The sequence below is a fragment of the Bradyrhizobium sp. MOS003 genome, from assembly GCF_003020125.1.
Classification (GTDB): Bacteria; Pseudomonadota; Alphaproteobacteria; order Rhizobiales; family Xanthobacteraceae; genus Bradyrhizobium.
In genome coordinates, this window is the sequence record NZ_PYFW01000001.1 from 279,212 (window position 1) to 334,366 (window position 55,155).

The 55,155-nt window shown below is 64.5% G+C and carries 56 protein-coding genes and 1 tRNA gene (1 of these 57 running past the window's edge); 31 read left to right on the forward strand and 26 right to left on the reverse strand.

Translation table 11 applies throughout. The features are described from left to right. Positions 1 to 57 precede the first annotated feature (57 nt). The 8 genes from dnaK to C7G42_RS01420 all read left to right on the forward strand — a co-directional run bounded on the left by dnaK (position 58) and on the right by C7G42_RS01420 (position 7,378). Positions 58 to 1,959: a molecular chaperone DnaK gene (dnaK, locus tag C7G42_RS01380; protein WP_106947325.1), complete on the forward strand. Its 1,902-nt coding sequence runs from the start codon at positions 58 to 60 to the stop codon at positions 1,957 to 1,959. Positions 1,960 to 2,204: 245 nt separating this feature from the next. Then, positions 2,205 to 3,335, forward strand: a complete 1,131-nt coding sequence (gene dnaJ / locus C7G42_RS01390) for a molecular chaperone DnaJ (RefSeq protein ID WP_106947326.1) — start codon at positions 2,205 to 2,207, stop codon at positions 3,333 to 3,335. Between the two features lie 88 nt (positions 3,336 to 3,423). Then, a complete protein-coding gene (locus C7G42_RS01395; protein ID WP_027534962.1) occupies positions 3,424 to 4,023 on the forward strand; it encodes a class I SAM-dependent methyltransferase in 600 nt (199 codons plus the stop codon). 57 nt (positions 4,024 to 4,080) lie between these two features. Further along, positions 4,081 to 4,659: an NADPH-dependent FMN reductase gene (locus C7G42_RS01400; protein WP_106948803.1), complete on the forward strand. Its 579-nt coding sequence runs from the start codon at positions 4,081 to 4,083 to the stop codon at positions 4,657 to 4,659. 6 nt (positions 4,660 to 4,665) lie between these two features. Next, positions 4,666 to 5,376, forward strand: a complete 711-nt coding sequence (gene pyrF, locus C7G42_RS01405) for an orotidine-5'-phosphate decarboxylase (protein ID WP_106947327.1) — start codon at positions 4,666 to 4,668, stop codon at positions 5,374 to 5,376. Positions 5,377 to 5,400: 24 nt separating this feature from the next. Continuing rightward, positions 5,401 to 5,712 (forward strand): DUF1330 domain-containing protein, encoded by a 312-nt coding sequence (locus C7G42_RS01410; RefSeq protein WP_106947328.1) that lies wholly within the window; start codon positions 5,401 to 5,403, stop codon positions 5,710 to 5,712. A 207-nt stretch (positions 5,713 to 5,919) separates the two neighbouring features. Further along, entirely contained in the window at positions 5,920 to 6,735 is an 816-nt protein-coding gene (gene dapB / locus C7G42_RS01415; protein WP_106947329.1) for a 4-hydroxy-tetrahydrodipicolinate reductase, read from the forward strand. A 19-nt stretch (positions 6,736 to 6,754) separates the two neighbouring features. Further along, entirely contained in the window at positions 6,755 to 7,378 is a 624-nt protein-coding gene (locus tag C7G42_RS01420) for a 2,3-bisphosphoglycerate-dependent phosphoglycerate mutase (RefSeq protein ID WP_106947330.1), read from the forward strand. Between the two features lie 127 nt (positions 7,379 to 7,505). On the opposite strand, the gene C7G42_RS01425 is transcribed toward C7G42_RS01420, so the two are convergent. Together C7G42_RS01425 and C7G42_RS01430 are read right to left on the reverse strand one after the other, a co-directional pair. After that, the gene (locus tag C7G42_RS01425) at positions 7,506 to 8,402 is read right to left on the reverse strand and encodes a methylated-DNA--[protein]-cysteine S-methyltransferase (RefSeq protein WP_106947331.1); all 897 of its coding nucleotides are present in this window, start codon (positions 8,400 to 8,402) and stop codon (positions 7,506 to 7,508) included. Between the two features lie 54 nt (positions 8,403 to 8,456). Continuing rightward, on the reverse strand, positions 8,457 to 8,987 hold the full coding sequence (locus C7G42_RS01430) for a DUF2244 domain-containing protein (protein WP_106947332.1): 531 nt from the start codon (positions 8,985 to 8,987) through the stop codon (positions 8,457 to 8,459). Between the two features lie 22 nt (positions 8,988 to 9,009). Between C7G42_RS01430 and nth the strand changes: the two genes are divergently transcribed. The 3 genes from nth to C7G42_RS01445 are packed head-to-tail and all read left to right on the forward strand — an operon-like array spanning position 9,010 to position 12,548. Next, the gene (gene nth / locus C7G42_RS01435) at positions 9,010 to 9,762 is read left to right on the forward strand and encodes an endonuclease III (protein ID WP_199580593.1); all 753 of its coding nucleotides are present in this window, start codon (positions 9,010 to 9,012) and stop codon (positions 9,760 to 9,762) included. Positions 9,763 to 9,796: 34 nt separating this feature from the next. Next, positions 9,797 to 10,933: an HlyD family secretion protein gene (locus C7G42_RS01440; RefSeq protein ID WP_106947334.1), complete on the forward strand. Its 1,137-nt coding sequence runs from the start codon at positions 9,797 to 9,799 to the stop codon at positions 10,931 to 10,933. Beyond that, positions 10,920 to 12,548, forward strand: a complete 1,629-nt coding sequence (locus C7G42_RS01445) for an MFS transporter (protein WP_106947335.1) — start codon at positions 10,920 to 10,922, stop codon at positions 12,546 to 12,548. The genes C7G42_RS01440 and C7G42_RS01445 overlap by 14 nt, the downstream gene beginning before the upstream one ends. 6 nt (positions 12,549 to 12,554) lie before the next feature. Here C7G42_RS01445 and C7G42_RS01450 read toward each other — a convergent pair whose 3' ends face one another. The 3 genes from C7G42_RS01450 to C7G42_RS01460 form a co-directional block, all read right to left on the reverse strand. Further along, positions 12,555 to 13,295, reverse strand: a complete 741-nt coding sequence (locus tag C7G42_RS01450) for a sulfate transporter family protein (RefSeq protein ID WP_106947336.1) — start codon at positions 13,293 to 13,295, stop codon at positions 12,555 to 12,557. A 246-nt stretch (positions 13,296 to 13,541) separates the two neighbouring features. Further along, positions 13,542 to 13,988 (reverse strand): nickel-responsive transcriptional regulator NikR, encoded by a 447-nt coding sequence (nikR, locus tag C7G42_RS01455; RefSeq protein WP_094976030.1) that lies wholly within the window; start codon positions 13,986 to 13,988, stop codon positions 13,542 to 13,544. Between the two features lie 137 nt (positions 13,989 to 14,125). Beyond that, on the reverse strand, positions 14,126 to 16,576 hold the full coding sequence (locus C7G42_RS01460; protein ID WP_106947337.1) for a heavy metal translocating P-type ATPase: 2,451 nt from the start codon (positions 16,574 to 16,576) through the stop codon (positions 14,126 to 14,128). A gap of 61 nt (positions 16,577 to 16,637) precedes the next feature. Here C7G42_RS01460 and C7G42_RS01465 point away from each other — a divergent pair, with 61 nt between their 5' ends. Beyond that, positions 16,638 to 16,913, forward strand: coding sequence for a metal-sensitive transcriptional regulator (locus C7G42_RS01465; protein ID WP_106947338.1), 276 nt, complete (start codon positions 16,638 to 16,640; stop codon positions 16,911 to 16,913). A gap of 148 nt (positions 16,914 to 17,061) precedes the next feature. Here the strand turns inward: C7G42_RS01465 and C7G42_RS01470 are convergent, their stop codons facing one another. Then, positions 17,062 to 18,027, reverse strand: coding sequence for a YiiX/YebB-like N1pC/P60 family cysteine hydrolase (locus C7G42_RS01470; RefSeq protein ID WP_106947339.1), 966 nt, complete (start codon positions 18,025 to 18,027; stop codon positions 17,062 to 17,064). Between the two features lie 194 nt (positions 18,028 to 18,221). Between C7G42_RS01470 and C7G42_RS01475 the strand changes: the two genes are divergently transcribed. Continuing rightward, positions 18,222 to 19,610, forward strand: a complete 1,389-nt coding sequence (locus tag C7G42_RS01475; protein WP_106947340.1) for a flavin monoamine oxidase family protein — start codon at positions 18,222 to 18,224, stop codon at positions 19,608 to 19,610. A gap of 8 nt (positions 19,611 to 19,618) precedes the next feature. Here C7G42_RS01475 and C7G42_RS01480 read toward each other — a convergent pair whose 3' ends face one another. The 5 genes from C7G42_RS01480 to rpmI form a co-directional block, all read right to left on the reverse strand. Continuing rightward, positions 19,619 to 20,389, reverse strand: a complete 771-nt coding sequence (locus C7G42_RS01480; protein WP_106947341.1) for a sulfite exporter TauE/SafE family protein — start codon at positions 20,387 to 20,389, stop codon at positions 19,619 to 19,621. Continuing rightward, positions 20,386 to 22,794, reverse strand: coding sequence for a phenylalanine--tRNA ligase subunit beta (pheT, locus tag C7G42_RS01485; protein ID WP_106947342.1), 2,409 nt, complete (start codon positions 22,792 to 22,794; stop codon positions 20,386 to 20,388). Before pheT ends, C7G42_RS01480 begins: the two co-directional genes overlap by 4 nt. After that, positions 22,791 to 23,873 (reverse strand): phenylalanine--tRNA ligase subunit alpha, encoded by a 1,083-nt coding sequence (pheS, locus tag C7G42_RS01490; RefSeq protein ID WP_106947343.1) that lies wholly within the window; start codon positions 23,871 to 23,873, stop codon positions 22,791 to 22,793. The genes pheT and pheS overlap by 4 nt, the downstream gene beginning before the upstream one ends. A gap of 214 nt (positions 23,874 to 24,087) precedes the next feature. After that, positions 24,088 to 24,447 carry a 50S ribosomal protein L20 gene (gene rplT, locus C7G42_RS01495; RefSeq protein WP_106947344.1) on the reverse strand — a complete coding sequence of 120 codons (360 nt, stop codon included), beginning with the start codon at positions 24,445 to 24,447 and terminating at the stop codon, positions 24,088 to 24,090. Between the two features lie 80 nt (positions 24,448 to 24,527). Next, complete coding sequence (gene rpmI / locus C7G42_RS01500; RefSeq protein WP_008143958.1) at positions 24,528 to 24,728, reverse strand: 50S ribosomal protein L35; 201 nt, start codon at positions 24,726 to 24,728, stop codon at positions 24,528 to 24,530. 272 nt (positions 24,729 to 25,000) lie between these two features. Here rpmI and C7G42_RS01505 point away from each other — a divergent pair, with 272 nt between their 5' ends. After that, on the forward strand, positions 25,001 to 25,405 hold the full coding sequence (locus tag C7G42_RS01505) for a hypothetical protein (RefSeq protein WP_106947345.1): 405 nt from the start codon (positions 25,001 to 25,003) through the stop codon (positions 25,403 to 25,405). A 63-nt stretch (positions 25,406 to 25,468) separates the two neighbouring features. Here the strand turns inward: C7G42_RS01505 and infC are convergent, their stop codons facing one another. Continuing rightward, the gene (gene infC, locus C7G42_RS01510; RefSeq protein ID WP_094977003.1) at positions 25,469 to 26,008 is read right to left on the reverse strand and encodes a translation initiation factor IF-3; all 540 of its coding nucleotides are present in this window, start codon (positions 26,006 to 26,008) and stop codon (positions 25,469 to 25,471) included. A gap of 246 nt (positions 26,009 to 26,254) precedes the next feature. Here infC and C7G42_RS01515 point away from each other — a divergent pair, with 246 nt between their 5' ends. Next, a complete protein-coding gene (locus C7G42_RS01515) occupies positions 26,255 to 27,043 on the forward strand; it encodes an alpha/beta hydrolase (RefSeq protein WP_106947346.1) in 789 nt (262 codons plus the stop codon). A gap of 144 nt (positions 27,044 to 27,187) precedes the next feature. Beyond that, positions 27,188 to 27,655, forward strand: coding sequence for a nuclear transport factor 2 family protein (locus tag C7G42_RS01520; RefSeq protein ID WP_199580594.1), 468 nt, complete (start codon positions 27,188 to 27,190; stop codon positions 27,653 to 27,655). 131 nt (positions 27,656 to 27,786) lie between these two features. Here the strand turns inward: C7G42_RS01520 and C7G42_RS01525 are convergent, their stop codons facing one another. Genes C7G42_RS01525 through C7G42_RS01535 form a run of 3 tightly spaced genes read right to left on the reverse strand, consistent with a single transcriptional unit; the run spans position 27,787 to position 30,439 of the window. Beyond that, positions 27,787 to 28,584, reverse strand: a complete 798-nt coding sequence (locus C7G42_RS01525; RefSeq protein WP_106947347.1) for an acyl-CoA thioesterase domain-containing protein — start codon at positions 28,582 to 28,584, stop codon at positions 27,787 to 27,789. Between the two features lie 32 nt (positions 28,585 to 28,616). After that, positions 28,617 to 29,798 (reverse strand): tRNA epoxyqueuosine(34) reductase QueG, encoded by a 1,182-nt coding sequence (gene queG / locus C7G42_RS01530; RefSeq protein WP_106947348.1) that lies wholly within the window; start codon positions 29,796 to 29,798, stop codon positions 28,617 to 28,619. Continuing rightward, entirely contained in the window at positions 29,747 to 30,439 is a 693-nt protein-coding gene (locus C7G42_RS01535) for a glutathione S-transferase family protein (protein ID WP_106947349.1), read from the reverse strand. Before C7G42_RS01535 ends, queG begins: the two co-directional genes overlap by 52 nt. A 169-nt stretch (positions 30,440 to 30,608) precedes the next feature. Between C7G42_RS01535 and C7G42_RS01540 the strand changes: the two genes are divergently transcribed. The 3 genes from C7G42_RS01540 to C7G42_RS01550 all read left to right on the forward strand — a co-directional run bounded on the left by C7G42_RS01540 (position 30,609) and on the right by C7G42_RS01550 (position 33,582). After that, positions 30,609 to 31,415, forward strand: coding sequence for an undecaprenyl-diphosphate phosphatase (locus C7G42_RS01540; protein WP_106947350.1), 807 nt, complete (start codon positions 30,609 to 30,611; stop codon positions 31,413 to 31,415). 97 nt (positions 31,416 to 31,512) lie between these two features. Further along, complete coding sequence (locus tag C7G42_RS01545; protein WP_106947351.1) at positions 31,513 to 32,838, forward strand: FAD-binding oxidoreductase; 1,326 nt, start codon at positions 31,513 to 31,515, stop codon at positions 32,836 to 32,838. 3 nt (positions 32,839 to 32,841) lie between these two features. Then, positions 32,842 to 33,582, forward strand: coding sequence for an SDR family oxidoreductase (locus tag C7G42_RS01550; RefSeq protein WP_106947352.1), 741 nt, complete (start codon positions 32,842 to 32,844; stop codon positions 33,580 to 33,582). Positions 33,583 to 33,713: 131 nt separating this feature from the next. On the opposite strand, the gene C7G42_RS01555 is transcribed toward C7G42_RS01550, so the two are convergent. Beyond that, positions 33,714 to 34,679 carry a complex I NDUFA9 subunit family protein gene (locus tag C7G42_RS01555; protein ID WP_106947353.1) on the reverse strand — a complete coding sequence of 322 codons (966 nt, stop codon included), beginning with the start codon at positions 34,677 to 34,679 and terminating at the stop codon, positions 33,714 to 33,716. A 151-nt stretch (positions 34,680 to 34,830) separates the two neighbouring features. Between C7G42_RS01555 and C7G42_RS01560 the strand changes: the two genes are divergently transcribed. Together C7G42_RS01560 and C7G42_RS01565 are read left to right on the forward strand one after the other, a co-directional pair. Beyond that, positions 34,831 to 34,917 (forward strand) — tRNA-Leu (locus C7G42_RS01560). Positions 34,918 to 35,005: 88 nt separating this feature from the next. After that, a complete protein-coding gene (locus C7G42_RS01565; protein WP_245427481.1) occupies positions 35,006 to 36,373 on the forward strand; it encodes a site-specific integrase in 1,368 nt (455 codons plus the stop codon). 575 nt (positions 36,374 to 36,948) lie between these two features. On the opposite strand, the gene C7G42_RS01570 is transcribed toward C7G42_RS01565, so the two are convergent. The 4 genes from C7G42_RS01570 to C7G42_RS34705 form a co-directional block, all read right to left on the reverse strand. Then, entirely contained in the window at positions 36,949 to 37,308 is a 360-nt protein-coding gene (locus C7G42_RS01570) for a site-specific integrase (RefSeq protein ID WP_349627518.1), read from the reverse strand. Positions 37,309 to 37,731: 423 nt separating this feature from the next. After that, entirely contained in the window at positions 37,732 to 38,193 is a 462-nt protein-coding gene (locus C7G42_RS01575) for a lysozyme inhibitor LprI family protein (RefSeq protein WP_245427483.1), read from the reverse strand. A gap of 83 nt (positions 38,194 to 38,276) precedes the next feature. Beyond that, a complete protein-coding gene (locus tag C7G42_RS01580; protein ID WP_106947355.1) occupies positions 38,277 to 39,548 on the reverse strand; it encodes an MFS transporter in 1,272 nt (423 codons plus the stop codon). Positions 39,549 to 40,058: 510 nt separating this feature from the next. Further along, positions 40,059 to 40,319 carry a hypothetical protein gene (locus C7G42_RS34705; protein WP_147250222.1) on the reverse strand — a complete coding sequence of 87 codons (261 nt, stop codon included), beginning with the start codon at positions 40,317 to 40,319 and terminating at the stop codon, positions 40,059 to 40,061. Here C7G42_RS34705 and C7G42_RS01585 point away from each other — a divergent pair. The 10 genes from C7G42_RS01585 (at position 40,318) to ptsN (ending at position 50,202) form a co-directional block, all read left to right on the forward strand. Next, the gene (locus C7G42_RS01585) at positions 40,318 to 41,481 is read left to right on the forward strand and encodes a YadA-like family protein (RefSeq protein WP_106948805.1); all 1,164 of its coding nucleotides are present in this window, start codon (positions 40,318 to 40,320) and stop codon (positions 41,479 to 41,481) included. The two genes, C7G42_RS34705 and C7G42_RS01585, sit on opposite strands and share 2 nt — an antisense overlap. Positions 41,482 to 41,501: 20 nt before the next feature. After that, positions 41,502 to 42,050, forward strand: a complete 549-nt coding sequence (locus C7G42_RS01590; protein ID WP_245427485.1) for a hypothetical protein — start codon at positions 41,502 to 41,504, stop codon at positions 42,048 to 42,050. A 198-nt stretch (positions 42,051 to 42,248) separates the two neighbouring features. Next, positions 42,249 to 43,574, forward strand: a complete 1,326-nt coding sequence (locus tag C7G42_RS01595) for a UbiA family prenyltransferase (RefSeq protein ID WP_106947356.1) — start codon at positions 42,249 to 42,251, stop codon at positions 43,572 to 43,574. Between the two features lie 105 nt (positions 43,575 to 43,679). Further along, positions 43,680 to 44,294, forward strand: coding sequence for a ribonuclease D (locus C7G42_RS01600; RefSeq protein WP_106947357.1), 615 nt, complete (start codon positions 43,680 to 43,682; stop codon positions 44,292 to 44,294). Between the two features lie 132 nt (positions 44,295 to 44,426). Next, positions 44,427 to 45,155 (forward strand): LPS export ABC transporter periplasmic protein LptC, encoded by a 729-nt coding sequence (gene lptC / locus C7G42_RS01605; protein WP_106947358.1) that lies wholly within the window; start codon positions 44,427 to 44,429, stop codon positions 45,153 to 45,155. A gap of 5 nt (positions 45,156 to 45,160) precedes the next feature. Continuing rightward, positions 45,161 to 45,880, forward strand: a complete 720-nt coding sequence (locus C7G42_RS01610) for an LptA/OstA family protein (RefSeq protein WP_199580595.1) — start codon at positions 45,161 to 45,163, stop codon at positions 45,878 to 45,880. Between the two features lie 223 nt (positions 45,881 to 46,103). Further along, complete coding sequence (gene lptB, locus C7G42_RS01615) at positions 46,104 to 47,114, forward strand: LPS export ABC transporter ATP-binding protein (RefSeq protein WP_106947360.1); 1,011 nt, start codon at positions 46,104 to 46,106, stop codon at positions 47,112 to 47,114. 90 nt (positions 47,115 to 47,204) lie between these two features. Further along, a complete protein-coding gene (gene rpoN / locus C7G42_RS01620; protein WP_106947361.1) occupies positions 47,205 to 48,827 on the forward strand; it encodes an RNA polymerase factor sigma-54 in 1,623 nt (540 codons plus the stop codon). A gap of 81 nt (positions 48,828 to 48,908) precedes the next feature. Continuing rightward, positions 48,909 to 49,520 (forward strand): ribosome hibernation-promoting factor, HPF/YfiA family, encoded by a 612-nt coding sequence (hpf, locus tag C7G42_RS01625; protein ID WP_106947362.1) that lies wholly within the window; start codon positions 48,909 to 48,911, stop codon positions 49,518 to 49,520. A 220-nt stretch (positions 49,521 to 49,740) separates the two neighbouring features. Further along, on the forward strand, positions 49,741 to 50,202 hold the full coding sequence (gene ptsN, locus C7G42_RS01630) for a PTS IIA-like nitrogen regulatory protein PtsN (protein WP_106947363.1): 462 nt from the start codon (positions 49,741 to 49,743) through the stop codon (positions 50,200 to 50,202). 289 nt (positions 50,203 to 50,491) lie between these two features. Here the strand turns inward: ptsN and C7G42_RS01640 are convergent, their stop codons facing one another. From C7G42_RS01640 to ugpB, 6 genes are all read right to left on the reverse strand, one after another. Next, positions 50,492 to 50,764 (reverse strand): BQ00720 family protein, encoded by a 273-nt coding sequence (locus C7G42_RS01640; RefSeq protein WP_011083553.1) that lies wholly within the window; start codon positions 50,762 to 50,764, stop codon positions 50,492 to 50,494. A gap of 50 nt (positions 50,765 to 50,814) precedes the next feature. Beyond that, a complete protein-coding gene (locus C7G42_RS01645; RefSeq protein WP_028139463.1) occupies positions 50,815 to 51,240 on the reverse strand; it encodes an Hsp20 family protein in 426 nt (141 codons plus the stop codon). A 330-nt stretch (positions 51,241 to 51,570) separates the two neighbouring features. Next, positions 51,571 to 52,653, reverse strand: a complete 1,083-nt coding sequence (locus tag C7G42_RS01655; protein ID WP_106947366.1) for a sn-glycerol-3-phosphate import ATP-binding protein UgpC — start codon at positions 52,651 to 52,653, stop codon at positions 51,571 to 51,573. Between the two features lie 13 nt (positions 52,654 to 52,666). Beyond that, complete coding sequence (ugpE, locus tag C7G42_RS01660; protein WP_106947367.1) at positions 52,667 to 53,515, reverse strand: sn-glycerol-3-phosphate ABC transporter permease UgpE; 849 nt, start codon at positions 53,513 to 53,515, stop codon at positions 52,667 to 52,669. Continuing rightward, positions 53,515 to 54,396, reverse strand: coding sequence for a sn-glycerol-3-phosphate ABC transporter permease UgpA (gene ugpA / locus C7G42_RS01665; protein WP_106947368.1), 882 nt, complete (start codon positions 54,394 to 54,396; stop codon positions 53,515 to 53,517). Before ugpA ends, ugpE begins: the two co-directional genes overlap by 1 nt. Positions 54,397 to 54,446: 50 nt before the next feature. Then, positions 54,447 to 55,155 carry the 3' portion of a sn-glycerol-3-phosphate ABC transporter substrate-binding protein UgpB gene (ugpB, locus tag C7G42_RS01670; protein ID WP_106947369.1) on the reverse strand. It continues 608 nt past the right edge of the window, so 709 of the gene's 1,317 nt are visible here — the last part of the coding sequence; the start codon falls outside the window, past its right edge; it ends in the stop codon at positions 54,447 to 54,449.

A 55,155-nucleotide genomic window follows, 5' to 3' on the forward strand; every position in this document is an offset into this window, starting at 1 on the left:
TCGGTCGGGTGCCTTCTGGGCCCAGCCAACCTGCCGCAAAAACAAGGATATCGGACCATGGGAAAGGTCATTGGGATCGATCTCGGCACCACGAATTCGTGCGTCGCCGTGATGGATGGCAAGAACGCCAAAGTCATCGAGAATTCCGAAGGCATGCGCACGACGCCTTCGATCGTCGCCGTGACGGACGACGGTGAGCGCCTCGTCGGCCAGCCGGCCAAGCGCCAGGCCGTTACCAATCCCGAGCGCACCTTCTTCGCAGTGAAGCGCCTCATCGGCCGCCGCTACGACGACCCGATGGTCGAGAAGGACAAGAAGCTCGTCCCCTACAAGATCGTGAAGGCTTCCAACGGCGACGCCTGGGTCGAGGCCGACGGCCAGACCTACTCGCCTTCGCAGGTCTCGGCGTTCATCCTGCAGAAGATGAAGGAGACCGCGGAAGCCCATCTCGGCCAGAAGGTCGATCAGGCCGTCATCACCGTTCCCGCCTACTTCAACGACGCCCAGCGCCAGGCGACCAAGGACGCCGGCAAGATCGCGGGCCTCGAAGTGCTGCGCATCATCAACGAGCCGACCGCGGCAGCGCTGGCCTATGGCCTCGACAAGACCAAGGCCGGCACGATCGCCGTGTACGATCTCGGCGGCGGCACGTTCGATATCTCCATTCTCGAAATCGGCGACGGCGTGTTCGAGGTGAAGTCGACCAATGGCGACACCTTCCTCGGCGGCGAAGACTTCGACATGCGTCTGGTCGGCTATCTCGCGGACGAATTCCAGAAGGAGCAGGGCATCAACCTGCGCAACGACAAGCTCGCGTTGCAGCGCCTGAAGGAAGCCGCTGAAAAGGCCAAGATCGAGCTGTCCTCGACGACGCAGACCGAAATCAACCTGCCCTTCATCACCGCGGACCAGACCGGTCCGAAGCATCTGACGATGAAGCTCACCCGCGCCAAGTTCGAAGCGCTGGTCGACGACCTCGTCCAGAAGACCGTCGAGCCCTGCCGCAAGGCGATCAAGGACGCCGGCCTCACCGCCGGTGAGATCGGCGAAGTGGTTCTGGTCGGCGGCATGTCGCGCATGCCGAAGGTCCAGGAAGTCGTGAAGCAGCTGTTCGGCAAGGAGCCGCACAAGGGCGTCAACCCGGACGAAGTCGTGGCGATCGGCGCTGCGATCCAGGCCGGCGTGCTCCAGGGCGACGTCAAGGACGTGCTGCTGCTCGACGTCACCCCGCTGTCGTTGGGCATCGAGACGCTTGGCGGCGTGTTCACCCGCATCATCGAGCGCAACACCACGATCCCGACCAAGAAGAGCCAGGTGTTCTCGACCGCCGAGGACAGCCAGAACGCGGTCACCATCCGGGTCTTCCAGGGTGAGCGTGAAATGGCGGCCGACAACAAGATGCTCGGCCAGTTCGACCTGATGGGCATTCCGCCGGCGCCGCGCGGCATGCCGCAGATCGAGGTGACTTTCGACATCGACGCCAACGGCATCGTCAATGTCTCGGCCAAGGACAAGGCCACGGGCAAGGAGCAGCAGATCCGCATCCAGGCCTCCGGCGGCCTGTCGGAAGCCGACATCGAGAAGATGGTCAAGGACGCCGAGGCCAATGCCGAGGCGGACAAGAAGCGCCGCGAGGCCGTGACCGCCAAGAACGAGGCGGATGGTCTGGTGCATTCGACCGAGAAGGCTTTGGCCGAGCACGGTTCGAAGGTCGGAGAGACCGAGCGCCGCGCCATCGAGGACGCCGTCGGCGACCTCAAGGAAGCGCTGAAGGGCGACGATGCCGAGGCGATCAAGGCCAAGACCCAGACGTTGGCCCAGGCTTCGATGAAGCTCGGCGAGGCCATGTACACGCAGCAGGCCGAGGCCGATGCCAAGAGGGACGCGGCCAAGGACGACGTCGTCGACGCGGAATTCACCGAAGTCGACGACGACAAGAGCAACAAGAAGTCCGCCTGATCCCCGAGCGGGTCATGATGCGGACGGCTTGGACCCCACACGCTCTACCGGCCTCCCCCTTCGTGGGGGAGGCCGCCGTGTCGGGACGGACGGGCGGGTCGCCCGTTACGATCGATCAATTCCCAGCCGTTATGCTGAACGCCGCCACGCCGCCCTCTGCCGCCGAGCAGAAGGCCGCCTATATCGTCGTGTGGCGACGTCGTTTCGCTCCGATTTGAATCGCGATTGGATAGACCGAGTCCCTCATGTCCACGTCCACCAAACGCTGCTATTACGAAACCCTCGAAGTCGAACGCGATGCCGACGAATCCGTTCTGAAATCGTCGTTCCGCAAGCTGGCAATGAAGTTCCATCCGGACCGCAATCCCGGGGACGACACCAGCGAGGTCAAGTTCAAGGAAATCAACGAGGCCTACGAGGTCCTCAAGGACAAGGACAAGCGCGCGGCCTATGATCGCTACGGCCATGCCGCCTTCGAGCAGGGCGGCGGCGGTGGTGCCGGCTTCGGCGCGGGCTTCGCCTCTTCCTTCTCCGACATTTTCGAAGATCTGTTCGGCATGGCCGGACAACGCGGTCGCGGCGGCCGCGAGCGTGGCGCCGACTTGCGCTACAATATGGAAATCACGCTCGAGGAAGCCTTCGGCGGCAAGACCGCGCAGATCGAGATTCCGGTCTCGGTCACCTGCGAGGCCTGCTCGGGCATCGGCGCCAAGGCCGGGACCAAGCCGAAGACCTGTTCGACCTGCGGCGGCGCCGGCCGCGTGCGGCAGTCGCAGGGCTTCTTCACGCTGGAGCGGACCTGTCCGGGCTGCCAGGGCCGCGGCCAGATGATCGAGGATGCCTGCCCGTCCTGCTCGGGACAGGGCCGCGTCACCCGCGAGCGGAATCTTTCGGTCAACATTCCCCCGGGCGTCGAGGATGGCACGAGGATCAGGCTCGCCGGCGAAGGCGAGGCGGGGGTCCGCGGCGGTCCGCCCGGCGACCTCTACATCTTCCTGTCGCTGACCCAACACCAGTTCTTCCAGCGCGACGGCGCCGATCTGCATTGCCGTGTCCCGATCTCGATGGTGACGGCCGCCCTCGGCGGCGAATTCGAGGTGCCGACCATCGAGAAGGGCAAGACCAAAGTGAAGGTGCCGGCCGGGACCCAGTCGAACCGCCGATTCCGCATTGCATCAAAAGGCATGCCGGTGCTGCGGTCGCGCCAGATGGGCGACATGTATGTCCAGGTCGTGGTCGAGACTCCGCAGAACCTCACCAAAAAACAGCAGGAATTGCTGGCCGAGTTCGAAAAGCTGTCGAGCGGCAACACGCAGCCGGAATCCGAGGGCTTCTTCGCCAAGGTCAAGGACTTCTTCGGCAATCGGGCGAGTTGACTCGGCTTGACCATGCCGCCTTCGGCCTATACGTCTTTATGACCATTTTCTGACACGCCGCGGTCCTGCGGTCCCGTCCGGTCCTGACATGCCATTGCCATCGTCCGCGCGTGCGTTGAAGAAGCCTCGTCTCGACGACGAGGTTCGCTTTCTCAGATCATGGATCGAAAAGCCCTTGCACATGGGCGCCGTGATGCCGTCGGGCAAGCTGCTGGCCCGGACCATGGCCCATTACGTCGACGTCGATTCGGACGCGCCTGTGGTCGAGCTCGGACCCGGCACCGGCGCCATCACCTCGGCACTGGTCGAGCGCGGTGTCGATCAGAAGCGTCTCGTCCTGGTCGAATACAATCCCGGTTTCTGCGCGTTGCTGCGCGACCGCTATCCGCAGGCCAAGGTGGTGCAGGGCGATGCCTATCGCCTGCGTGATACGCTCTGGAACGTCCTGAGCGCGCCGGCCTCCGCGGTCGTCTCCGGCCTGCCGCTGGTGACAAAACCGATGCTGACGCGGCTACGGCTGATCCGCGACGCCTTCACGGCACTCGCACCCGGCGCTCCCTTCGTTCAGTTCACCTATGCGGTGGTGCCGCCGATCCCGAAATCGCTGCCCGGCGTGTCCACAGAGGCGTCGGAACGGATCTGGATGAACCTTCCGCCCGCCCGCGTCTGGGTGTATCGCAAGGACTAATTCCGCCGGCTGTCTCTCATGCGCGGCGGGCTCGTTTCGCCGAACGCATGGAAGCGGATGTCCGCACCCAAAATTCTGGTCATTCCCGGCTCGCTGCGCACCGGTTCGCACAATGCGAAGCTGGCCGCGGTCGCCGCTTATGAATTCGCCCGGGCCGGCGTCGACGTCACCCGCGTCTCGCTCGCCGATTTTCCGCTGCCGATCTATGATGGCGATCTCCAGGCCAAGTCCGGTGTGCCCAAGCATGCGGTCAATCTCAAACGCATGATCGGCACGCATCACGGCGTGCTGTTCGTCTCGCCCGAATACAACGCCTCGGTGCCGCCGCTGCTCAAGAACGCGATCGACTGGGTCAGCCGCGTGCAGGATCCGCACGAGGCACGCGGCGAGGTGTTCCGCAACCGGGCCTTTGCCCTCGCCGGCGCCTCGCAGAGCCGGCTCGGCGCGGCGCGTGCGCTGCAGGCGCTCAGGCTGATCCTGACCTCCTGCCATGCCAACGTGATTGCCAGCCAGCTCACGCTCGCCTTTGCAGACCAGGCCTATGACGATATGGACAGGCTCAAGAACGAGGCCGACATCGCCGCGATGAAGGAGCTGGTGGCGCAGTTGATCGACATTTCCCAACGCATGATGTGAGGTGACATGACGCCAGCCGAGATCGCCCCCAAGGACCGCCTGATCGTTGCGCTCGACCTGCCCAGCGTCGATGCCGCGGAGGCGACCATCAATCGTCTCGGCGACAGCGTCACCTTCTACAAGATCGGTTATCGGCTCGCTTATGCCGGCGGATTGCCGCTGGTCGGCAAGCTCGCCGACAAGGGCAAGAAGGTCTTTCTCGATCTCAAGCTGCACGACATCGGCAACACCGTGATGCAGGGCGTCGAGAGCATCACGAGGCTCGGCGCCACGTTCCTCACAGTGCACGCCTATCCGCAGACCATGAAGGGCGCGGTCGAAGGCCGCGGCAATTCGAGCCTGAAGATCCTCGCCGTCACGGTGCTGACCTCCTACAACGAGGACGATCTGCATGCGGCCGGCTATCGGCTCGGTGTCTCCGAACTGGTCGAGGCGCGCGCGCAACAGGCGCAGGTGCTAGGCATCGACGGCCTCGTCTGCTCGCCGGAAGAAGTCGGCAATTTGCGCAAGATCGTCGGCCACCAGATGAGCCTCGTCACCCCCGGCATCCGGCCGGCAGGTTCGGCAACCGGTGACCAGAAGCGCATCATGACGCCCAGCCGTGCGATCACGGCTGGCGCCGATTATCTCGTCGTCGGGCGGCCGGTGCTGGAAGCCGCCGACCCCAAGGCCGCCGCAGAGGCCATCCATGCCGAGATCGCGCAGGCGCTCGGTTAACAATCAACAACAGGGAGAAGAACAATGGCAAAAGGCTACTGGATCGGACGCGTTGATGTGAGCAATGACGAGGGCTACAAGCCCTACGCCGTCGCCAACGGTCCGATCTTTAAGAAATGGGGCGGCCGCTTCGTCGTCCGCGCCGGCAAGTTCACCACCGTCGAAGGCGCCAGCCGCACCCGCAACGTCGTGATCGAATTCCCGGACTACGAGACCGCGATCGCCTGCTACAATTCGCCGGAATACCAGGCCAACATCAAGGTGCGCCAGCCGCACTCGATCGCCGACCTCATCATCATCGAAGGCTATGACGGCCCGCAGCCGTCGGACGGCTGAGCGCCCTCGGGCCTGCATGGTTCGAGACGCCCGCTCGTGCGGGCTTCTCACCATGAGGTCTGACATTTCGCCGCGAAATCCGACCTCATCCTGAGGGCGCGCCGCAGGCGGGCGTCTCGAAGGATGGCCGCAGGCGGCCCTGCCTGATCCCCCTCGGTTGCCGGAACTGCATCCCCCGGCTAAAACGGCCCCTGAGAGGATCACACCATGTCCGACATGCGCCTGATTGTTGCTGGAGCCGGTGGCCGGATGGGCCGCGCGCTGGTGCGGGCGATCGGCGAGAGCAAAGGCGCGGTGCTGGCGGGCGCGCTGGAGATGCCGGGCTCGGAGCTGCTCGGCAAGGACGCCGGTGTGCTCGCAGGCCTGTCGGCCAACGGCATCAAGCTCTCCGCCGACCTCTGGGCGATGTCGAAGGAGGCCGATGGTATCCTCGATTTCACCGTGCCGGCCGCGACCATCGCCAATGTCGCGATCGCCGCCGAGCGCGGTATCGTGCATGTCGTCGGCACCACCGGATTGTCCGGCTCCGACAATGCCGTGATCAAGAGCGTCACCAACCGCGCCATCGTGGTGCAGTCGGGCAATATGAGCCTGGGCGTCAATCTGCTGGCGGCCGTGGTCAAGCGCGTTGCCAAGGCGCTCGACCAGAATTTTGATATCGAGATCGTCGAGACCCATCATCGCATGAAGGTCGATGCACCATCCGGCACGGCGCTGATGCTGGGACAGGCCGCAGCCAGCGGTCGCGGCGTCACGCTCGACGAACATTCCGAGCGCGGCCGTGACGGCATCACCGGCGCGCGCAGGCCGGGCAATATCGGTTTCGCCTCGTTGCGCGGCGGCACCGTCGCCGGCGATCACAGCGTCACCTTCCTCGGGCCCTTCGAGCGCCTGACGCTGTCGCATCAGGCGGAAGACCGCATGCTGTTCGCTCACGGCGCGCTGAAGGCGGCGCTGTGGGCGCATGGCAAGAAGCCGGGGCATTACTCCATGGCCGACGTGCTCGGCTTGTCTGACATTTGAACGAAACGGAAAGCAGTCGATGAGTGAACGTCTCCTCGTGCTCGTGCGCCACGGCCAGAGCGAATGGAATCTGAAGAACCTGTTCACGGGGTGGAAGGATCCTGACCTCACCGAGCTCGGCGTCAAGGAAGCCACGGAAGCCGGCCGCAAGCTGAAGGCGCAGGGCCTCGTGTTCGACGTCGCCTATACTTCGGTGCTCACGCGCGCGCAGCACACGCTCGATCTCATTCTCGGCGAGCTTGGCCAGAAGGGCCTGCCGACGATGAAGAACCTCGCGCTGAACGAGCGCGACTACGGCGATCTCTCCGGTCTCAACAAGGACGACGCCCGCAAGAAATGGGGCGAGGATCAGGTGCTGATCTGGCGCCGCTCCTACGACGTGCCGCCGCCCGGCGGCGAAAGCCTGAAGGACACGCTCGCGCGGGCATTGCCGTACTACGTGCAGGAGATCCTGCCCGGCGTGCTCAACGGAAAGCGCACCCTGGTCGCCGCTCACGGCAATTCGCTGCGCGCGCTGATCATGGTGCTGGAAAAGCTGACGCCCGAAGGCATCTTGAAGCGCGAGCTCGCCACCGGCGTGCCCATCATCTACCGCCTCAACGCGGATTCGACGGTGGCCTCGAAGCTGGATCTGGCGGGTTAGATCTTTGCTGCACATTTCGGTGCCGTAGGGTGGGCAAAGCGTAGCGTGCCCACGCAGCGTCAACGACTTGAGACAGATCGTGGGCACGGCGCTACGCGCCTTTGCCCACGGCAGTGTGCTTTTGCGCCTACTGCATCCCCAGCCGCCCGGCCTCCCAGCCCAGCATCGCCTGCTTCCGGGTGATGCCCCAATGATAGCCCGTCAGCGTGCCGCTCTTGCCGAGCGCGCGGTGGCACGGCACGACGAACGAGACCGGGTTCTTGCCGACGGCTGCACCGACGGCGCGTGAGGCCTTCGGGCTGTTGATGTTGCAGGCGATGTCGGAATAGGACACCGCGCGTCCCATCGGGATCTTCAGCAGCGTCTCCCACACCCGCACCTCGAAATCGGTGCCGATCATCACCACGCGCAGCGGCTGGTCGGGTCGCCACAGCCTGGTGTCGAAGACGCGCGCGGCGAGCGGCGCGGTGCCTTCGTGGTCTTCGACATAGGTTGCGTTCGGCCAGCGCCGCGTCATGTCGGCGAGCGCGACCTTCTCCTCACCGTGATCGGCGAAGGCGAGGCCCGACAGGCCGCGGTCGGTCGCGATCACGATCGCGGTGCCGAACGGCGAGGGGTGAAAGCCGTAACGCAAGGTCAGGCCGGCGCCGCCGTTCTTCCATTCACCCGGCGACATCGCTTCATGCGTGACGAAGAGATCGTGCAGCCGGCCCGGTCCCGATAGTCCCGAGTCGAGCGCGGCGTCGAGGATGCTCGCGGAATCCCGCAGCAAACCCTTGGCGTGATCGAGCGTCAGCGCCTGCATGAAGGCCTTCGGCGTGATCGAGGCCCAGCGACGGAACAGATGGTGCAGCTCGTCCGGCGTGACTCCGGCGGCATCCGCCATCGCCTCGATGGTCGGCTGCGCGCGCCAGTTCTCCGAAATGAAGGCGATCGCCCGGCGCACCGAATCATAGTCGCGCAGCGCGGCGTTCTGTGGGCCCGGCTTGGTCAGGCGCTGGTCATGTATGGCGAGTGTCATCATGACCGGAAATGTAGGGGAGGGACGGCTGGGAAACCACCCGATTTCCGACTGCGCTCACGTCACCGGATTGTAGGTCGGGCCGCGTCGGGCGGCATTCAGGGCACCAACCAAGGCTTTGTGGAAACTCGCCTTTTCCTCAGGTCCGAGAAAGCCGGCGATGCGCAGCCGGCGGCTGCGCGAGATCAGGTAGAGGTGCTCGATGCCGTATTCCTCGTCGACCTCCTGGTCGAGCCGGACCCAGAGCGGATTGAAGGTCCATTCCGAGACCTGGCCGCGATGGCTGACGCGCCGCACCCGCAGCTCCGAGGGCGTGACCGCGATCTCCTCGCTGGCCCGCGCCGCGCGAAAATTGGCCCTGAAGGCCCACCAGATCACGAGAACGTCGAGGCCGAAGAAGCCGAACACCGGCCAAGCACCCATCATCAGGAAGGCGAGGCCCGTGACGAAGCTGACCACGCTCACGAACAGCATCACGGCGAGGAAGCCGGTGCGGTTCAGCGAGCGATGCGGCGTCAGCACCGCGGAGAAGATCTGCACGTCGCGCGGATCAGCATCGCTGCGTTCAATTTCGTTGCCTGTGCTCATCGTCCCTCAGTATATCCCGATCATGGCGAAAATCACCCGCAAGCCGGCCCCGCGCAAGGCGGATGTGCCGAAGAAAAAGGCAAAAGCGGTCGTCGCGAAGCCGAACGCGCCCGCCAGGAAGAGCCTCAGGGCGATAAAGCGCTGGACGCCCGCCGAGGTCCACGAAGCCTTCAGCCGCTTTCACAAAGCCAATCCGGAGCCGAAGGGCGAGCTCGAGCACGTCAATCCGTTCACGCTGCTGGTCGCCGTGGTGCTGTCGGCGCAGGCAACCGATGCCGGCGTCAACAAGGCGACGCGCGCCTTGTTCGAGGTCGCCGATACCCCGCAGAAAATGCTCGATCTCGGCGAGGAGCGCTTGCGCGAGTACATCAAGACCATCGGTCTCTACCGCACCAAGGCCCGGAACGTAATTGCGCTATCGGCCAAGCTGCTCAGCGAATTCGGCGGCGAGGTGCCGCGCACGCGTGCCGAAATCGAATCGTTGCGGGGTGCGGGACGCAAGACCGCAAACGTCGTGCTCAACATGGCTTTCGGCGAGCACACCATGGCGGTCGACACGCACGTCTTCCGCGTCGGCAACCGTACGGGGCTGGCGCCGGGCAAGACGCCGCTGGAGGTCGAGCTCGGTCTCGAAAAGGTGATCCGGGCCGAGTTCATGCTCCATGCCCATCATTGGCTGATCCTGCACGGCCGCTATACTTGCCTCGCGCGCAAGCCGCGCTGCGAAGTTTGCCTGATCAACGATCTCTGCCGGTGGCCGGAGAAGACGGTGTGACGGCGGTGAGAGCAGAGCGTCTTGGGGTGATATCGTGAGTCAACAGGAACAAGTCCCGCCCGCGGCTGTCGCCGTAACGCCCGCCCCGTCAGCGAAGCCGACGCAGCGGCCGGCCGCTTCGCTGTGGAGCCGGTTCGCGATCCCCCTGTTCGCCGTGATCGTCGCGCTCGGCTTCGTCGCGCTTGCGACGCTGCGCTTCGACGAATGGGTCGGCAATGCCGTGATCCAGACCACCAATGATGCCTATGTGCGCGCCGACCTGACGCGGCTGTCGAGCCGCGTCTCGGGCGAAGTTCTGACCGTCGCCGTCACCGACTTCCAGCGCGTCAAGGCCGGCGATCTCCTGATCCAGATCGATCCCGCCGATTACGAGGCCCAGGTCGCACAGGCCGACGCCAATGTCGCCGCCGCGCAGGCAACCCTCGACAATCTGGCCAACCAGATCGAGCTGCAATATGCGACAATCGCGCAGGCGCAGGCTGCCCGGCTCTCCGCCGAAGCCATTGAGGTCGAGGCACGGCAGGAGCAGGAGCGCCAGCAATCGCTGTCGCAGACCGAATCCGGCACGCGGCAAAGGTTCGAGCAAGCCGTCGCGGCTTACGCCAAGGCGCAGGCCGACGTGCGCGCGAGCCGCGCCGTGATCGCGGCCCAGCAGCATCAGCTCGAGGTCCTGCAAGGCACCCGAAAGCAGCGCGCCGCAGACGTCGCGGCGGCCAAGGCGACGCTGGCCGGCGCCAAGCTCAAGCTCGGCTATACCCGGATCACAGCGCCGTTTGACGGCGTCGTCGGCGAGCGTCAGGTTCAGCCCGGCGACTACGTCAATATCGGCACCAACCTCATCAACGTGGTGCCGCTGCCGCAGGTCTATGTGATCGCGAACTACAAGGAAACCCAGCTCACGCACGTCGCGCCCGGGCAGCCCGTCGAGATCACCGTCGACAGTTTTCCGCGCGAGACGCTGCGCGGCAAGGTCGAGCGCATCGCGCCGGCGACGGGCTCGCAAGTGGCGCTGCTGCCGCCTGATAACGCCACCGGCAATTTCACCAAGGTGGTGCAGCGTATCCCCGTGCGCATCCGGCTCGACGACGGCCAGCAGCTCACGGCGCGCCTGGTGCCGGGCATGTCGGTGGTCACCCGCATCGACACCAAGGCTGGCAATGGCGGAAAATGACGACGCCGATCGCGGACCGCTCTCGCGCGGCGGCGTCGCGCCGCAGCCGCTGTTCGCCGTGGCGGCGGTGCTGCTCGGCTCGTTCCTCGCCAATTTCGACAGCCGTCTGACCACGGTCGGCCTGCCCGACCTGCGCGGCGCCTTCTCGCTCTCGTTCGACGAGGGCGCCTGGCTCTCCACCGCCGGCATCGGCTCGCAGATCTTCGTCGCGCCCGCGGTGGCCTGGCTCGCCACCGTGTTTGGGCTGCGCCGCGTGCTCGGCATTCCGAGCCTGGCCTATGCGCTGATCTCGCTGATCATTCCGTTCGTGCACGACTATCCGACGCTGCTCGCGCTCAGCGTCGTGCACGGCCTTTTGCTCGGCACCTTCGTGCCGGCGACGCTGATGATCGTGTTCCGCAACCTGCCGATCCGCTGGTGGCTGCCGGCGATCTCGATCTATGCGATCCGCGTCGGCTTCGCCTTGGATAGCTCGACCTCGCTGGTCGGCTTCTATGTCGAGCATCTCGGCTGGCAATGGCTCTATTGGCAGGGTGTGGTGATCGCGCCCTTGATGGGCCTGATGGTCTATCTCGGCACACCGAACGAGCCCATGAACCGCGCGCTGCTGCGCGAGGCCGATTGGGGCGGCATGCTGCTGCTCGGCGCAGGGGTCGCGATGGTCTATGCCGGGCTCGATCAGGGCAACCGGCTGGACTGGCTGGGTTCGGGCACGGTGATGGCGCTGCTCGCCAGCGGCGCGGCGTTGCTCGCGGCCTTTCTCGTCAACGAGTCGCTGGTGCGGCAGCCCTGGGCGCATGTGAACGTCTTGTTCTCGCGCAATATCGGTTTGGGACTGGTCCTGATCCTGCTCTACACGCTGACCAGCCTGTCCAATGCGTCGCTGGTACCGAACTTCCTGGCCACCATCACCCAGCTCAGGCCGGAGCAGAGCGGCATGCTCCTGCTCGCCTATGGCGCGTTGCCGATGTTCGTGCTGGTGCCGCTCTCGATCTGGCTGCTGCGACATTTCGATACGCGAACCGTGGTGGTCCTGGGATTCGCCTGCTTCGCCGCCGCCAATCTCTGGGGCACGCAACTCACCCATGACTGGGCGCGCGAAGACTTTGTCGGCATCGTGCTGCTGCAGGCGATCGGGCAGGCGCTGACCTTGTTGCCGCTGATCATCACGCTGTTGTCGAACTCCGACCCGAGCCGGGCTACCTCGTTCGCCGCCTATATCCAGATCATGCGGCTTGGCGGCGCCGAGATCGGCGTGGCGCTGATGGGGACGTGGCTGCGCGTGCGTGAGCAGGTCCATTCCTTCTATCTCGGCCAGAACCTCGGCGTCGGCGATCTCGACGTGGTCCGTGTCCTGAAGCAGCTCACCGATCAATTCTCCGCCCATGGGACAGGATCGGCGCAGGCCCGGGCGGTCGGAACGCTCGCAGGCTTCGTGCAGCGCGAGGCCAATGTGCTCGCCTATATCGACGGCTTCTGGCTTTGCTTCTGGCTCGCGGTGGCCGGCCTCGGCGTCGTCGCGCTGATCACCCGCGCGCCGCCCGGTCCGTTCACGCCGGCCCCGTTCGGCTTCGCCAAGACGGTGCTGCGGAAATGCGGCGTGCAGGTGACGTAGGGCGCGTCACCGCATCTGCCGCGCCGGCTCGATCAGCTCGGGCCGCGGGCCTGACAGCCGCTTGTGCATGTGGACCATGAAGGCCATGGCGAAGATCGGCGTCGCCAGATTGACGATCGGGATCGAGACGAAGGCGGCGATGAACAGGCCGGCGGTGAAGATGGTGGCGGCATTGTCGCGCCGCATTGCCTTGGCTTCCTCCGGCGAGCGAAAGCGCATCGCAGCAAGCTCGAAATATTCGCGGCCGAGCAGCCAGGCGGTGGCGAGGAAGAAGATCAGGAAGCCTGCGCCTGCGAACAACACCAGCGGCAACGCGATCAGATAGACCAAGATGGTCAGGAGCGCGGTCTTGACGCCCTCGTAGATCGCCTGGCTGAACGGCAGCGCAACGCCAGGCCGTTCGGCGGGATAGTGCTCGCGCTCGACGATGTCGGCGACGTCGTCGACGAACAGGCTCGCCACCAGTGAGGTGATCACCGGCATCAGAAACACGGCCCCGAACACGACGCCAAGTCCCGCCGCGATCGAGACGATCCAGGCCAGGACCTCGAGCGACGTGTGCCAGCCGGGACCGAGCAGGCCCTCAAGCCAGACTTCGCCATAGGTCGCAAACCAGCTCAGCAACCGCTGCAGGCCGATCGCCAGCACGATGATCAGCACGAGCGCAAGCCCGATCGACCGCCACAGGATCGAGCGCATCGGCGGCGAGATCATTTGCGACAGCGCCTTGATGGCGGCATCCAGCATGGGGGACCCTCGGAGGTGAATGACGGGCGAGAGGTAGAGACAGATTGCGGCTTCGGCAAGGGAGGGCGGCCCGACTTCCTTCAACCGGACCGCAGTATCGTAGGGTGGGCAAAGCGCAAGCGTGCCCACGCCTTTGTTGCTTATTGATGGAGATCGTGGGCACGGCGCAAGAGCGCCTTTGCCCACCCTACGTGATGGAGTCAGCGGATAGAGCCGCTCACCCCCAAGGGGCGCGCAACGCCTCAGCTATCCATGCCGGTGCCCGTGCTTCCGCGCCTTCGCCGGCTTGCCCTCGCCGGTCGGGATCATCACCACGCGGCCGTAGCGGACGCCGCGTTCGGCGATGATGTGGTCGGCGAAATGCTTGACCTCGTCCGCCGATCCCTTCAGCGCCGTCATCTCCATGCAATTGTTGTCGTCGAGATGGACGTGCAACGTCGCGAGCGCGAGGTCGTGATGGCCGTGGAATTCCTGCACCAGACGTTTCGACAGATCGCGCGCGGCGTGGTCGTAGACATAGACGAGGCCGGCGACGCATTGGCCGGTCTGCGCGGTGTCCTCGGTGCTCTGCTGCAGGCCGGCGCGGGCGAGATCGCGGATGATCTCGGATCGGTTCTGATAGCCGCGCGCCTCCGCCGCCGCGTCGATCTCCGCCAGCAGATCGTCCTCGATCGTGATCGTAATTCGCTGCATCAGATCCTCTCGGTGCATCTCAACTGTGTCCCGTGAACCGTAGCCCGGATGGAGCGAAGCGCAATCCGGGACGATGCCGATATGCGGGCAAGACGCCCGGATTTCGCTTACGCTCCATCCGGGCTACCGCGACGTCCTCACAGCCGCGTGGCCCGCAGCCGCAGCGCATTCCCGACCACGCTCACCGAGGACAGCGCCATCGCTGCCGCGGCGACGATCGGCGAGAGCAGCAGGCCGAAGGCGGGATAGAGGATGCCGGCCGCGATCGGGATGCCGGCGGCGTTGTAGATGAAGGCGAAGAACAGGTTTTGCCGGATGTTGCTCATCGTCGCCTGCGACAGCTTTCGCGCGCGGACGATGCCGACGAGATCGCCCTTGAGCAGTGTGATGCCGGCGCTCTCCATCGCCACGTCAGTGCCGGTGCCCATGGCGATGCCGACTTCGGCGGCGGCCAGCGCCGGCGCGTCGTTGACGCCGTCGCCGGCCATCCCGACGATGCGGCCGGCCTTTTGCAGCCTCGAGACCACCGCGCTCTTCTGATCCGGCAGCACCTCGGCCTCGACATCGGCGATGCCGAGCCGGCGCGCCACGGCCTCCGCCGTCGTCCGGTTGTCGCCGGTCAGCATGATGACCTTGATGCCTTCGACCGCGAGCGCCTTCAGCGCCTCCGGGGTCGAAGCCTTGACCGGATCAGCGATCGCGAACAGGCCGGCGAGCCGGCCATCGACGGCCATGTTGATCACCGTGGCCCCATCCCGGCGCAGCCGTTCTGCCTCGGCGTGGAGCGTCGTCGTGTCGATCCCGAGCGAGGCGAGATATCCGGTATTGCCGAGCGCGATGGTCTTGCCGTCGACCTTTCCGGTGGCGCCCTTGCCGGTCGGCGAGTCGAATTGCTCGACCTGGCCGAAGGCAAGCGCCTTCTCCTTGGCCGCGCGCACGATGGCGTCGGCCAAGGGATGCTCGCTGGCGCGCTCCACGCTGGCCGCCAGCCGGAGGATGTCGTCTTCGACGAAGCCGGATGCCGGCACGATCGCGACCACCTTGGGCTTGCCCTCGGTCAGCGTGCCCGTCTTGTCGACCACCAGCGTGTCGATCTTCTCCATCCGCTCCAGCGCCTCGGCGTTCTTGATCAGCACGCCGGCTTGCGCGCCGCGGCCGACTCCGACCATGATCGACATCGGGGTCGCGAGACCTAGCGCGCAGGGGCAGGCGATGATCAGCACGCTGACGGCAGCGACCAGGCCGAAGGCCAGCCGCGGCTCTGGTCCGAACCAGACCCAGGCAGCAAAGGCGGCGAGGGCGACGGCGATGACGGTCGGGACGAACCAGCCCGCGACCTGATCGGCCAACCGCTGGATCGGTGCGCGCGAGCGCTGCGCATCGGCGACCATCTGCACGATCTGCGACAGCAACGTCTCGCGTCCGACCTTGTCGGCTCGCATGATGAAGCCGCCTGATTGGTTCAGCGTGCCGGCGATGACCTTGGCGCCCGCCTCCTTGGTGACCGGCATGGATTCGCCCGTCACCAGGGATTCGTCGAGCGAGGAGCGGCCCTCCAGGATGGTTCCGTCGACCGGCACCTTCTCGCCGGGGCGGACGCGCAAGCGGTCGCCGGCGTGAAGCGTGTCAATCTCGACCTCGTGCTCGCTGCCATCGGCGCCGACGCGACGCGCGGTCTTCGGCGCGAGCTGCAACAGTGCCTTGATCGCGCCGGAGGTCGCATCGCGGGCGCGCAGCTCCAGCACCTGGCCGAGCAGCACAAGTACGGTGATGACCGCAGCCGCCTCGAAATAGACGGCAACCGCACCTTCATGGCCGCGGAAAGTGGCAGGAAAGATCTGCGGGGCGACCGTGCCGATGATGCTGTAGACATAGGCAACCCCCGTGCCCATCGCGATCAGCGTGAACATGTTAAGGTTGCGCGTCAGCAGCGATTGCCAGCCGCGAACGAAGAACGGCCAGCCGGCCCACAGCACCACGGGGGTGGCGAAAGCGAGCTGGATCCAGTTCGACAAGGTCGGATCGATCCAGTTGTGGGGACCGGCGAGATGACCGCCCATCTCCAGCACCACGGCCGGTAACGCGAGCGCGCCGCCGATCCAGAACCGCCGCGTCATGTCGGCGAGCTCCGGGTTGGGACCAGTGTCGAGGCTCGCCACCTCCGGCTCCAGCGCCATGCCGCAGATCGGGCAGCTGCCGGGTCCGACCTGACGGATCTCCGGATGCATTGGGCAAGTGTAGATCGTGCCCGCCGGCATTTCGGGTTCGGGCGACTTCTCCTTGGCGAGATATTTGGCTGGGTCAGCGGCGAATTTGGTGCGGCAGCCGGCCGAGCAGAAATGGAAGGTCTCGCCGTGATGTGTGAGGTGATGCTTCGAAGTCGCAGGATCGACGCTCATGCCACAGACGGGATCCTCGACCTTGGTCGCGGTGTCACCGTGATCATGGGTGTGGCCGGAATGATCGCCATGTCCGCCGCAGCAGGAGGAGGCCGCAGGCTTGGCGGCTGGCGTCGCGGTGTTGCTCGAACAGCCGCATCCGGCGTGAGGGGTTGTGTCGTGATGTTGCCCGTGTTCCGGCTTGTTCATAATCCTGCTCCAGCGGTGTTCAGGTCTTGCAACCCATACCCGGTAGGGGTATATAGACCTCATGCGCAAGGACATCAAGACATCCGTCGGAAAACGTCTCGGCCGGATCGAAGGCCAGGTTCGCGGCCTCTCGAAAATGGTAGAGGAGGACCGCTACTGCATCGACATCGTGACGCAGATCTCGGCGGTGCGGGCCGCGCTGCGCCGGGTCGAGGAGGAGGTCCTCAAGGACCACGTCGCCCATTGCGTCGAGCACGCGATATCGAGCGGCGACAAGGCCGACCAACGAGCGAAGATCGCGGAGCTGATGGCGGTGATCGGACGGGCGGAGCGGTAGGTCCTTACGTCAGTCATTGCGAGGAGCTCGCGACAAAATTGCGTAGCAATTTTGCGCTGATGCGACGACGCAATCCAGCCTGCCGCCGCGGACGGATTCCGGATGGCTTCGCTACGCTCGCAATGACGGCGTTGATGAAGCCGGCTAACTACGCCGCCATTTGTCGCGCCAGTGCGCGGTACGTCGCGAGTTCGCTCAGCTGCACGAAATGTTCGGAGAAGGCGGCGCTCGCCTCCGCAAGGCCCACACTCACTTGCTCAGCCGGAATCTCAGCCGGCGCCTCTTCGTCAACCGCTTCAGGAACGAGCGGCGGCGCCATGAACGTTTCTGGAAACACACCGAATGAGCCGGCTACCTCCTCGAGCGGCTTCTGCTTGTCGGCCCAGTGCAAGGCGGTGTAGTCGAAGCCGTGCACGATGGTGGGTTTGACGACTTCGAAATAGGGCGAGATGTCGAAGTCGCGGGGCATGTAGAGCGAGGAATCGCGAATGTGCAGGATCTCGCGGCGGGCGGCGCGGCTGCCGGCCTTGGTGATCTTCGGCAGGATCGGATAGCGCACCGCGTCGAACGCCTGCGCGATCAGCGCCGAGCAGATGATCTTGGTCGGATCGCCCGAGCCGATCGCGATCATGCGTCGCCGCCAGCGCTGCGGCACCGGCAGCGGGAACAGGAAGCGCATGAGGTCGACGATGTTCTTGGTGTCGTAGCCGAAGCCGATGCGGTTGATTGCATAGCGGCACACCGTGGTTCGGTCCTCGTAGGACAGCCCGACCGGGCGGCAGACCCGGGTATGATAGGGGAAATATTTCGACAGCGGTGCCGAGGTGACGCCTTCACCGATATTGGCTTCGATCAGCACGTGAGGTTCGCCGTCGGGCTCTTCGGCGCCCTCGACCGGGCCGACATAAAGCGCTGCATGCGACCAGGTCGACTGTGTGAGATATTTGATGATGCCGGAGATGCGGTTGTTGCCCTCGACCAGCAGCACGTCGCCTGGTTCGATGACGCCGCGCAGGTGCTCCGGGTCGCTCGGCGTGAACGGCTCGTAGCCCGGCACCTCCTTGGAGAGGTACGCGGCAATCAGCTTGCCGACTGAATCCAGGACCGTCCCCATTTTCCAACTCCCCCCACGGCCTTTTGCGGCCGTCTTTTTTCCCTTCTCTATCATGGTCTAAACCTGTTGCAATTCGGTTCATCGTTCCGTGACATCAAGCACGATTGATTCACCATGATGGTTGCCGTGCAACATCAGATGCGGCAAGGTTCGCTGACTGTTCCCGTTCGCCGCAAGTCCTCGGAAACCATGACATGACAATCACGCGCCGCGGTTTCCTTGTCGCGTCGGCGGGCCTTGCCGCAATGCCGGTCCTGCGCGCAACCGCCGCGCCCCTGCCGCGTGAGGCCGACATCGTCGTGATCGGCGCGGGGGCTGCGGGTATCGCCGCGGCGCGGCGCATCGTGGCGACGGGCCGCAAGGTCGTCGTGATGGAAGCGGCATCGCAGATCGGCGGCCGCTGTATCACCGACAGCACGACCTTCGATGTGCCGTTCGACCGCGGTGCGCGCTGGATGCACAATCCCGACACCAATCCGATGATCCGGCTGGCGCGTAGCGTCGGGCTGGACGTGCTGCCGGCGCCAACGGGCCAGAAGATGCGCATCGGCCGCCGCAATGCCCGCGCGGGCGAGACCGAGCAATTCCTGGCGGCGCTGGTGCGCGCCAACCGCGCCATCGACGAGGCCTCGCGGGCCAAGCTGGATACTTCCTGCGCGTCCGTGCTGCCGAAGGATCTCGGCGACTGGGCGGGCGCGGCCGAGTTCCTGCTGGGCGCGGGCTTTGCCGGCAAGGACCTGAAGGAACTGTCCGCGATCGACAAGGGGCGCGCGCAAGACCGCAACGCGGCGATCGCCTGCCGTCAGGGCCTGGGCACGTTGATCACCAAGCTGGGCGAGCAGGCGCCCGTGGCACTGTCGACGCCGGCGAGCCGTATCAGCTGGAGCAATCGCGACGTCAGCGTGGAGACGCCAGCGGGGAAGATCGCCGCGCGCGCCGTCATCGTCACGGTCTCGACCAACGTGCTGACATCGGGCGCGATCAAGTTCACGCCCGACATCCCCAAACGCACGCTAGACGCGGCCTCGAAGCTCGGCCTCGGCAGCTACGATCGCATCGTGCTGCAATTGCCGGGCAATCCGCTCGGCCTGTCGCGCGACGATATCCTGATCGAGCAGAGCAATTCGACACGCACGGCACTCATGTTCGCCAATATGGGCGGCTCCTCGCTGTGTTCGATCGACGTCGGCGGCTCATTCGGCCGCGATCTCTCCGAGCTGGGCGAGAAGGCGATGGCCGCGTTCGCCAGGGAATGGATCACAAAACTGTTCGGCAGCGAGGCCGCGGCTGCCATCGGGAAGACCAGCGCGACCCGCTGGAATGCCTCGCCCTACGTCATGGGCGCGATGTCGGCAGCCGCGCCTGGCGGCCAGCTGTCGCGAAAAATCCTGAGCGAGCCGATCGGCAATGTGTTCCTCGCGGGCGAGGCCACGCACGAGACGCTGTGGGGCACCGTCCACGGCGCCTGGGAAAGCGGTGAGCGCGCCGCGGACGCAGCCTTGCGCAAGATCGGTGCGCTGAAGGATGAGCCCGCTGACGTGCCGACGCAGTCGACGAAGAAGCGTCGCGTGCCGCGACAATAGGCGGGGATCTAGCGCAGCACCCCGTCCAGCACCGGCAGTCCCGCGATCACCGCAATCGCGATCAGCGCATAGCAGATCGCACGAAACACTTTCTCGCTCGCGCGGCCGAACAGCAAGGCGCCGAACGCGACTCCGATCGCGTAGACCGGGCCGACGATCAGCGAGAGCACGAGCGATTCTCGGCTGATCAGGCCCGTGGTCGCATAGCTGATCAGCGAGAAGAAATCAGACGCGCCGAAGAACAGCACGATATTGGCGCGCGCGACGATCGGTGCGATCGGGCGGCCGAGCCAATAGCCGACGATCGGCGGGCCGCCGGTCTGCGCAAGGCCGCTGCAGAAGCCCGACAGGCCGCCGATGCCGACCGAGAGCCATGCGTGGTCCTTGCCGCGATAGCGCCAGCCCGACAGCAGCAGGAGCAGCAGCGCGGCGACGAAGCAGGAGATGATCCAGCGCGTGGTGACGGGTTCGAGCACGCTGAGGAAATAGGTGCCGACGGGAACGCCGACCAGCGCGCCCAGCACGATCACAGCGGTGGCCTTGCGATCCGCCTTCCGCCATGCATCCGGCAGCAGCGGTGCGGCCGCGATGAAATCGATCACGAGAAGCAAGGCGGCGACGAGCCGCGGCGCGGCGATGCTGCTCGCCAACGGCATGAAGATCAGCGCGGAGCCGAAGCCGGAGAAGCCGCGCGCAGTACCGGAAACGAACGCGACGGCGCAGAGCGCCATCGCAATGCTGAGGCTGACGTCCTTCGGAAGGAAGTCCGCAATATTCATCCCCGCAGCATGCCGCCGGTCTTCTTCGTGACCTCGGCCACGATCTTCGCAGCGACGGCCTCGATCTCCTGATCGGTCAGCGTCTTCTCGCGCGGCTGGATCGTCACGGCGATGCCGATCGACTTCTTGCCGTCGTCGATGCCCTTGCCTTCGTAGACGTCGAACACGTTCACGCCGGTGATCAGCTTCTTGTCGACGCCCTGCGCGGCCCGCACGATGTCGCCGGCCTTCACGCCGCGATCGACGATGAAGGCGAAGTCGCGCGTGACAGGCTGGAATGCGGAGAGCTCGATCACGGGCTTGGCGCGGGTCGGCTTCTTCTTCGCCTCGGGGATGCGGTCGAGGATCACCTCGAACACGACAAGCGGACCATCGGCGCCGAGCGCCTCGAGCGCTCCGGGATGCACCTCGCCGAAATGGCCGAGCACGTTCTGCGGCCCGATCTGGATCGTGCCGGAACGGCCCGGATGCAGCCAAGCCGGTCCACCTGCGACGATCTGCAGCGCCTGCATCGGCGCACCGGCGGCTGCCAGCACGGCCAGCGCATCGGCCTTGGCGTCGAACACATCGGCCTGAGCCGAGCCCGACCAATGCCGCCCCAGACCTTCCGAGGAGGCAAAGCCGCGACGCACGCCGCTTGCGGCGATGAACTGGTCCTGCGGGCGGTCGCCCTTGAAAATTTGTCCGACCTCGAACAGTGCGACATCGCTGACGCCACGATTGGCGTTGGCTTGTGCGGCCGCGATCAGGCCCGCGAGCAGCGTCGGGCGCATGTCGGAGAGATCCGCCGCGATCGGGTTGGCGACTTCGAGCTCACGCTGGCCGCCGCCGAACAGCTTTGCCGCGGACTTCGTAATGAACGACCAGGTCACCGCCTCGATGACGCCGCGGCTTGCGAGCGCGCGCCTGGCGCGCCGGGTTCGCTGCTGAAGCGGCGTCAGCACCGGCTTGCGCGCGTCCTCGCCCCGCTCGAACGGCGTCATCGGCACCTTGTCGACGCCAAAGATGCGGACGATCTCCTCGACGATGTCGGCCTTGCCGTGCACGTCGGAGCGCCACGAGGGCACCGCGACCTTCACCACCGGGCCGGGGCCCGCCATCATGAAGCCGAGATGCGTCAGGATGCGCTTCATCTCCGGCTGCTGCACCTCGATGCCGGACAGGCGCTTGACCTCGGTGACGGGGAAATCGATCACGCGGTCCTCGCCGAAGGCCTTGCCGGCCACGACGGTCTCGGACGGCGTGCCGCCGCACATCTCCATGACGAGCTTGGTCGCCAGCTCCAGCCCCGGCACCATGAAGGCCGGATCGACGCCGCGCTCGAAGCGGTAGCGCGCGTCCGAATTGATGCCGAGCTTGCGGCCGGTCTGGGCGATGTTGATCTCGTTCCACAGCGCCGATTCGATCAGCACGTCGGTGGTGTTTTCATCGCAGCCCGAGGCCTCGCCGCCCATGATGCCGGCGAGCGATTCGACGCCGTGCTCGTCCGCGATCACGCAAACCGCGGGATCGAGATTGTAGGTGCGGCCGTCGAGCGCGAGCAGCGTCTCGCCGTCACGCGCGCGGCGCACGACGAGATTGCCCTTGACCTTCTTGGCGTCGAACACGTGCAGCGGACGCGCGCGGTCGTAGGTCATGAAGTTGGTGATGTCGACCAGCGCGTTGATTGGGCGCAGCCCGATCGCGGTCAGCCGCTTCTGCAGCCATTCCGGCGACGGGCCGTTCTTGACGCCACGCACGAGACGCATCGCAAATCCCGGACACAGCGTGGCGTCTTCGACCGTGACCTGCACGGGACAAGGGAATTCGCCCTTGATCGGCTTGATGGTCGGGTCCTTGAATTTTCCCATGTCGGCGGCGGCGAGGTCGCGCGCGATGCCGTGCACGCCTGTGCAGTCCTGCCGATTGGGCGTCAGATTGATCTCGACCACGGGATCGCCGAGGCCGGCCCATTCGGCGTAAGCAGCGCCGATCGGCGCGTCCGCCGGCAATTCCATGATGCCGTCATGGTCGTTGGAGATCTGCAGCTCGGCCGCCGAACACAGCATGCCGCGGCTCTCGACGCCGCGGATGGTGCCCACACCAAGCGTGATGTCCTTGCCGGGAATGTAGGTGCCGGGCGGCGAGAACACGCTGACGAGACCGCTGCGCGCATTCGGCGCGCCGCACACGACCTGCACCGGCGCAGCGCCGTTGCCGGTATCGACCATGCAGACGCGCAGGCGATCAGCATTCGGATGCTGCTCGGCCGAGATGACCTTCGCAATGGTGAACGGCTTCAGCGCCTTCGCCTTGTCCTCGATGTTCTCGACCTCGAGCCCGATCATGGTGAGCTTCTCGGCGAGCGTGTCGAGCGGTTCGTCGGTCGCGAGATGATCCTTCAGCCAGGAGAGGGTGAATTTCACGAGCTAAGCCCTCCGGCAAGCGTTGGCACTTCGAGCGGCTTGAAGCCGTAATGGGACAGCCAGCGGACGTCGCTGTCGAACAGCTGACGGAGGTCGGCGATGCCGTATTTCAGCATGGCGATGCGGTCGATGCCCATGCCCCAGGCGAAGCCCTGGTACTCGTCGGGATCGATGCCGCAGGCGCGCAGCACGTTCGGATGCACCATGCCGCAGCCGAGAATTTCGAGCCAGTCCTCGCCCTCGCCGAAGCGGATCTCGCCCTTGTCGCGGCGGCACTGGATGTCGACCTCCAGCGACGGCTCGGTGAACGGGAAGAACGACGGGCGGAAGCGCATGCTGATGTGGTCGACCTCGAAGAACGCCTTGCAGAACTCGTGCAGGATCCACTTGAGGTGGCCGAGATGCGAGGTCTTGTCGATGACGAGGCCTTCGACCTGGTGGAATTGCGGGGTGTGGGTCGCGTCCGAATCGATCCGATAGGTGCGGCCCGGGCAGATCACGCGGATCGGCGGCTTCTGGCTCAGCATGGTACGCACCTGCACCGGCGAGGTGTGGGTTCGCAGCAGCATGCGCGAGCCGTCCTCCTTCGGGTGGAAGAAGAAGGTGTCGTGCATCTCGCGCGCCGGATGGCCTTCCGGGAAGTTCAGCTTGGTGAAGTTGTAATCGTCGGTCTCGATGTCGGGGCCTTCGGCCACCGAGAATCCCATGTCGGCGAAGATCGTGGTCAGTTCGTCCCAGACCTGGCTCAGCGGATGGATGCGGCCGGCTTCCGTCGGCGCATCGCGTAGCGGCAGCGTGACGTCGACGGTCTCGGACGCGAGACGCGCATCGAGCGCCGCCGATTTCAGCACGTCGCGCCGTGCAGCGAGCGCCGCGGTGACCTCGTCCTTGGCCTGGTTGATCGCCGCGCCCTGCGTCTTGCGCTCGTCCGGCGACATCTTGCCGAGCGTTGCCAGCAGCGCGGAAATCGAGCCCTTCTTGCCGAGGGCTGCGACACGCACGACTTCGAGCGCGGCCTCGTTGGCAGCGGCGGCGATGTCGGCGATGATCTGGGCTTGGAGCTGGGCAAGATCGGTCATGGCAATCCCTTTTGGCCAGGATGCTGAGCCGATGATCCTAGCCCGTCACACCCGGCATTACGCCGGGCTTCCACGTCGGAGAAGTGTTTGCGCGAGAGATGAAGGCCGGGGCAGTCGGGCGCGGTAACGCGCCTCTGCCCGGGCCATCACAAGAGGAAGGCTACGCAGAGCACAGTGCAGGACGGCTCACGCCGCCAGCACAGCTCCGGCCGCATTACGCCGCGAGGGCGGCCTTGGCCTTCTCGGCGATCGCCTGGAACGCCGCGGGCTCGCTGATCGCGAGATCCGACAGCACCTTGCGGTCAACGGTGACCCCGGACTTGGCCATGCCGTCGATAAATCGGCTATAGGTCAGGCCGAACGGACGCACGGCAGCGTTGATGCGCTGGATCCACAGTGCGCGGAAGGTCCGCTTCTTGCGCTTGCGATCACGGAACGCGTACTGCTGGGCCTTCTCCACGGCCGGCTTGGCGGCGCGGATGGTGTTCTTGCGGCGGCCGTAGAAGCCCTTGGCGGCCTTGTAGACTTTCTTGTGCTTGGCGTGGGCGGTCACACCGCGTTTGACGCGAGACATGACGAAATCCTTCAGAGATGACTTTGGTTATCGGATTGCCGCGCAAAAGGCGGCACGGTTGGCAATGATCGTGGACGCGATCAGGCGTTCGGCAAGAAGTACTTCTTGACGTTGTCGCCGTCGGTCTTGAACAGCACCGCGGTGCCGCGCAGCTGACGGATCTGCTTCTTCGTCCGCTTGATCATGCCGTGACGCTTGCCGCGATGGGCGAACATCACTTTGCCGGTGGCAGTCACCTTGAAGCGCTTTTTAGCGCCCGACTTGGTCTTCAGCTTGGGCATTTGGCTCTCCTAATGGCGCAGGGATCCGCCCGCGAAGGCGGCTGGCCGTCAAAAATGCTCGTTAGAGCGTTGATTGTGCTCAAGTTTTGCGAACAAGCGCGAAACCCGCACGGACACCGCCACGGCAGCCCTTAATCAGCCGGGCGATGAAGGCCGGGCTTATGACAGAGAACGGGCGAATTGGCAACGATGAACCGGCGGAACCTACCGGCCGACTATTCGGTGCTGGTACACACATATGTCCAAGCAGTGTCGCCCGGAGCAGGACCAAGATGGCCCATTTGTCCCAAACGCCTTTCTTTTTGACTGATTTCGCCCGCCCGCGCCGTCTGGCGCTGCTTGCCATACTTGCCACAGCCGCACTGCCATCCACCGCCGATGCCCGCGCCGGCGGTTATGACGGCATCTGGAATGTCACCTTCGCCACCACCCGGGGCAATTGCAGCTCCGGCTATAGCGTCCCCTTCACGGTGACGGGCAGCCGTGTCTCCTCCGCGGGCGGCGGCCGGGTCTCCGGCACGGTCAAGCGCGGCGGTGCAGTGGCGGTCCATGTCTCGGTCGGGGCCTCCCATGCCAGCGGCGGCGGCCGGCTCGCCGGCGTGAATGGCACCGGCTCGTGGAAGGGCATCATTTCCGGCGACCAGTGCAGCGGCACCTGGCAGGCGACGAGGACCTGAACAAAAACGGCCCGCCGGATCATCCGGACGGGCCGTTGAAATCTCTATCTTAAAAAGCCGGCGTCAGCGCGGCGCCAGCACCATGACGACCTGACGGCCCTCGAACCTGGCGTCCTGCTCGACCTTGGCGAGCTCGGCGACGTCGGTCTTGATCTTGTCCAGAAGCTTGGTGCCGATCTCCTGGTGCGCCATTTCGCGGCCACGATAACGCAGGGTGATCTTGACCTTGTCACCCTCTTCGAAGAATCGCTGCATCGCGCGCATCTTAACTTCGTAATCGTGGTCGTCGATCATCGGGCGGAGCTTGATCTCCTTGATCTCGACGATCTTCTGCCGCTTGCGGGCTTCGGCGGCTTTCTTCTGGGCGGAATACTTATATTTCCCGTAGTCCATGATCTTGCAGACGGGAGGGCTGACGTTCGGCGAGATCTCGACCAGATCCATGCCGGCTTCCTGGGCCATGCGGATAGCCGCAACGGTCTCGACGGTGCCTTTGTTGTCACCCGCCTGATCGATCAGCTGGATCTGCGCATTGCGGATATCATCATTGATGCGCGGCCCGTCTTTGCTGGCAACGGGCGGGGCTTTATTGGGACGGCGAATGGGTTGTTCTCCAAAGTTGTGAAAGAGGCGGCTATTTTGCAGGAAGATGTGTTTGCCGGCAAGCAATTCGCTCGTGCGAGAAACGAAAAACCCTCAAATGCGAGGCATTTCGGTCACGCCTGGGCACGCTGACCGACATAGACACCTTGCTTCCGTTCCGCAAGCGTCCCAAAGGGACAATGCCGGTCTCCGGCGCTGCGGAATACGACCCGACAGGCCAAACCGCGCAGCCAGGGTAAACGTTCCATGACCCATGCAATTGCCGAAGCCGTGCTCGACTTCATCGATGTGGGCGAGGGCCCGTCAGCACGCAGCATCGCGGTGCGCAGCCGGCGCGGGCAGGGGCCCGGGCTGGTCTGGCTCGGCGGATTCAAATCGGACATGCAGGGCAGCAAGGCCCTGGCATTGGACGCTTGGGCTCGGGATCACGGCCGCGCCATGGTCCGGCTCGACTATTCCGGTCATGGCGAATCCGGCGGCGATTTCGCCGACGGAACCATCGGACGCTGGCTGGAGGAGTGCGTGGCGGTGTTCGAACGCTTCTGCGACGGGCCGCAGGTCCTGATCGGCTCTTCCATGGGCGGCTGGATGGCGCTGCTGCTCGCGCGGGAAATCAAGAAGCGTTCCGGCGCGGCCTCGCTTGCCGGGCTCGTGCTGATCGCGCCTGCGCCTGATTTCACGGAAGAGCTGATGTGGAAGAATTTTCCCGCCGCGGTGAAGCAGGAGATCGAGGCCAAAGGTGTCTGGATGCGTCCGTCAGAGTATGGCGACGGCTCGCCCTATCCGATCACGCGGAACCTGATCGAGGAGGGCCGCAACCATCTCGTGCTCGGCAGCGCCATCGATCTCGGCTGCCCGGTCCGCATCCTGCAGGGCGCGAAGGATCCTGATGTGCCCTGGCAGCACGCGTTCGCGCTGACGCATCGCCTGCCGGCCGACGACGTCGTGCTGACCATGATCCAGGACGGCGACCACCGCCTTTCCCGCCCGCAGGACATCGCCCGCATTCTTGCCGCGGTCGCCGAGATCGGGTGAAGTGTCTTCTAACAGCAGCTGTCATCGCCCGACTTGATCGGGCGATCCAGTATTCCACCAGCGGTCTTGATTGAACCGAAAGGCCGCGGCGTACTGGATGCGCCCTCGCAGGGCATGACGGAAAATGAAATAGGGGAAACGCCGATGACCACCACCGCCATGCTGCGTGCCTTCTGCGACGCTGTCGAGCAGCGCAACGGCAAAGCATTCGCCGAGCTGTTTACCGAGGACGGCGTCTATCACGACGTGTTCTACGGAGCCTTTGCGGGCCGCGCCAGAATCGCGGCGATGGTCGACGACTGGTTCTATCGCACGGCGACCGATTTCCGCTGGGACATGCACGATCCCGTCACCGACGGCACCACGCTCTATGCGCGCTACACCTTCAGCTATCGTTCGACCCTGCTGGAAGCTGGCGGCGCGCGGGCGATGTTCGAGGGCGTTGCGATCATGACGCTGCGTGAGGGCAGGATCGTGAGCTATCACGAGGTCGCCAATACCGCGCCGGCGTTCGTCGACCTGAAGTTCGCGCCTGAAAGAATTGCGAAGATCGTCGCCAAGCAGGGCGCCGAGCTGAAGGCGCGGCCGGAGATGCAGCGGCATCTGGCGTAGGTCTCTCCTCTCGTCATTCCGGGGCGCGCCACTTGGCGCGAACCCGGAATCCATTCATCAGCAAACTCTGCCGCTCGATGGATTCCGGGCTCGCGACTTCGTCGCGCCCCGGAATGACGAGGGGAGCGTTCCTATCGCTTCGACGGATTGGCCATCGGCTTGCGCTGCGCCAGCGCAGCAACTGTCGCGGTGCCGATCGGGCCCTGTTCGTCATAGAGCCAGCATTCGCCGATAGCGACGCCGTCGGTGGCGTGGTGGTTCACCACCTCGAATCCGATCCAGTTCGTCACCGGCAGGCGGTGCAGATAGATCGTCACGTCACTGTTGATGTAGCCGAGCCCGTTGTCGCCGGCATTGGCAAACGGGCTGGCGAAATCGGCGCCGGTGGCGACGTGGACGAACGGCGTCATCGGCACGCCCGCGACGAGCTCGCGCACCTCGCTCATCCAGAGCTTTCGCGGACCGAGCGAGCCCATGTGACCGACAATGGGGCGCGTCGTCCATTTGCCGTTCATGCCGAGCCTGGGATCGGTGGGTCTTGGAATGTCGGCCGGCTTCGGCACGTCCCAGTTTGGCGGCGACCAGACATTGCCGTCAGGATTCTGCGTCTTGCGCAGCAGCTGGCACGAGGCGCGCGCCATGCTGACACCGCCGGAGACGAACTCCGCCTCGACCACGCGGATGCGCAACCCGTCGCGCACGAGGCGTGTCGTCACCTCGATCGGCTTGTCGATGGTCGGCAGCCGAAACATGTCGACGGTCAGCCGCGCCGGCATCAATTCGGGACCGGAGTGGCGCTCCTCGATGGCGAAGCCGAGCAGCCCGACGACGACGCGTCCGTGCAGCGATTTCGGATCCCACGGACCGTTGGCGGCTTCCGTCGGATGGAATGTGTCACCGTCGCGGGTGAAGAAAGGCAGGTTTGTCATGGCGCGCGACTTTGCGGGAACGCGCGGGGAAATCAAGTCCAGGAAGCGGCCTGCCACTCCTCACGAACACTCTCGTCGCGCTCGCTCGCGGCGGCGTTCGTCTTGATCGCCACGAACTCCTCTCGCGACACCAACTGCCGCAGCGCCCACACCGCAGCGCCGCGCACCAGCGGACTTGCGTCGTCGAGCAATCGCCGCGCCTCCACCGCTAGTCCCATGTCACCGGAGTTGCCGATCGCAATCAGCACGTTCCGCAAGAAGCGGTCGCGGCCGATGCGCTTGACCGGCGACTTCGTGAACAGCGCGCGGAACGCGGCGTCGTCGAGGCGTGCGAGTTCGGCAAGATCAGGCGCGCGCAGCTCGTCGCGTGCGGCAAGCTTGGCCTCGCGTCCCTCCTGCGCGAACTTGTTCCAGGGGCACGCCGCGAGGCAATCGTCGCAGCCGTAAATGCGATTGCCGATCGCTTTGCGGAATTCGTGTGGGATCGGTCCCTTGTTCTCGATGGTGAGATAGGAAATGCAGCGCCGCGCATCGAGCTTGTAGGGCGCGGGAAATGCCGACGTCGGGCAAATGTCGAGACAGGCTTGGCACGAGCCGCAATGATCGATCTCGGCATCGTCACGCGGCAAATCCAGCGTGGTGTAGATCGCGCCGAGAAACAGCCACGAGCCGAATTCGCGCGAGACGAGATTGGTATGCTTGCCCTGCCAGCCGAGACCCGCGGTCTGCGCCAGCGGCTTCTCCATCACCGCGGCGGTGTCGACGAACACCTTGACGTCCGACGGCGCGGTTGCGACCAGCCAGCGCGCCAGCGCCTTCAGCCGCTTCTTGATGACGTCGTGATAGTCGTCGCCCCGCGCATAGACCGAGATCGCCGCGCGCGTGCGCTGCTCGAGAATTGCGAGCGGATCGGAATCGGGGCCGTAATTGACGCCGAGCATGATCACGCTGCGCACATCGCTCCACAGGCCGCGCGGATCGACGCGACGCTCCGGCTGCGCGGCCAGCCAATCCATGTCGCCATGGCCGCCCGACGCGATGAATTCGAGGAAATACTTTCCGGCGCTCTCGATCGTGCCCGGCGCGGTGATGCCGATGCAGTCGAAGCCGAGCGCCCGCGCCTCGCGCGTGAGCGCCGCCTTCAGTTCAGCCGGATCGGAGTTCAGAAATCCAGGTCCACGTAGGTCCGTGACGCCGGCACGCCGGCCAGCCATTCGCTCAGCAGCGGACGGAACGACGGGCGGGATTTCACCCGCGCGTACCACGCCTTTGCTGCGTCGTCCTCGCTCCATGGCACGTCGCCCAGATAGTCGATCGCCGAGAGATGCGCCGCGGCGGCGAGATCCGCGTAGGTGATCCGGTCGCCGGCCAGGAAGTTTCGCGTCTGCGCCAGCCAGCCGATATAGGCCAGATGATAGCGCACATTGGCCTTGGCGGCGCGCATCACGTCGGCCGAGGGCGGCCCGCCGCCATTCTCCTCGCTCATGAAACGCTTGTAGATGCGCTCGGTGACGAGAGGATGCGAGACCTCCTCGAAGAACTTTTCGTTGAACCAGGCCATCAGCCGGCGGACCTCGACGCGCTCGGAGATCGTCTCCGGCATCAGGCGCTTGGGCCCCATCTCGGCGCCATAGGCCTCGTCGACATATTCGGCGATGATCGCAGCGCCCGGGATCGGTGGCTGCTCGTCATCCACCATCACAGGGGTCGTGCCTGCCGCGTTGAGCAACAGAAACGCCTCGCGCCGCTCCCAGCTGCGCTCTTCGACCAGCTTGAGGTCGAGCCCGTATTCGCCCGCGATCAGGCGGATGAAACGCGAATGCGGACAGAACGGATGATGAAACAGCGTAAACATGAAGCCTTTGACTATGTGATGGTGCTTAAGATTCCATCAATGTTTGTGCGGCGCCACACTAGTCCTTCAAAACCGCGAGGCAAGGGCGTGATTTCGCATTTTGCGATTGCGGCATGGGGGCGAATAGGCGAGAAGAGCCCCGCTTTTCCAGCCCAAATGGACCGTAAATATGTCAGACGCAATACGGGCAGTGATCCTCGGCATCATCGAGGGTGTGACCGAGTTCCTTCCCGTGTCCTCGACCGGCCATTTGCTGCTCGCGGAACGCTTCTTTCATCTCGGCGAAGGTGCCTTCTGGGATTCATTTACGGTTCTGATCCAGCTCGGCGCGATCCTCGCGATCGTCGGGCTGTACTTCAAGAAGCTCTGGGACGTCGTGATCGGCTTCTTCACCGGCGACACCTATTCGCGCCGCTTCGTGGTCGGCGTGCTGGTGGCGTTTTTGCCCGCCGTCATCGTCGGCCTCGTCGCCGGCAAATACATCAAGAGCGTGCTGTTCAATCCCTGGGTCGTCTGCTTCACCCTGATCGTCGGCGGCGCCATTCTACTCTGGGTCGACAAGCTCGACCTCAAGCCGCGCGAGCATGATGCCACCAGGTTTCCGCTGCTGATGTATCTCTATATCGGCATCGCGCAGTGCCTCGCGATGATCCCCGGCGTGTCGCGTTCCGGCGCCAGCATCGTCGCGGCGATGTTCCTCGGCGCCGACAAGCGCGCGGCGGCGGAGTTCTCGTTCTTCCTCGCCATCCCCACCATGATCGGCGCGTTCGCCTACGACTTCTACAAGAACCGCTCCGAGATGACGATGGACCACATGGGCATCGTCGCGATCGGTTTCGTGGTGTCGTTCATCACCGCGATCATCGTGGTCAAGACGTTCCTGGAATACGTCACCCGGCACGGCTTCGTGGTGTTCGCCTGGTGGCGCGTCATCGTCGGCACGCTCGGCCTGATCGCGCTGGCGTTGGGGCGGTAACTTCGAAAACTCGCTCACGCTCTCAACGCAATGTAAGCTTTTGATCGGTAGTCAGTTCCAACGCCGGGCGGCGCGCGTCCGGCACAGGAGCTGAGCCATGACCCTCGTCAGCGGCTGGGGCCGTTTCCCGGTCGTCGATAGCGATGTGCTGCGCCCGCGCTCGTTCGCGGCGGTCGGCGAAGCCGTCTCGGCCGGCAGCGTCGCGCGCGGCAACGGCCGCGCCTATGGCGATGCCGCGATCGGCGCCACGCGGACCGTGACGATGACCGGCTTCGACCGGGTCAGGTCGTTCGATCCGGCAACCGGTCGCATCCGTCTCGAAGCCGGCGTTCTGCTGTCGGACCTGATCGACACCTTCGGCCCGCGCGGCTTCCTGCCCTTCGTCGTGCCGGGCACGCGCTTCGTCTCGATCGGGGGCGCCATTGCGGCCGACGTGCACGGCAAGAACCATCATTCCGAGGGCGGCTTCGGCCGCTACGTCGACAGCATCCTGCTGCGCACCGGACAGGGCGAGGTCATCGAGGCCTCGCGCGATGAGAATTCCGACGCCTTCTTCGCGACGGTCGGCGGCATGGGCCTGACCGGCATCATCCTCGAAGCGACGATGCGGCTGCGGCGGGTCGAGACGGGCTGGATCCGCGAGCGGGTGATCTCCGCGTCCGATCTCGATGCCGCGATGCGCGCACTCGAGGCGGGCGACGCCGCGACCTATTCGGTGGCCTGGATCGACTGCGTGGCACGCGGCCGCGATCTGGGCCGCTCGCTGGTCTATCTCGGCGAGCATGCGGATAAAGGGGAATTGGCGGAAGGGGCCGATGCATTTCCGGTCGGCAAGGACTCCCGCCTCAGCTTGCCGCTCGACCTGCCGTCGATCGCATTGAACCGCATCAGTGTCCGCGCCTTCAACGAGCTCTATTACCGCATGGGCGCGCGCCGCGCCGGCGGCAGCCATGTGGTCTCGCTCTATCCGTATTTCTTTCCGCTCGACAGCGTCAGTGACTGGAATCGCATCTACGGCAAGCGCGGCTTCCTCCAGCATCAATGCGTGATCCCGCAAGCCGGCGCGCGCGCCGTGCTCGGCGAGATCCTCGATCGGGTCGCGCGGCGCGGCGACGCCTCCTTCCTCGCCGTGCTCAAGAAGCTCGGCCAGGGCGACGGCATCCTGTCGTTCCCGCTGCCCGGCTACACCCTGGCGCTGGATTTCCCGGTGAAGGGCGACATCCTGAATTTCCTCGACGAGATCGATCCCCTCGTCGTCGCCGCCGGCGGCCGGCTGTATCTGGCGAAAGACGCCCGCCAGTCGCGCGCGACCTTCGAGGCCGGCTATCCTGCCCTGCAGCGTTTCAACGCGATCCGCAAATCGCTCGATCCCGCCGGCAACATCCGATCGAAACTTTCACAGCGTCTATTCGATGAGGTCTAGGCCGTGACGTCACGCAAATCCGTATTGGTGCTCGGCGGCTCCTCCGACATCGGCCGCGCCGCGGCGCGCGCCTTTGCCAAAGCAGGATACGATGTTGCCCTCGCCGGCCGCGACGTCGCCGCGCTGGAGCCAGATGCCGCCGATCTGCGCGCGCGTTACAATGTCGAAGTCGGCCTCCACAAATTCGATGTGCTCGACACCGCCGCGTTCGAAAGCTTTGTCGGAGCTCTTCCCGCGCTGCCCGACATCGTCGTCTCGATCGTCGGCCTCCTCGGCGTGCAGGCGGATGCCGAGAGCGACCTCGTCCATGCCACAGCGATCATGCGCTCGAACTACGAAGGGCCCGCGCTGATCCTCGGCCTGTTCGCGGAGAAGTTTCTCGCGCGCGGCAGCGGCACGATCGTCGGCGTGTCGTCCGTTGCCGGCGATCGCGGCCGCGCCTCGAACTATGTCTATGGCTCGGCCAAGGCCGGCTTCTCCGCTTTCCTCTCCGGCCTGCGCGCCCGCGCCAGCCGCGGCGGCGTGCATGTCGTCACCGTCAAGCCCGGGTTCGTCCGCACCCGGATGACGGAAGGCATGAAGCTGATCGGCCCGCTCACCGTCGAGGCGCCGGTGGTCGGCGATGCCATTCTCCGCGCGGTCGAGGACAAGACCGACGTGGTCTATGTCAGCGGCAAATGGCGCCTCGTGATGCTGATCATCAAGGTGTTGCCTGAGGCAGTGTTCAAGAAGCTGAAGTTTTGAGGTTCTTGCGGCTTGCACACAGTCTCGTCATGCCCGGCCTTGTGCCGGGCATCCACGTTCTTGGCATCCGCGTTTAGCAGAGACGTGGATGGCCGGGTCAAGCCCGGCCATGACGACGGAGAGAGTGAGCCCTACGCGCTCTTGCGCTGGAACTGGCCCTGGGGGCGGAAACGCCAGAGATATTGCGGGGCGATCGCTTCCAGCGAATCGGGGGCGATGCCGAGCCCTTCCAGCGTGAGGCCGGCGGCCTTCGCCGCATCCGACACGACGTTGTCGCGCTCGAGCAGCGTGACCTGGTCCGGCGTCAGCTTGAACGCGCCCGGCGCGAATTGCAGGAAGGCGGCCTTGAAGCGGGCGAGGCCGAACGGCAGCGGGATCAGCATCCGCTCGCGGTCGGTAATCTCGAGGATGGCCTCGATGATCTCGCGCATGGTCAGCACTTCCGCGCCGCCGAGCTCGTAGGTCGCGCCCGCCTTGGCCTTGCCGTCGACGGCCTCCGCGATCGCGGTGGCGACGTCGCCGACATAGACCGGCTGCATCCTGGTCTCGCCGCCGATCAGCGGCAGCACCGGCGACATCCGGGCCAGCGCGGCAAAGCGGTTGGTGAACTGGTCCTCGGGGCCGAAAATCACGGAGGGACGGAAGATCGTGGCCGACGGCACCGCGGCCAGCACCGCCGCCTCGCCGGCCGCCTTGGCCTTGGCGTAGAGCGAGGGCGATTCCGCATCGGCGCCAATCGCCGAAACATGCACCATCCGGGCGCCAACGGCCGCGGCCGCCTTGGCGACGGTCTCGGCGCCCTTGGCCTGGACGGCGTCGAAGCTCTGCGCGCCACCCTCGGCGAGGATGCCCACGAGATTGATCACCACATCCGAATCACGCACCGCCGCCTCGACCGAGGCCGGATAGCGCAAATTGGCCTGCACGGTGTGGACCTGCCCGACTTTGCCAGAGGGCTGGAGGTATCCGGCCAGTTCCGGCCGCCGCACGGCGGCCCGGACCCGGTAATCCCGCCGGCACAGCGCGCGGACCACATTCCGGCCCAAAAACCCCGATCCGCCGAAAACCGTGACGAGAGTTTCCGAATTCGATGCCATGGGATCTGATCCTGGGTCCATTCCTGGGGGACGAGCGCGTGTTATCAGGCTTGTATCGGGCCGGTTTGCGATGCGCAATCCGCATCCCTACTCATGATTTGACAACAGCGTCACTGAACCTTAGTAACCGCCTCCGTGCCCTAAACGGCATGCCCAGGTGGTGGAATTGGTAGACGCGCTGGCTTCAGGTGCCAGTGGCTTAACGGCCGTGAAGGTTCGAGTCCTTTCCTGGGCACCATGCTTTTCTGGATCGCAAACAAATCCAGATAGATAAGCCCTTTCAGAGTGTTGCGTTGGCCCCGACTGTGTAACAATGGGGTGTAACATTGCTGTTCAGGGTTGTTCGGCCGATGCGCCGGGACGGGTCTCGCTTTCCTCTTTTCGTGCAGCGCATTCCGGCTGATGTCCGACGCAAAGCAGTCGGTTTCGAACTGGCGATTCCGCTCGGTGATAGCTTCGTTTTTGTGACGCTTCGCGAGGGCGCTCAGGCAGTCCGGTTCTCCCTTCGCACCACAGACCCCAGCGAGATCAAGACCCGTCAGGCGCTCGCGGCGGCCTATCTGGAATCCGTCTGGGCAGCGCTCCGCAATGATGCCCCTGTGCATCTGAGCCACCGACAGGCGACGGCCTTGGCGGGCGAACTCTATCGCGTTTGGGCGGACAGCGAGAGCCGCGCCCGGAGTGTCGCCATGGTGCACACGCCCGGAGTTGGCTGGGCGCCAGACACCGACAGTCAGGACGAGCAAGAAGCTCAATGGGCGGCCGTCGTGGCGATGTGGGAGAAGGTCGGCAAGGATGGCGACCCCAAGCACTTGGAAAAGCCGCTTGGCCCTATCGTGGATCGCCTCTTGCTGACCAAGGGCATTCGCCGCGTGGACAGCGAAACGCGCGCCATGTTGCTGGTCGCTTTTTGGATGGCGTTGCGGGACGCTTTCATGAGCCGTCAGCGCAATGCGGGAGGGGACTATGCGCCGGACCTCAAGGCCGCCCGCTTCCCGGACTGGCAGGCGCCTGAAAGGGCACTGAAGGAAAAGCCAAAGCGGGGCGCCTCCAAGAACTCCCTCACCGGGTTGGTCGAGGACTGGTGGAAGGAAGCCAAGCTGGCAGGGCGCAAGCAGAGCACCTATGAGAGCTATCGCAACTCGATGGCGCGTCTTGTGACATTCCTGAAGCATGACACCGCGAGCCGAGTGACACCGGAGGACATCGTTTGCTTCAAGGATTATCGCGTGCAGAGCGGCGTTAGCCCGAAGACCGTGAAGGACAGCGATCTCGCGGGCCTGAAGACACTGTTCGGGTGGGCGGTGGTCAATCGTAGGCTGCCCAGCAATCCGGCCGAAGGGATCACCATCAAGGTCGGCAAGCCGCGCAAGCTCCGGCCCAAGGGGTTCTATGATTCGGAGGCTATCGCCATCCTGAGGCACGCTCGCGAGTTCGTGCCGGGCCGGGAGGCCCCGAAGCTGGCGGCGGCAAAGCGGTGGGTGCCGTGGCTATGTGCTTTCACGGGTGCCCGCGTGGGCGAGATGATCCAAATTCGCAAGGAGGACCTGCGGCGCGAAGGCAAGCTCTGGGTGCTGCATGTCACGCCTGAGGCGGGGCCGGTGAAGACTGATGAGGCGCGTGATGTCGTGCTCCATCGGCAGATCACCGAGGAAGGCTTCTTGGAGTTCTATGAGAAGTCGAAGGGCGGCTAACCGAGGGATCAGCCAGCGCCTTGATTCGCTTTTCTAAGGCGCCCACTTTGCCGACTTCTGCGGTGACTTGCTTCTGAAGCTCGGCAATCCATTGCCGCAGTCATAGAGGTGCGCCCCGCTGGCGAGGCGCCGCAGGTCCAGTCGGCCTGGAAATTGAGGGAGGGCACCGGGGGGAAAGCAATAACCCGCCGCCACGAGGTCACATCTCAGTTTTGGGACCCCTGAAGAAATGTTGACCGGGCTCGCGTCGAAAGCCCGTGCTACAGAATCGACATAGGGCCGGCCGCTCTCCTTTCGGGGGCGCTATTCATTCCAGTTGGCGCCTTGCTGATATAGTTGGCACCAAGCCGCTTCTTGGGAATGCAAAGCTATGACACTGCCTACTGTAACCCGCTCGACAAAGAGGCGTGGTTGCGCTGGCCGGCGAGTGGATAAAGCTGGCACAGAATGCCGAAGGTGATCGCCGCCGAGAGTAAGGCCACATCAATTGGTGCCTCTTTCCATCCACGTGTCAGATACCGCTTCTGGCCTTAAAGACCTTGCAGGACCGAAGGGTTTTGTCGGCTTACGGTGGCTTAGGCGACGTCGAGTGCCGGGAACCTCGCAATAGCATTCGCCTTAGCCTTGATGGTCACATCTCCGTAGCCCTCCGAGACACTGCGCGGCGCATGCCCCTGTATGGCGTCCAGCACGCGCATCTCGACGCCTTGATCAATGCCCACCGTCTTGAAGCGATGGCGCCAGCCGTGGCTAGGATCAACGTTCTTGTCCTTCACCACCTCGCGAACAAACTCATTGACCTTATTTCGCACCGTCTTCACCGCGTTGCGCACCCCTAGCTCACCGGCCTTGGGATCGATGAACAGATAATTCAGCTCCTCGCTTAGTATCTTAGCGCAACCTCTAGGAGCACGGCAGCATGCGATCCAACCCATGAATTGCCTGAAACGAGACTGTGTAACAAGCTCTTTGCTGAACCGAAATTCCCCTTTAGAATCAAAGAGAGTCGGTCGGGCTTTGGCAATCCTTTCCTGGGCACCATCTCCTACTCAAGCGATTGAAATCGCTTTTGCAGGGAATTTGAGCTGCTGACCGGTACATAAAACCGAGGCACGGTGCTCATGGCGTACCGAATGGCCTACATCGCTCTTCGGGTCGACTCCTCTCGCCACATGGCTGCGAACACCCGCCGATGTCCTGTCTCGCTGCGGAATGAACCGGCGCGTCTTGATCCAGATTCCGGAGTTCATGATACCAAGTGAGCGATGAACGACGTCCACCGCGCTCGCAGCCGAAGCCGTCGTCGCTATGTGGGAAAAGGTCGGGCAAAGCTGATGACCGCAAGAGCCTGAGAGGTCTCAGTGCTCGTTGACCGCAGCGCCGAGCTTGATCAGGCTCAGCGAGCGATTCGCGGTCTCGCGCAGGCGGCAGTAGCTCGCGCCACCCTGGTACATGCCGGGGTCGATCTGGTCGAAGGCCGCGCAGAGGCGATCGCGCGACGCGGCGAAAGTTTTCTGCGAGTCATTGGCTGCCTTGATCACGTCGGCGAACCCGCCGGCCTGAACCTTTTTGAGCGCCTCACTGGTTTTCTGCGTCCAAACGGCGAGTTCGCGCGCCGCGCAAGCCTTCCACTTGGCGACATCGTCATTCGCGCCCTCTGCCGCTTTGATGCAGGGGTCGGCGACGAGCCCGACGCACGCGCCGCCGAAGCCACCGGTCTTCTCCGCGGTCTTCAGGCAGGCATCGATCACTGCAAGGTCGGCTGGCGCGGCGCCTTGGGCGAAAGCCATCGATGCGAGCGGGAGGCTTGCGGCGAGCATCGCGGCGGCAAGTTTGAGCTTCATTGGAAATCTCCGTTCGGCGCATCCAACTTTGGTCATCGAAGGCCCAGCGTTGGTTCACATCACACCACGCTTTTCCCCGCCCGCTCCGCCACCGCCTTCTGTACGAAATACATCGCGACCAGCGTGACGATCGTCGTCGCGACGACGACGTAGCCGATCCGGTCGAAATGGAGCAGCCAGCCGTCGGGCGCTTGCGCGATGATCGCGCCGGCGAGCACCGAGCCGAGCCCGCCGGAGAGCTGTTGCAGCGAGGCGCTGACCGCGCTGAAGGAGCCGCGCTGGTCGGGATCGGGGATTGCCGACATCAGCGCCTGCGACGGGATCATGCGCGAGAAGATGCCGACGAACATCAGCACGTTGACGAGGATCGCGGTCGCGAGCGAGACATGGCCGAGATGGGTGTAGATCAGCACCATGACGACGGTCATCGCGCATCCGAACACGAAGGTCGGATATTTGCCGAACGCATCGCTGGCCCGGCCGACCAGCGGCCCTGTGACGATGCTGAACAGGCCGGAGACCAGATAGATCGTCGGCAGATGCGTGATGTCGATGCCGAGATTGTGCACGGTGAAGGCGCTCGAGAACGGCATCAGCATGTAGCCGCCGGTCGCCAGCAGCGTCGTGACGAAGAAGGCCAGCGTGTAGCGCGGCTGTGCGAGCGTCGCGACCAGATGGTGGAACGGGTTTTTGTCCTGCTTCAGCTTCAGATGCGCGTCGACCGGCTCCATTGCGAAGGCGATGATGACGATCGCTGCGATCGACACGATCACGATCGCGATGAAGCAGACATGCCAGCTCCAGTGATTGGCGAGGAACAGTCCGGCGGGAATGCCGAGCACCTGGCTCGCGGCGAACGCGGTCTGGATGAATCCCATCACGCGGCCGCGCAAATGCAGCGCGAACAAATCGGTGACGATCGCCAGCACCACGGCGCCGATCACGCCGCCGAACAATCCGGTCACGATCCGGCCCATCAGCAGCACGTGATAGTTCGGTGCCGCCGCGCACAGCATGGTGCCGAGCGTGAAGCCGACATAGAAGAACAACAGCAGGCGCTTGCGGTCGAAGCGATCGGCAAAGCCGGCGGCGAGGATGCCCGACAGTCCGGCGCTGAAGGCGTAGGCCGACACCGCGACGCCGAATTGGGTGGCCGTGATGTCGAGCGCGGGCATCAGGATGGCGCCAAGCGGCGACATGATGATGAAGTCGAGGATGATCGTGAACTGCGTGAACGCGAGCAGGGCGATCAGAAGCGCCTGGTAGCGCGAGAAACCGCGCTGGCGTTGTGATGGGTCGTCGATCGGCGCGGCGAGCGTCTGTTCGGTCATGAATCTCGATTCGTGGGTGGCGGGGAGAGAAACCGGAAGATGGGGTGGGCACGACGGATTTCCACGTGGCGCGTGCCACAGGTTCCGCCGAAACGGGCAGTTCGTGCGCCGTTGTGGGTTCCATGCAACAGCCGGGCATCCGGCGGACCCACCCGTCTCCTCGCGAAACAGTTGCGCGGACTGAGAAGCGGGGACACCGGGCGGCCCCCATGAATATGGGAGGACGATAGGCCGCGCAGGCTTTCGTGCATCGCGCGTCTTCCCAAAACCACGGGCCGCATGCTTTGAGAGTTGCCAAACGTCAATCGCATTGGCGTGGCAGCGGCTGGACGTGAATCGGGGCTGGAAGTGACGGCGGTCCCCATTCTTCCTCGTCTTGCGGGTTGCGAGTTTGGAAGACGGGTGGGGACCGAACATGACGATTTCACCGCGGGCGCCAGCAACCGCTTTTCTTGCAACAGCGCTCATTGCCATGATCGCGGCCTGTGCCGGCGCGCCGCAAGCCCGGGCTCAGTTCGTGTGCGTGGATGGCGCCGCGTCTGAGCAAGGCGCCACGGCGGCGGGATCAGCGAGCAATTTTGCCTGCGGACCGTCCGCTTCCGCTGCCGGCAACGGCAGCAACAACTCCGCTGTGGGGGCCGGCGCCAACGCCAGCGGCGATAGCAGCTCCAATGGTGCGTCGGGAAACAATGCCAACGCCAGCGGCAACAACAGCTTCAACAGCGCGACCGGAGCGGGAGCCATCGCCAGCGGTGAAGGCAGCAAAAACATGGCGTCCGGAAACAACGCGCAAGCCAGCGGTGACAATAGCAACAATATCGCGGCCGGCGCCGGAGCCAACGCCAGCGGCAACAACAGCGGTAATCTCGCGTCCGGGCTCACCGCCCTGGCCAACGGCGACAACAGCAGGAACGTTGCGACCGGGCGCAGTTCCAATGCCTCCGGCAACAACAGCAGAAATCTCGCAAGCGGGTTTGTCGCCAGGGCTTACGGCGACGCCAGCGCCAACACCGCGACGGGGACCAACGCCAACGCCTTCGGCAACGGCAGCGGCAACATCGCGACCGGCCCCAACTCCAACGCGACCGGCGACAACAGCTTCAATATCGCGACCGGCGTGAATACCAACGCGAGCGGGTCCGGAAGCAATAACGTCGCCACCGGCAACGCCGCCATCGCATTTGGCGCCAACAGCTCCAACGCGGCGGCCGGCTATCTGGCGAATGCCAACGGCGCCAATTCGAGGAATATCGCGAACGGCACGCAATCCAATGCCAGTGGGACCGGCAGCTTCAACATTGCAGTCGGCAACGGCGCCAATGCGAGCGGAAACGGTGTTGCGAACACCGCGGTGGGCAACGGCTCCAACGCCACCGGCGCGAATTCGTCGGCCTTCGGCAATGGCGCCTCCGCAACCTTCGCCAACGCCACCGCGATCGGCAATGGCGCCACCGCGACACGCGCCAACCAGCAGGTCTATGGCACCGCGAGCAATACCTACACGATGACAGGCGTCACCTCGGCCGCGAGCACGGCCGCGCAGTCCGGGCCGGTGCAACTCGTCACCACGGACGCCGCAGGCAATCTCGCCTCCACCTCGCTCAGCGCGCTCGGCTTTGCGAGCCCCGCGGATGTCGCGGGCATCAACAGCCAGCTCGCCGGCATCAATGCCCGTCTCAACGAGATCGACGGCAGAGCCGGCAAGGCGATCAACGGTGTCGCGATGGCCTTTGCGATGTCCGGCTCGCCGTGGCTGATGCCGTCCGAAAAGATCGCGATGAGCATGAACTGGGGGACGTTCCAGAACACCAATGCGCTCTCGATGAGTGCGGCGCTGCGCGTCAGCGAGCATGTGCAGGCCAGCGGCGGCCTGACCTACGGCACCAACGGCGGCGGATTGGGCGGCCGCGTCGGAATGCGCGTCGGCTGGTGATGGCGGGCTTTGACAATCCGATGCGATTGATCGCGCGAGCCGTGATGGCACTGGCGCTGTGTTGCGGAATTGACGGGGCGATGGCGCAGCAGAAGACGCCCGCGCCGGCCGCGGCCCCCGCGCAGCCGCCGCTGCCTGTCACGCTGGAGCAGGCGCTCTATCTGATCCGCTCGACGCTGCTCACGCTCAACGATGCCAACCGCACCGGCAATTACACCGTTCTGCGCGACCTCGCTGCGCCCGACTTCCAGGCGCGCAACACCGCTGCCGATCTCGGGCTGAATTTTCTCGACCTGCGCCGCCGCAATTTCGATCTCTACGGAGCGGCATTGCTGGCGCCTCAATTCAGCGACGCGCCCGCGCTCGACCAGCAGGGAATGCTGCGCCTTGCAGGGTACATTCCGACCCGGCCACAGCAGATCCGGTTCGATCTCACGTTTCAGACCGTGGCCGGGCAATGGCGTCTGTTCGCGATCGGCATCGCCACCCCGGAAGCTGCATCCGCCCAGCCGCAAGCCCAGGTGACGCCGGTGAAGCCGGGCGCGCCCGCGCAGAAGAAGGCGCCGTGAGCGGCTGCTTGACTAGATCCAATTGATAAGTCTTCGGTTTTCGCCGGGGCCGGCGACCGCTCCCGACCCTGTTCCCGGTGTTTCCGGTAGCCCCGATTAAGCCGCCCTTAGCGAATGCTCCCCTAGTGTCCTCACCGTCCATTTCCCTGCTCCCCGGCCGGATGCCGGTCAGTTCGCGGCAAGTCAGAGCGTTTTCGGATGGAGCAGCCTGCCCGGCAGTATGATCCTGGCGTGCCCGAGCCGTTGCCAACGGCGGCAGCCGCGCGGACGCTCGTCATCGATCTCGAAGGCGGACTGCTGCGATCTGAGCTGCTGATGGAGGCGCTGTTCTCCAGTCCCGGCCGCATGCTGGCCCGTTTCGGCGCCGGCGGACGCCCGGGTATGGCGGCGCTCACCGATATCCTGGCGCGCGCCGAGATCGACTACGCCCATCTGCCCTATGATCCCGGCGTGCTGAACCAGGCGCTGGCGGCGCGGGCGCGCGGCGAGAAAGTCTACCTGGTCGCCGACCGTTTTGCCGATCATGCTGCCGGTATCGCCGCGCATCTCGGCTTTGACGGCGTGGTCGCGCCGGCCGATCTGGCTGCAGGTGAAAACCTGCCGTTCAATCGCGGCGTCATCGCGCGCATTTCCGCGCGCAGTCGCGGCCGCGCGAGCCTCGGGACCTGGGCCAAGGCGCTACGCGTCTATCAATACGCCAAGAACACGCTGGTGTTCGTGCCTGTCATCACCGCGCATCAGTTAAATATTGCCAGCTTCGGCTCCGCGCTGCTGGCGTTCCTGGCGTTCTCGGCCTGTGCGTCCGGCGCCTATCTGATGAACGACCTGCTGGATCTCGCCGCCGACCGGCAGCATCCGACCAAGCGGCATCGCGCGCTCGCGGCCGGAGATCTGCCGATATCCTCGGCGCTGACAGTAATCCCCGCGCTGTGGCTGTTCGCGGTCGCAGCCTCCCTCTGCATTTCGCCCTTGTTCCTCGGCGTGCTCGGCGCCTATCTCGCCACCACCATCGCCTATTCGCTCGTGCTCAAGCGCAAGATGCTGGTCGACATCGTCACGCTCGCCGGTCTCTACACGCTTCGCATCGTCGCCGGCGCGGTCGGCGTCGGCGTCGTGCTGTCGGAATGGCTTTTGATCTTCTCGCTGTTCGTGTTCACCTCGCTCGCGCTGATCAAGCGCTTCAGCGAGCTCAGCATGCGCGAGAGCGCCGGCCTTGCCGATCCCTCCAACCGCGACTATCGCGTCACCGACCTGCAAATCATCGCCGCGATGGCGGCGGCGAGCGCGATGAATGCGGTGACCGTGTTCTCGCTCTACGTCTCCTCGTCCGCGGTGACGCCGCTCTACGGCCGTCCCTGGATGCTGTGGCTGCTCACTCCGCTGCTGCTGTACTGGTTCGGCCGCGCCCTGATGATGGCGCATCGCCGCGAGATGCCCGATGATCCGATTCTCTACGCTTTCCGCGACGGCCCCAGCCGCATTGCGGTTGCGGCGATGATCTGCATCATGCTGGCGGCGATCTGAGCGAAGCGCGTGCTTGCGCGGCCCGCCGGCAATGGCTACATCGCGGGCAATCCGAATTCGCAATTGTGACGACGTAACCGATTCGACCCGAGGTTTTGAAACGCCATGACCGTACGCCTGCATCGCGGCGACCTGCCCGACCTGTCCCGCTACACCGGAGCGGTGGCGATCGACACCGAGACCATGGGGCTGAACCCGCACCGCGACCGGCTCTGCGTGGTGCAGCTCTCGCCCGGCGACGGCAGCGCAGACGTGGTGCAGATCCCCAAGGGCCACACCGACGCGCCGAACCTGAAGGCCCTTCTGGCCAATCCCGCCATCACCAAGATCTTCCACTTCGCGCGGTTCGACGTCGCCGTGCTGTACCAGACCTTCGGCGTCATGACCGGCCCGATTTATTGCACCAAGATCGCCTCGCGCCTGGTCCGCACCTACACCGACCGCCACGGCCTGAAAGACCTCGTGCGTGAGGTACTCAATGTCGATCTCTCCAAGCAGCAGCAGTCCAGCGATTGGGGTTCCGACAGCCTGACCGAGCCGCAGCTCGCTTATGCCGCTTCCGATGTGCTGCACCTGCATGCCCTGCGCGAGCGGCTTGATGCCATGCTGGTGCGGGAGGGGCGCACCGCGCTGGCCAAAGCCTGTTTCGACTTCCTGCCGACCCGCGCCCTGCTCGACCTCCAGGGATGGGAGGAGGAGGACATTTTCGCGCACTCCTGAGCCTATCTGGAGGGAGTTGCCGCCCCGTTTCGGACACTTTCGTAACGGCCTGTCGCCAGCTGCATATCTTGCTGGCGCCGGGTACAATGCACCGTCGACCCGAACAGGCTTAGCAGGCACCCCGGAGCTCAGGTGAATTCGGCCCACAATCCCACCTACGACGCCGCGCTTGCGGCGAAGTTTGCCAGCGCGGCGCGCCACAGCCGCCTGGTGCGGATGCTGCGGGTCTCGGTCCCGGCGACGGTGATCGTGGCCATGGCCGTGATCATCTACATCGCGTTCTTCAACAAGTTCAGGATTCCGGAGCTGCCGCTCACCGTCGAGAACATGGTGGTATCGGGCACCAAGATCACGATGGAATCGCCGCATCTTTCCGGCTTCACCCCAGACCAGCGGCCCTACGAGCTCTGGGCCAAGACTGCAACGCAGGACGTCACCGATCCCGACCATGTCGATCTCAACGACCTGCGCGCCAAAGTGCTGATGGAGGACCAGTCGACCTTGTTTCTCGATGCCCGCACCGGCCGCTTCGACAACAAGAAGCAGCAGCTCGATTTGCGCAAGGACATCTTCCTGCGCACCTCGACTGGCTACGAGGCGCGGCTGAACTCGGCGTTCGTGGACATGGGCAAGGGCACGGTCTCTTCGGACGAGCGCGTCGACGTCAAGCTGACCAACGGCACGCTGACCGCGGACAAGCTGCGCATTACGGAAGGCGGCGACGTCATCCGCTTCGAGGGCAATGTGGTGATGCATCTGGACAAGCTGGATGATCCCGCCGCCGCGCAGCCTGCGCCGGTCGAGCCCGCACCGGCGGCGCCGTCGGCCAAGTCAAAGAACAAATCTGCCAATTCAAAGTGATTTTCATGATCAGGTTTTTTCCGCGCAAACACACGCGCAATGTCATCGTCAGTGCGGCGGCACTCGCCGCCACTGTCGCGCTTGCTGCAACCGGCGCCGTCCTTGCGCAGAGCACGATGCAAGGCGTCCCCAACGCGATGCAGGGCTTCTCGCAGAACCGCGATCAGCCGATCCAGATCGAAGCCGCCTCGCTCGAGATGCGCGACAAGAAGAAGGAGGCGACCTTCGCCGGCAATGTGAAGGTCATCCAGGGCGACACCACCATGACCTCGAAGACGCTGGTGGTGTTCTACGAGTCCGGCGGCGACAAGCCCGCCACGCCCCAACCTGCGGCCAAGGGGACAAAGGAGGCGACCAAGGGCGCGCCGATACAGTCGGCGCAGCCGGGTCCCGGCGGCAGTTCCTCGATCAAGCGGCTGGAGGCGCGCGGCAATGTCGTGGTCACCCAGAAGGACCAGGTGGTGACCGGCGACACCGCTGTGTTTGACACCAAGACCAATCTCATCACCATGCTCGGCGGTTCCGGTCAGGTCGTCCTGACCCAGTGCAAGAACGTGCTGCAAGGAGACCGATTGGTGGTCGACATGACCACCGGCGTCTCACGGGTGGAATCGGACAGCGGTAAGGTACGCGGCTTGTTCGACCAGAACAGCAAATGCGGAACGCAGGGCGGCGCTGGCGCAGGCCCAGCCCTGCAATTGCCTGGCGCAAGTAAACCGAAATGAATTCAACGACTTGGTTCGGGTGCTCCCGAACCGAGGTTGAAGCTTGGCCGGTGAGACTGTATCTAGCGCGCAGGGCTTTCGAAGCGGGGTCCGCCGCTTTTCGGGCGTGTTTCACTGGGCATGAGACATCCCTTCACTCATGCTGCATCGGCGAATCGAATGGCCGGTGCGGCGGATCGCGCGAATTCGCGCGGGATCGTCGCGAAAGGCTTAGAAGGCGGGGATGGTCGATCTCTTCAGCATGTTCCGTCGGCGCCCCGCCAAGCGCGGCCGGCCAGGATTTGCGCGCCAGGACATCACCGCACTCGGTGACGGCGTCGGCGGGCTGGTGCCTAGCCCGATCCGGGATACGCCGCCGATGGCCCGGGACCAGGCGGTTCATGCGCCCGACCAGTTCCAGGGCGACTATCGAGACGATTATCAGGCCGACACGCCGCGTCAGCCGGCGGTTCACCCCGTCAGGGCCGCCGCCAAGTCGAATGGCGCCGGCGGGCCGCAGCTCCTGAAGCGGCCGGGCTTCCTGGCTGTGCATAGCGTGGAAAAGTCCTTCGGCAGCCGCCAGGTGGTGCGCGGCGTCAGCATCTATGTGCGCCGCGGCGAAGCGGTCGGCCTGCTCGGTCCGAACGGCGCCGGCAAAACGACCGTGTTCTACATGATCACCGGCCTGATCAAGGCCGATCGCGGCGCCATCGAGCTCGACGGCCACGACGTCACCAAGCTGCCGATGTATCAGCGCGCGCGGCTCGGTATCGGCTATCTTCCGCAGGAAGCCTCGATCTTCCGCGGCCTCACCGTCGAGCAGAACATTCGCGCCGTGCTCGAAGTGGTGGAACCCTCGCGCAAGAAGCGCGAGCAGCAGCTCGATTCGCTGCTCGACGAGTTCAACATCACGCGGCTGCGCAAATCGCCGTCGATAGCGCTGTCAGGCGGCGAGCGCCGCCGCGTCGAGATCGCACGTGCGCTGGCAACGCGTCCGAACTACATGCTGCTCGACGAGCCCTTCGCGGGCATCGACCCGATCGCGGTCGGCGACATCCAGGATCTGGTCCGCCATCTCACCAATCGCGGCATCGGCGTTCTCATCACCGACCACAATGTCCGCGAGACGCTCGGCCTTACCGATCGCGCCTACATCGTTTATGCCGGTGAAATCTTGACCGAGGGGAGCCCGGATGAGATCGTCGCCGATCCGGACGTGCGCCGCCTTTACCTTGGCGAGGAATTCCGCCTCTAGCCCGTTTTTGGGTTTCGTCAAGGCGTGTACATCGGTCTCGGACTAGGATAAGCAAAAATCGGACCAATTTTTGGGAACGGTTCTTGCTTCATGGCGCTCACGCAGAGATTAGAGTTCCGTCAATCGCAGTCGCTGGTCATGACGCCGCAGCTGATGCAGGCGATCAAGCTGCTGCAATTGTCCAATCTCGATCTCACGACCTTCGTGGAAGAGGAACTCGAGCGGAACCCCCTTCTGGAGCGGGCCAACGACGAGGCCCCCGTGGGGGAGGCCCCGGCCGAGGCCGGCCAGTACGGCGATAACGACGATTTCGGTGGCAGCCACAGCGACGAACCGGGCGGCGGTCCGGGCGAGGCGTTCGAGCCGGGCCAGGAAGAATGGATGAGCAAGGATCTCGGCACCCGGGCCGAGATCGAGCAGACCCTGGACACGGGCCTGGACAATGTCTTCTCCGAGGAGCCGGCCGAGGCCGCGGCGCGCAACGCCCAGGACGCCGCGCCGACCACCTATACGGAGTGGGGCGGCGGCGCCTCGGGTGACGAAGACTACAATCTCGAAGCCTTTGTCGCAGCCGAGACAACGCTCGGCGACCATCTCGCCGAGCAGCTCTCGGTGGCCTTCACCGGCCCTGCCCAGCGCATGATCGGCCAGTACCTCATCGACCTCGTCGATGAGGCCGGCTATCTGCCGGGCGATCTCGGCCAGGCTGCCGAGCGTCTCGGCGCGACGCAAGCCGACGTCGACGGCGTCCTTGCCGTGCTGCAAAAATTCGACCCGCCCGGCGTCTGCGCGCGCAATTTGAGCGAATGCCTGGCGATCCAGCTCCGCGAGCTCGACCGCTACGATCCCGCGATGCAGGCCCTGGTCGAGCATCTCGATCTCCTGGCCAAGCGCGACATCGCAGGCTTGCGCAAGGTCTGCGGTGTCGACGACGAGGACATCGCCGACATGATCGGCGAGATCCGCCGCCTCAATCCCAAGCCCGGCATGAAGTTCGGCTCGGCGCGTCTGCAGACCATGGTGCCGGACGTCTATGTCCGCCCGGGTCCCGACGGCGGCTGGCACGTCGAGCTCAACAGCGACACCTTGCCGCGCGTGCTGGTCAACCAGACCTACTATTCCCAGCTGTCGAAGAAGATCGGCAAGGACGGCGACAAGTCCTACTTCACCGATGCGCTGCAGAACGCGACCTGGCTGGTGCGCGCGCTCGATCAGCGCGCCCGCACCATCCTGAAAGTCGCAACCGAGATCGTGCGCCAGCAGGACGGCTTCTTCACTCACGGCGTGGCGCATCTGAGGCCGCTCAATCTGAAGGCCGTTGCCGACGCCATCCAGATGCACGAATCCACGGTGTCGCGCGTCACCGCCAACAAATACATGGCGACCAATCGCGGCACCTTCGAGCTGAAATATTTCTTCACGGCGTCGATCGCGTCGGCCGACGGCGGCGAGGCGCATTCCGCGGAAGCCGTGCGTCACCACATCAAGCAGCTGATCGATTCGGAGGAGCCCGCGGCGATCCTGTCGGACGATACCATCGTGGAACGCTTGCGCGCCTCGGGCATTGATATTGCCCGCCGCACGGTCGCGAAGTACCGCGAAGCCATGCGCATTCCTTCCTCGGTGCAACGGCGCCGCGACAAACAGAGCGCTCTTGGTAACGTTCTCTCGACCGCATTGTCCGATCGCTCCCGCAACACCGAACCGGCCTGATTGCGCTGGCGCGAAATCGCGCTACTCTCCTTCCATTCGCGACCGATCCAATCTTGGCAAGCAAACCAAGCGAGGCATCACATGACTCTTCGGATTTCGGGCAAGAGCGTCAATGTCGGCGAGGCCCTTCGCGGCCGCGTGACCGACCGGACTGAAGAGGTCCTGCGCAAATATTTCGACGGCAATTACTCCGGCCACATCACGCTCAGCAAGGACGGCTTCGGTTTTCGCACCGACTGCGCGCTGCATCTGGATTCCGGCATCACGCTGGAAGCCGATTCGAACGCGCCGGATGCCTATGCCAGCGCCGACATGGCTCTCGTGATGATCGAGAAGCGCCTCAAGCGCTACAAGAGCCGTCTCAAGGACCGGTCGGCCCGCAAGGCCCATGTCGCCTCCGCTGCGCTCGCCGCCATGGACGCCACGGCGTACGTGCTGGAGGCGCCGGGTGAAGGCGAGGACGAGGAGGAGGTCACCGGCTACAGCCCGGTCATCATCGCCGAATCGACCACCTCGCTGAAGCCGCTGTCGGTCAGCGAGGCCGTCATGGAACTCGACCTGAGCGGGGCGCCCTGTCTGGTCTTTCAACACGGCTCAAGCGGCCGGGTGAACATCATTTATCGGCGGGCTGACGGCAATGTCGGCTGGATCGACCCGCCTGGTGGGAAACCGGACGGCAAGGTGGGTAATTAGGCGAAACTGGAGCCCCGTAGGATCCCCAGGCCTTAACAATGACCGTGGCAAAGCCGCACGCGGGAGTTGGCACCGGGATTGCGTTGGAGTAGAAGCGCCCCACATCAGGATCAGGGCTAAGTCCCCCACCTGCTTCACCTTCTCGCGCCGGCCCGGCGTGGTGTCTCTCCAAGCCGGCCAATTCGGAACCTGACGGTTTAATTCACCTCGGAAACCCTCCATGCCGATTACCGATCTGGTCGCACCCGAGGCGATTCTCCCGGCATTGAAGGTCAACAACAAGAAGCAGGCCCTGCAGGAGCTCGCGGCCAGGGCCGCCGAACTGACCGGGCAGAACGAGCGCTCGGTGTTCGAAGTGCTGCTGCAGCGGGAGAAGCTCGGCACCACCGCGGTCGGCTATGGCGTCGCGATCCCTCACGGCAAGCTCCCCAAGCTCGAGAAGATCTTCGGCCTGTTCGCGCGGCTCGACCGCCCGATCGATTTCGAGGCGATGGATGGCCAGCCGGTCGATCTGGTTTTCCTGCTGCTCGCCCCCGAAGGCGCCGGCGCCGATCACCTCAAGGCGCTCGCCCGCATCGCCCGCCTCCTGCGCGACCAGGACATCGCCAAGAAGCTCCGCGCCTCGCGCGACGCGCAGGCGATCTATTCGGTGCTGGCGCTGCCGCCGGCGACCGCGGCGTAATCGTCGCTCGCTGACTGCGAGCTTCTTCGCTCACTCTCGTGCCCCGGACGCAGCGCTTCTTCAGCGGTGCGCTGCAGGGCCGGGGCAGGGTGTCGCGTGGTTCGCGCCTCAGTCTCCGTCATTGCGAGCGCAGCGAAGCAATCCAAAGCTCCGCGAACGCACTCTGGATTGCTTCGTCGCAAGTGCTCCTCGCAATGACGAGGTCGCGCCATCATCACACCAATGAAAACGGGCACGCCTTCGGAGGAAGGCGTGCCCGCTTGAAACTCTATCCGTTCGAAGCGCTAATTCAGTGCACGCTCACCGCTTGCAGCTCGTTGCTCCAGGCGTTGGCGACCGCGGCTTCGCGGCTGTCGGTCAGCATGATCGGCGTGCCGTCGGCGGCGTGGAGCGCGAAGAGCTTGAGGCCCGGCGCGATTTTCGGCGCTTCGGGAAACAGGCCCGGCACGTCTTCCGAGCGGATCTGCTTCACATAGGCGATATGGCCTTCGCCGAGGGTTGCCAGCGTCTCGGGCGAGACATTCTTGGCTTCGTATTCGAACGCAACGTGACCTTCACTCATGGTCTCGACTCCTCTGGAACACTAAGCGGTCGAGTCCGCTACTCGTTCCATTATTCGTGCTCATTGATAGCGATTGTCTTAACGATCCTCTCCGGTTCAGGCCGGGCCAGATCGATCGACAACAACCCGTTCTTCAGATCCGCACCCAGCACCAGCATCCCCTCCGCCAGCACGAAAGTGCGCTGGAAGTGGCGCGCGGCGATGCCGCGATGGATGTATTGCCGGGTCTTGTCGTCCTGCTGGCGCCCGCGGATCACGAGCTGGTTTTCCTCAATGGTTACATCGAGTTGGTCGCGCGTGAATCCGGCGACCGCCAGCGTGATACGCAACCGCTCGGGCTGGCCGTCCGCGCCGCCGCACCTCTCGATATTGTAGGGAGGGTAGCCGTCGGCGCCTTTGACGACGCGATCGAGCACGCGCTCAATCTCGTCGAAGCCCAGGAGGAACGGACTGGATAACGTAGGAACACGAGACATAGTTTACAAAGTCCTCGCAAAGCGACTTTGGTGCATCAGGGCCCGTAGTGGCACCCCTTGATGAGCAATATGGGCACGTTCCCGTGTTGGTTCAAGCAGGTAGCCGGGCTGCTGTGGATCGGCGCATCGCGCAGTCAGTTGCTCGCGGATCGACATGGCCGGGCATGTCCCGGCCATCCACGACCTTGCTCGTTGCACTGACAACGTGGATGCCCGGGACAAGCCCGGGCATGACGAATCTGTCGCGGATTCTCTCAACGAAAACAAAGCCCCTTCTAATGTGCATGGGGTTGTTTTCGCATTTTTTAGTTGGGAGCCTCGGACCCCTCCTCAGGCTTCGAGCCGCGTGCGGCCGTCACCGCTGAACAGATGCAGCTTGTTGCGCAGCGCTGCGACGCGGATTTTCGCGCCGATCGCGGGGGCCTCGGTTCCGGGAATGCGGACGATGATCTCGCCGGGCGGCAGCTCGCCGGGCGTGGCGGCAACGCGCTGCTCTTCCGGCTCGCGCGAGCCATAGATGAAGGTTTCGGCGCCGACGCGCTCGATCGCCTCCACGGTCAGCGGCAAAGCGACGCCGCCGGCCGGGGTTTGGTCGGTGATGACGAAATCTTCCGGGCGGATGCCGAGAATGCCGGCTTCGCCCGCGCCACCGAGCTGCGATCTGATCTCCTCGGGGCGCGTCGACATCAAATTCATCGGGGGAGCACCGATGAAGGAGGCGACGAAGGTGGTCGCCGGCTTCTCGTAGATCGCCAGGGGATTGCCGACCTGCTCGACCTGGCCGCCGTTCATCACGACGAGAATGTCGGCGAGGGTCATCGCCTCTAACTGGTCATGGGTGACGTAGATCGACGTGGTGTTGAGCCGGCGCTGCAATTTGCGGATCTCGACGCGCATCGCGATGCGCAGCTTGGCGTCGAGATTGGAGAGCGGCTCGTCGAACAGGAACACCTTCGGCTGGCGCACGATGGCGCGGCCCATGGCGACGCGCTGGCGCTGGCCGCCGGAAAGCTGGCGCGGCTTGCGATCCAGCATCGAGGTGAGCTCGAGCACGCGCGCGGCTTCGTCGACGCGGGACTTGATCTCGGCCTCCTTCATGCCGCGGTTGCGCAGGCCGTAGGCCATGTTGTTGAAGACGCTCATATGCGGATAGAGCGCGTAGTTCTGGAACACCATCGCGATGTCGCGATCGGCGGGCTCGATCTGGTTGACGACACGGCCGCCGATGTCGATCTCACCGCTCGTGATCGTCTCGAGCCCTGCGACCATGCGAAGCAAGGTAGACTTGCCGCAGCCGGAGGGCCCGACCAGCACGCAGAACTGTCCGTCGCCGACATCGACGTTGACGCCCTTGATGGCTTCGAAGCCGCCGGGATAGGTCTTGCGGACGTTGCGCAGGGTGACGTTAGCCATGAAAACTCGCTTGTTACTTTTCCGTCTCGACCAGCCCGCGCACGAACAGTTTCTGCATCACGACGACGACGAACACCGGCGGCAGCATGGCCAGCACGGCGGTCGCCATCACGATCGGCCATTCGGTCAGCGCGTCGGTGGTGGTGATCATCTTGCGGATGCCGACCTGGATGGTCTGCATGTCGTCGCGGGTCGTGATCAGCAGCGGCCAGAGATATTGATTCCAGCCGAGGATGAACAGAATCACGAACAGCGCCGCCATGTTGGTGCGCGACAGCGGCAGCAGCGTATCCCAGAAGAAGCGCAGGGGACCCGCGCCGTCGATGCGCGAGGCTTCCAGGAGCTCGTCCGGCACCGTCATGAAGAATTGCCTGAACAGCAGCGTTGCGGTGGCGGAGGCGATCAGCGGCAGCGCCAGGCCCGCATAGCTGTCGAGCATGTGCAGATCGGCGACGATCTTGTAGGTCGGATAGATGCGGACTTCGACCGGGAGCATCAGGGTGATGAAGATGATCCAGAAGATCGCCATCCGGAACGGAAAGCGGAAATACACGATCGCATAGGCCGAGATGATCGAGATCGCGATCTTGCCGATCGCGATCAGCAGCGCCATCACCAGCGAGTTCAGCATCATGTTGCCGACGGGCTCGCGGGTCGAGCCGCTCGTGCCGACGAAGATGGTCTGGTAATAGGTCTCGAAGAAATGACCGCCCGGCAACAGCGACATCTGCCCGTTCGCGATCAGCGCGTTGTCCTGGGTCGAGGCGATGAACGCGATGTAGACCGGGAAGGCGACGATCGCGATTCCGATCCAGAGAATGATGTGGGCGATATAGCGTCGAAAGCCCTCTTCCTCGACCATCAGTAAGTCACCTTGCGTTCGACGAAGCGGAATTGGATTCCCGTCAGCACGATGACCATGATCATCAGGATCACCGATTGCGCCGCGGAGCTGCCGAGATTGCCGCCGAGCAGGCCGTCTGAATAGACCTTGTAGACCAGCGTCACCGTCGAGGTGCCGGGACCGCCGCGGGTCATGGTGTCGATGATGCCGAACGTGTCGAAGAAGGCGTAGACGATGTTGACGACCAGCAGGAAGAAGATGGTCGGCGACAGCAGCGGGAAGGTTACGGTCCAGAACCGGCGCATCGGACGCGCACCGTCGATCGCGGCGGCTTCGAGCACGCTTTTCGGTATCGCCTGCAGGCCGGCGAGGAAGAACAGGAAATTATACGAGATCTGCTTCCAGGCGGCGGCGAGGATGATCAGCGTTGCCGCCTGGTCGCCGTCGAGCAGCGGATTCCAGTCGACCCCCATCGCGCGCAAATAGCGCGCGATGATGCCCAGCGAGGGATGCAGCATGAAGATCCAGAGCACGCCCACGACCGGCGGCGCCACTGCATAGGGCCAGATCAGGAGGGTGCGGTAGAGCATCGAGCCGCGCAGCGGCTTGTCCGCCATGACGGCGAGCAGCAGCGCAAAGGACAGCGACGAGACGGCGATCGCGAACGAGAACAAGAAGGTCCGGACGATCGACTCGAAATAGGCGGGATCCCTGAACAGCTCGATGTAATTGTCGAACCAGACGAAGGTGGTCGAGAGACCGAAGGCGTCCTGCAGCAGGAAAGACTGGATCACGGCCTGCAAGGCCGGCCAGTAGAAGAAAATCAGGACGATCGCGAGCTGCGGTGCAACCAGCGCGTAAGGCAATAGCTTCGATTGGAAGATGGCTTGCTTTTGCATGGTGTCCGCCGAAAGCGGCAGGCCGGGTTTCCGGCCTGCCGCTCATCGCCTCACTTGACGGCGGTCTTTTCGAACTGACGCAGCATCGTGTTGCCGCGCTCGACGGCGGCATCCAGCGCCTGCTTGGCGGTCTTCTTGCCCGCCAACGCCTGCTCGATCTCTTCCGACCAGACGTCGCGCAGCTGAACCATGTTACCGAGGCGCAAGCCCCGAGAATTTTCGGTCGGCTCCTTGTTGGTCAGCTCGAGCAGCGGGGTCTCGAGATAGGGCTGGTCCTTGTAGAAGCCCTCGGCCTTGGCCTTCTCATAGGCTGCCTTGGTGATCGGCAGATAGCCCGAGGCCTTGTGGATGTAGACCTGGCGATCGGTGTCCGAGAGGAAGGTCAGGAATTTTGCAACGCCCTTGTATTCGTCGGCCGGCTTGCCGCCCATGACCCAGAGCGAAGCGCCGCCGATGATCGAGTTCTGCGGCGCGCCCTTGATATCAGGATAATACGGCATCGGCACCGCGGTGAAGTTGAACTTGGCCTGCGCCTTGACGTTGCCGAAGAACGCCGACGAGGTCAGGTAGATCGGACATTCGCCCGACGTGAAGCGGCCTTCGCCGGTGTTGGTGCGGCCGGCATAGTCGTAGGTCTTGTCCTTCTGGAGTTCGACCAGCTTCTCGAGATGCTTGACCTGGAGCGGTCCGTTGAACTCGAGCTTGGTGTCGAAGCCGTCGAGGCCGTTGGCCTTGCTTGCGAGCGGGACGTTGTGCCAC

What these genes read in the sequence shown, in the direction of transcription:
- dnaK (WP_106947325.1), top strand. Translation starts at nt 58, where the DNA reads ATGGGAAAGGTCATTGGGATCGATCTCGGCACCACGAATTCGTGCGTC.
- dnaJ (WP_106947326.1), top strand. Translation starts at nt 2,205, where the DNA reads ATGTCCACGTCCACCAAACGCTGCTATTACGAAACCCTCGAAGTCGAA.
- C7G42_RS01395 (WP_027534962.1), top strand. Translation starts at nt 3,424, where the DNA reads ATGCCATTGCCATCGTCCGCGCGTGCGTTGAAGAAGCCTCGTCTCGAC.
- C7G42_RS01400 (WP_106948803.1), top strand. Translation starts at nt 4,081, where the DNA reads ATGTCCGCACCCAAAATTCTGGTCATTCCCGGCTCGCTGCGCACCGGT.
- pyrF (WP_106947327.1), top strand. Translation starts at nt 4,666, where the DNA reads ATGACGCCAGCCGAGATCGCCCCCAAGGACCGCCTGATCGTTGCGCTC.
- C7G42_RS01410 (WP_106947328.1), top strand. Translation starts at nt 5,401, where the DNA reads ATGGCAAAAGGCTACTGGATCGGACGCGTTGATGTGAGCAATGACGAG.
- dapB (WP_106947329.1), top strand. Translation starts at nt 5,920, where the DNA reads ATGTCCGACATGCGCCTGATTGTTGCTGGAGCCGGTGGCCGGATGGGC.
- C7G42_RS01420 (WP_106947330.1), top strand. Translation starts at nt 6,755, where the DNA reads ATGAGTGAACGTCTCCTCGTGCTCGTGCGCCACGGCCAGAGCGAATGG.
- C7G42_RS01425 (WP_106947331.1), bottom strand. Translation starts at nt 8,402, where the DNA reads ATGATGACACTCGCCATACATGACCAGCGCCTGACCAAGCCGGGCCCA.
- C7G42_RS01430 (WP_106947332.1), bottom strand. Translation starts at nt 8,987, where the DNA reads ATGAGCACAGGCAACGAAATTGAACGCAGCGATGCTGATCCGCGCGAC.
- nth (WP_199580593.1), top strand. Translation starts at nt 9,010, where the DNA reads ATGGCGAAAATCACCCGCAAGCCGGCCCCGCGCAAGGCGGATGTGCCG.
- C7G42_RS01445 (WP_106947335.1), top strand. Translation starts at nt 10,920, where the DNA reads ATGGCGGAAAATGACGACGCCGATCGCGGACCGCTCTCGCGCGGCGGC.
- C7G42_RS01450 (WP_106947336.1), bottom strand. Translation starts at nt 13,295, where the DNA reads ATGCTGGATGCCGCCATCAAGGCGCTGTCGCAAATGATCTCGCCGCCG.
- nikR (WP_094976030.1), bottom strand. Translation starts at nt 13,988, where the DNA reads ATGCAGCGAATTACGATCACGATCGAGGACGATCTGCTGGCGGAGATC.
- C7G42_RS01460 (WP_106947337.1), bottom strand. Translation starts at nt 16,576, where the DNA reads ATGAACAAGCCGGAACACGGGCAACATCACGACACAACCCCTCACGCC.
- C7G42_RS01465 (WP_106947338.1), top strand. Translation starts at nt 16,638, where the DNA reads ATGCGCAAGGACATCAAGACATCCGTCGGAAAACGTCTCGGCCGGATC.
- C7G42_RS01470 (WP_106947339.1), bottom strand. Translation starts at nt 18,027, where the DNA reads ATGGGGACGGTCCTGGATTCAGTCGGCAAGCTGATTGCCGCGTACCTC.
- C7G42_RS01475 (WP_106947340.1), top strand. Translation starts at nt 18,222, where the DNA reads ATGACAATCACGCGCCGCGGTTTCCTTGTCGCGTCGGCGGGCCTTGCC.
- C7G42_RS01480 (WP_106947341.1), bottom strand. Translation starts at nt 20,389, where the DNA reads ATGAATATTGCGGACTTCCTTCCGAAGGACGTCAGCCTCAGCATTGCG.
- pheS (WP_106947343.1), bottom strand. Translation starts at nt 23,873, where the DNA reads ATGACCGATCTTGCCCAGCTCCAAGCCCAGATCATCGCCGACATCGCC.
- rplT (WP_106947344.1), bottom strand. Translation starts at nt 24,447, where the DNA reads ATGTCTCGCGTCAAACGCGGTGTGACCGCCCACGCCAAGCACAAGAAA.
- rpmI (WP_008143958.1), bottom strand. Translation starts at nt 24,728, where the DNA reads ATGCCCAAGCTGAAGACCAAGTCGGGCGCTAAAAAGCGCTTCAAGGTG.
- C7G42_RS01505 (WP_106947345.1), top strand. Translation starts at nt 25,001, where the DNA reads ATGGCCCATTTGTCCCAAACGCCTTTCTTTTTGACTGATTTCGCCCGC.
- C7G42_RS01515 (WP_106947346.1), top strand. Translation starts at nt 26,255, where the DNA reads ATGACCCATGCAATTGCCGAAGCCGTGCTCGACTTCATCGATGTGGGC.
- C7G42_RS01520 (WP_199580594.1), top strand. Translation starts at nt 27,188, where the DNA reads ATGACCACCACCGCCATGCTGCGTGCCTTCTGCGACGCTGTCGAGCAG.
- C7G42_RS01525 (WP_106947347.1), bottom strand. Translation starts at nt 28,584, where the DNA reads ATGACAAACCTGCCTTTCTTCACCCGCGACGGTGACACATTCCATCCG.
- queG (WP_106947348.1), bottom strand. Translation starts at nt 29,798, where the DNA reads ATGGCTGGCCGGCGTGCCGGCGTCACGGACCTACGTGGACCTGGATTT.
- C7G42_RS01535 (WP_106947349.1), bottom strand. Translation starts at nt 30,439, where the DNA reads ATGTTTACGCTGTTTCATCATCCGTTCTGTCCGCATTCGCGTTTCATC.
- C7G42_RS01540 (WP_106947350.1), top strand. Translation starts at nt 30,609, where the DNA reads ATGTCAGACGCAATACGGGCAGTGATCCTCGGCATCATCGAGGGTGTG.
- C7G42_RS01545 (WP_106947351.1), top strand. Translation starts at nt 31,513, where the DNA reads ATGACCCTCGTCAGCGGCTGGGGCCGTTTCCCGGTCGTCGATAGCGAT.
- C7G42_RS01555 (WP_106947353.1), bottom strand. Translation starts at nt 34,679, where the DNA reads ATGGCATCGAATTCGGAAACTCTCGTCACGGTTTTCGGCGGATCGGGG.
- C7G42_RS01570 (WP_349627518.1), bottom strand. Translation starts at nt 37,308, where the DNA reads ATGGGTTGGATCGCATGCTGCCGTGCTCCTAGAGGTTGCGCTAAGATA.
- C7G42_RS01575 (WP_245427483.1), bottom strand. Translation starts at nt 38,193, where the DNA reads ATGCTCGCCGCAAGCCTCCCGCTCGCATCGATGGCTTTCGCCCAAGGC.
- C7G42_RS01580 (WP_106947355.1), bottom strand. Translation starts at nt 39,548, where the DNA reads ATGACCGAACAGACGCTCGCCGCGCCGATCGACGACCCATCACAACGC.
- C7G42_RS01585 (WP_106948805.1), top strand. Translation starts at nt 40,318, where the DNA reads ATGGCGTCCGGAAACAACGCGCAAGCCAGCGGTGACAATAGCAACAAT.
- C7G42_RS34705 (WP_147250222.1), bottom strand. Translation starts at nt 40,319, where the DNA reads ATGTTTTTGCTGCCTTCACCGCTGGCGATGGCTCCCGCTCCGGTCGCG.
- C7G42_RS01590 (WP_245427485.1), top strand. Translation starts at nt 41,502, where the DNA reads ATGCGATTGATCGCGCGAGCCGTGATGGCACTGGCGCTGTGTTGCGGA.
- C7G42_RS01595 (WP_106947356.1), top strand. Translation starts at nt 42,249, where the DNA reads ATGGAGCAGCCTGCCCGGCAGTATGATCCTGGCGTGCCCGAGCCGTTG.
- C7G42_RS01600 (WP_106947357.1), top strand. Translation starts at nt 43,680, where the DNA reads ATGACCGTACGCCTGCATCGCGGCGACCTGCCCGACCTGTCCCGCTAC.
- C7G42_RS01610 (WP_199580595.1), top strand. Translation starts at nt 45,161, where the DNA reads ATGATCAGGTTTTTTCCGCGCAAACACACGCGCAATGTCATCGTCAGT.
- lptB (WP_106947360.1), top strand. Translation starts at nt 46,104, where the DNA reads ATGGTCGATCTCTTCAGCATGTTCCGTCGGCGCCCCGCCAAGCGCGGC.
- rpoN (WP_106947361.1), top strand. Translation starts at nt 47,205, where the DNA reads ATGGCGCTCACGCAGAGATTAGAGTTCCGTCAATCGCAGTCGCTGGTC.
- hpf (WP_106947362.1), top strand. Translation starts at nt 48,909, where the DNA reads ATGACTCTTCGGATTTCGGGCAAGAGCGTCAATGTCGGCGAGGCCCTT.
- ptsN (WP_106947363.1), top strand. Translation starts at nt 49,741, where the DNA reads ATGCCGATTACCGATCTGGTCGCACCCGAGGCGATTCTCCCGGCATTG.
- C7G42_RS01640 (WP_011083553.1), bottom strand. Translation starts at nt 50,764, where the DNA reads ATGAGTGAAGGTCACGTTGCGTTCGAATACGAAGCCAAGAATGTCTCG.
- C7G42_RS01645 (WP_028139463.1), bottom strand. Translation starts at nt 51,240, where the DNA reads ATGTCTCGTGTTCCTACGTTATCCAGTCCGTTCCTCCTGGGCTTCGAC.
- C7G42_RS01655 (WP_106947366.1), bottom strand. Translation starts at nt 52,653, where the DNA reads ATGGCTAACGTCACCCTGCGCAACGTCCGCAAGACCTATCCCGGCGGC.
- ugpE (WP_106947367.1), bottom strand. Translation starts at nt 53,515, where the DNA reads ATGGTCGAGGAAGAGGGCTTTCGACGCTATATCGCCCACATCATTCTC.
- ugpA (WP_106947368.1), bottom strand. Translation starts at nt 54,396, where the DNA reads ATGCAAAAGCAAGCCATCTTCCAATCGAAGCTATTGCCTTACGCGCTG.